The following is a 54,860-nucleotide window of genomic DNA, read 5'->3' on the forward strand; positions in this document are numbered from 1 at the left end:
GCTGGAACGCCTTGTCGGTCTCGATGCGGGCCTCCGCCTCGCGCGGACCGAAGGCGTAGACGCCGGCGTCGTCGAGCGCGTCGGCGACGCCCGCCGCCAGCGGCCCCTCGGGACCGACGACGGCCAGGGTCGCACCGACGTCCTCGGCGAACGCGACGACGGCCGTGGGGTTGGTCGTCTCCAGCGTCTCGAAGGAGTCGGCGAGCGCCGCGATGCCGGGATTGCGGTTCCCGGCGCAGGCGTGCAGTTCGGCCTCGCTGTCGGCCAGCGCGCGGGCGATGGCGTGCTCGCGGCCGCCGCCCCCGACCAGCAGTACGGTTTCGCTCATGTCGGGAGAGAATGCACACAGGAGTGTAAAGATTGTTGTGGTTCCCGGAAATAAGTATCCACGAACGTGGCTATCGAGCGGCGACGGCGGCCGACTTCGCCGCATCAGTCCCGATCTCGAATCTCTCCTTCGAGTGACAGTTCCGCCTGCGGTCGTTCCACGAATCGTGCGCCGGCGGCGTTCAGGGTACCTCGTTGTCGACGAGTAGCGTACGCAGCGACACCGCGAGCTCCTCGAACTCGTTGAGGTACAGCGCGTTCGTCGTCAGCACGACGCCGTGGTCGTCGGTGAGGACGCGGTTGACGAACCCGTCGGAGAACACGCGGACGGTGAACTCGTACTCGCCGATGGCGGGTTCGACGTCCTCCGCCCCGGTTTGCACCTTGTACGTCTCCCGCGAGTCGAAGCCGAGGCGCTCGTTCTCGACGAGCGTCCGCTTCGCCTCCCGTGCGGCTTCGACGTCGCCGTCGTACAGGTCGCTGCGAACGTAGAGCACGTCGTACGCGTCCGGCGTGTAGTAGATGACGCTCCGGAGCGCGTCGCCGACGGCCGGTCGGGCCGTGTTCACGATCTGGTCGGCGAACTCATCAGAGATGCCTGTCCGTGCCATGTCTTCCCGTAAGTGCTCCATCGTGATGAGCAGTGCGGCGGTCGTTCTCCGTCGAACTCCCGGTTTTACGTGTCGCGGTCGCCTACGCTCACCCATGACAGACCCGACGGACCGGAACCGGCTGGACGAGGAGGAGAGCCCGTATCTCCGCCAGCACGCCGACAACCCGGTTCACTGGCAGCCGTGGGACGAGGACGCGCTCGCGGCCGCGAGCGAGCGGGACGTGCCCATCTTCCTCTCCATCGGCTACTCCGCGTGCCACTGGTGTCACGTGATGGAAGAGGAGAGCTTCGAGGACGAGGGCGTCGCCGAACTGCTCAACGAACACTTCGTCCCGATCAAGGTCGACCGCGAGGAGCGCCCCGACCTCGACTCCCTCTACATGTCCATCTGCCAGCAGGTGACCGGCCGCGGCGGCTGGCCGCTGTCGGCGTGGCTCACGCCGGACGGCCGGCCGTTCCACGTCGGCACCTACTTCCCGAAGGAGGCCCGGCGCGGCCAGCCCGGGTTCGTCGACCTGCTACAGCGGCTCCACCAGTCCTGGGAGCAGGACCGGTCGGAGATCGAGAACCGGGCCGACCAGTGGGAGGCGGCCATCGAGGGCGAACTCGAATCCACGCCGGAGGCGGGCGAGCCCCCGGGCAGCGACCTGCTTGAGTCCGCCGCCGACCAGGCCGTCCGGAGCGCCGACCGCGAGCACGGCGGCTTCGGGACGAGTGGCCCGAAGTTCCCCCAGGCCGGGCGCGTTCACCTCCTGCTGCGCGCCGCCGACCGGTTCGGCGTGGTCGAGTACCGCGACGTCGCCGCAGAGGCGATGACGGCGATGGTCGAGGGCGGCCTCTACGACCACGTCGGCGGCGGCTTCCACCGGTACGTCACCGACCGCGAGTGGGTCGTCCCGCACTTCGAGAAGATGCTCTACGACAACGCCGAGCTATCGCGGCTGCTTCTCGCCGGCTACCAGGCCACCGGCGCCGAGCGCTACGCCGAGGTGGCGCGCGAGACGTTCGCGTTCGTCGAACGGGAGATGCGCCACCCGGAGGGTGGATTCTACAGCACGCTCGACGCCAGGAGCGAGGGCGAGGAGGGCACCTTCTACGTCTGGACGCCGGAGCAGGTGCACGAAGCGGTCGACGACGAGGCGGCAGCGGACTGCTTCTGCGACCGGTACGGCGTCACCGAGGCAGGCAACTTCGAGGGCGCGACGGTGCTGACGGTCAGCGAGGGCATCCCGGCGCTGGCCGAAGAGTACGACCGCACGGAGGAGGAAGTGGAGGCACTGCTCGAAGACGCGCGAGACCAGGTCTTCGAAACGCGGAGCGAGCGCCCCAGGCCGGCCCGTGACGAGAAGGTGCTCGCGGGCTGGAACGGGCTGATGATATCGGCGCTAGCGGAGGGCGGTCTCGTGCTCGACGAGGAGTACGCCGACCTCGCCGTCGACGCCCTCGAGTTCGTCCGCGACCACCTCTGGGACGCCGATGCGGGTCGACTCTCCCGCCGGTTCAAGGACGACACGGTGGGCATCGACGGCTACCTGGAGGACTACGCCTTCCTCGCGCGCGGCGCGCTCGACTGCTACCAGGCGACCGGCGACCGCGACCACCTCGCGTTCGCGCTGGACCTCGCACGCGCCGTCGAGTCGGAGTTCTGGGACGACGACGCGGGGACGCTGTACTTCACGCCGGCGAGCGGCGAGCGCCTCGTCGCCCGCCCGCAAGAGGTGGCCGACCAGTCCACGCCGTCCAGCCTCGGCGTCGCCGTCGACGCGATGCTCGCGCTGTCGCACTTCGCGCCCCACGACCGCTTCGAGGACGTGGCCGAGCGCGTCCTCAAGACCCACTCGCGAACCGTGGCGTCGAACCCGCTCCAGCACGCGACGCTGACGATGGCGGCGGACCGCCGCGCGACGGGGTCGCTGGAGCTCACCGTCGTCGCCGACGACCTGCCCGCGGCGTGGCGCGACCGCATCGCCGGAACGTACCTGCCGACGCGACTCCTCTCTCGGCGTCCGCCGACGGCGGAGGCGCTGGCGGAGTGGCTCGACGACCTCGGACTCGACGATGCGCCCCCCGTCTGGGCGAACCGAGAGCAGGAGGGTGGCGAGCCGACCATCTACGTCTGTCGTTCGTTCACCTGCTCGCCGCCCGTGACTGACGTCGACGCCGCCATGGAGTGGGCTGACGACCTCGCGCCGGAGTAACCACCGGAAGAACTGTCGATTTCAGGCCAGACTGTCGGCGTCGAGGAGTTCGCGGGCGACGTGCTCGGCCGCCGGCAGGTTCTCGCTCTCCTCGAAGCGCGCGAGTTCCTCGTCGCCGTCCTCGACGACGATGGTCGGGATGAGCGTCACGTCGTACTCCTCGACGAGTTCGCCGTCCTTCTGCTGGTCCACCTCGTGGACCGCGATCTCGCGGTCGGGGATGCCGGCCGCGGCAAGGGCCGCGAAGAAGTCCGGCAGCGCCGACCGGCAGTCGCCACACCAGTCCGCCCCCCACACGTGGTAGGTGACCTCGCCGACGGCCGACTCCAGCGCCTGCACCGTCTCGCTGTGCGCAGCAGGGTCCCACGTCGGATTCGGTTCTATCGATTCCATGTCCGGGTTTTGACCCCGACGCAGATAAGTTCGGGCCTCGCGGCACGGGGTGGCGAGAACTCGGACGGCGACGGACCGAAGACGGACGGCGGTCAGCTGCGACGCATCGACCGCTTCCGGCACGCCCTGCCGCTGTCCGCTAGGGGTTTACGTTCCCGCCCGCTACCTTCGGACGATGAAAGAGAGCATCCTGGACGCCGTGGGTACGCCGCTCGTCTCGGTGCGCTCCCCCGAGGGGGCCACCGTCGCGGCGAAGGTGGAGGCGTTCAACCCGGGCGGGTCGGCGAAGGACCGCCCGGCGCTGGCCATGGTCGAGGCCGCCGAGGAGGCGGGCGAACTCGAACCCGGCGACCGCATCGTCGAACCGACGAGCGGGAACACCGGTATCGGGCTGGCGGTCGTCGCGGCCGCACGCGGGTACGACTGCACCATCGTCATGCCGGAGTCGAAGTCACCGGAACGCCGGCGGCTGATGGCGGCCTACGGCGCGGACCTCGAACTCGTCTCGGGCGAGATGGAGTCGGCGCGAGAGCGCGCCGACCGGCTCACCGAGGCGGACGAGGACGCCGTCCAGCTCGGGCAGTTCGAGAACCCGGCGAACGCCGAGGCCCACTACCGGACGACGGCCGAGGAGATACTCGACCAGGTCGAGGGCCGCGAGGTGGACGCCCTCGTCGCGGGCGTGGGGACCGGCGGGACCATCACCGGCACGGCCTCGCGGCTGCTGGAGGCGTTCCCCGACATGACGGTCGTCGCCGTCGAACCCGAGGAGAACCCCGTACTGTCGACCGGCGAGTCCGGCGACGACGACTACCAGGGGATGGGGCCGGGATTCGTCTCCGACCTGCTCGACACCGACCTGCTCGACGAGGTGGAGACGGTCGCGCTGGCGGACGCGGAGGCGGAGTGCCGGCGTCTCGCCCGCGAGGAGGGCATCCTCGTCGGGCAGTCCGCCGGGGCGGCGAGCGTGGCCTCGTACCGCGTCGCCGAGCGCATCGCCGCGCCGGACCTCGACTGTCCCGAGGGACCCGAAGACTGGCGGGAGACGGCCGCGACCGACGGCGGGGCTGAGCGCGGTCGCGACGACTGCCCCCTCGTCGTCACGGTCTTCCCCGACAGCGGCGAGCGATACCTCTCGACGGGACTGTTCGAGTAGCTCAGTTCCGGAACTCGTCCTCGGTGACGCGGACGACGACGGTGTCTTCTACGTCCCGCAGGTCGTACCCCGGCACGCCGTCCTCGGTCCGGGCGACGTACATCGGTTCGACCACTTCCTCGTCCTCGGTGACGCCGTACACTTCGAGGAGGGCGTCCGTCTCGGCGGGGCGCACCCCGCCGTCGCGGACTTCGGCCGCGAGGTCGCGCGAGAGCCACTCCTCGTCGCTGACGCTCGGCTCCAGGATGAGCGCGTCGTCGACGAACCGCACGAGATACCAGTTGAGGTCGTTGAGAAGCGAGACGGCGGCACCGAGGCTGATGGTCTCCAGTTCGAGACAGTTGCGGTACGGCTCCCGGAGGTCGTAGGTCGCGAGGGCGTCGCGCGCCGTCTCCCGCGACAGGAGTTCGGCGCGCAGGTTCACGTCGTCGGAGCCGACGAGACAGACGCGAGTCACTGGTCGGAGGGTGGGAGCGGCCCCGTAAAGCGGTTTCGACTCGCTCAGGGCGACATTGTTCAGATTAGCGCTTCCCCACCGCTGGTGTCGTGGGGGCGGTCAACCGCCCTCCTGGCGGATTGAAAGGGCGAGACCGGCTTGGCGTCTCCGCGAGCGCAGCGAGCGGATGGCCCGGACGACGAGCACAGCGAGTCGTCCGGCGAACCCCGGCGAAGTAAGCACCGCAGTCGCCGCAGGCGGCGAGGAGCGCAGCGAGCCGCGGGAGTCAAGCCGGTCGAGGGCTTTCTGACAGTCTCCCCCTCTCCCAACTACTTATCTGAACACTCCCCGGCTATGGCGAGACGACCTCGGCGTCGGCGATCGCGGCCGCCGCGCGCTCGAAGAGGTCGTCCGGTTCGGCGTTCTCGACGATCTCCAGCGTCGCGTTCGTCTCCGGGAAGTCGGGCGCGATGCGGTTGCAGCCCGCCGGGATGGTCGAGTCGGTGAACGTGCCGATCTCGCGGGCGCGGTCGACGATAGCCGTCTTGTCCATCGTCAGCAGCGGCCGGTGGATCGGGAGATCGGTCGCCTGGCTCGTCACCCCGAGGTTGCTCGCGGTCTGGCTGGACTTCTGGCCGACGGCCTCGCCGGTGACGATGCCCGAGGCGTCGACCTCGCGGGCGACGTGTTCGGCGACGCGGAACATGAACCGTCGGTACGCGAGCATCCGCGCCGCGCCGACCTCCTCGACGAGCAGGTCCATCACGTCGCCCGTCGGCACCTTCCAGACGCGCATGTCGAAGTTGGGAGCGAACGCGGCGAGCGTCCGGACCGTCTCCATCGCGCGGGCCTCGTGGTCGGCCCCGCCGTAGTCGCCCAGGTCGAGATAGACGGGGACGACCGGCGACCCGCGTTTCATCATCTCCCACGTCGCGACGGGCGAGTCGATGCCGCCGCTGACGAGCGCGACCACCGTCGACTGGCTGCCGAGCGGGAGGCCGCCGGGGCCGTCCCGCTTCTCGACGAAGACGAACGCATCGGACTCGCGGACCTCGACGTGGAACGTCAGGTCGGGGTCGTCGAGGTCCACCGCGGGTTCGTCGACGACGTTCCAGACGGCCTCGCCGCCCTGTCGCTCGACGTCCTCGCTCGTGAACGGGAGGTCCTTGTCCGCGCGGCGAGCGCGCACGGCGAACGTCCCGCCGACGTCTAGTTTGCTGGCGGCGTCGGCGAGCGCGGTCCGGACGGCGTCGAGTTCGGGAGTGACGACCACCGCGGGGCTGGCCGACCGGACGCCGAAGGTGTCGGCCGCCGCGTCCGTCGCCGCGTCGACGGTCTCCTCGTCGGCGTGGACGAGCAGGCGCGACCACCGGCGTTCGACCTCGGCGTCGACGCCGCGCGCGTCGAGCGCCGCCGCGAGGTTGTCCCGGAGCCGTCGCTCCATCTCCGACTGCACCTTCCCGCTCTTGATTCCCACGTCCCCGTGCCTGACGAGGACGGTGTCGGCTCCAGGGGGATGCACGACGGAAGGTAGTGAGGGTTCGAATAAACGGCCTTCGGTTCGAGAAAAGGAACGAATCGACCGCGTCGGCCGGTCAGAACGTCGTGACGTCGCCCTCGATGGCCCGCTCGGTGATGGACGTCACGTTCGCCAGTTCCTCGTCGACGATGGCGACGACGTCGTCGCGGATGTCGTCGATGGCGACGCCGTCCTCGGTGACGACCTCGGCGTCGGCGACGTGGGGGCGGTCGATGGGGCGGCCGATCTGGCTGAGCAGGCGGATGCGCAGGTCGCGGATGCCGTCGACCTCGGCGACGACGGTCTCGGCGATCTCGGTGCTGAGCAGGTTGTAGATCTTCCCGATGTGGTTGACGGGGTTCTTGCCGGAGGTCGCCTCCATCGACATGGAGCGGTTCGGGGTGATGAGGCCGTTGGCGCGGTTACCGCGACCGACGGAGCCGTCGTCGCCCATCTCGGCGCTCGTCCCGGTCGTCGTGAGGTAGATGTTCTCCTCGGCGGGACCCTCGGTGTCGGCGGTGTTGACGTGGACGGTGACGTCGCGGTCGGTGTACTCCTCGGCGACGTCGCGGACGTACGCGCGGACGTCCTCGACGATGGCGTCGTACTCCGCGCGGTCGTCGACGTACCGGTCGACCATCGCGGCGGCGACGGTCACGTCGATGCTGTCGCGCTCGCGCTTGCCCATGATCTTCACGTCCGGACCGAGCGCGGGGTTGTCGGCCGCGAACTCGGTGTTGAGGCGGCGCTCGGCGTTCAGGACGATCTGCTCGGTCTCGGTGAGCGGCGCGTGGCCGACGCCGAAGCTCGTGTCGTTGGACATCGGGACGCCGGCGGTCGCCCGCTGGTCGTCGCTTGCGGACGTCGGTCCGCCGTCACCGCCGAAGACCTCCTGGAGGTCGCCGCTGCCCTCGCCGAGCTTCACGTCGATGATGACGTCGCTGCCGACGTCGAGTTCGGGGACGTTCTCGTTGAGATAGCTACGGGCGGCGTCGAGCGCGATGGTCTCGGCGGGGATCTTCGTCCCCTCGTACTCCTTGGTCGCGCGGCCGACGATGAGGACGTAGATGGGTTCGATCATCTCGCCGCCCCCGAACGCGGGGTTCGCGCTCCCGGCGACGAGCTGCGTCTCGTCCGTGTTGTAGTGGAGGACCTTCCCGACGCGGTCGAGGTAGGCCTGCGAGAGCGCGCGGGAGACGCTCTCGGCGATGCCGTCGCTGATGGAGTCGGGGTGACCGATACCTTTCCGCTCGACGATCTCGATCTCCTGGTCTTCGACTGCCCGTCGCTGGATGGGCTCTACCTGGATGTTCCGATCGGTCATTGTCGCACCTTTACGGCGGCGGAATCTATAACTTGCGGAAACGGTTTTCGGCCTCGTTATTACTTGCCCGCATCATCGAGGCACAGCCCCAGGTAGGAGGTCCGGATCTGGTCGGCCGGGTCGAGACCCAGGTCCCGGAGGACGGCGTACGCTCCCTCACGGGCCTCCTCGACCCCCTCTTCTGCGGCCTCGATTTCGACCTCGACGAACTCGCCGAGTCCGTCGACGGTGTCGAGGGTCACGGTGTACCCGTCCAGTTCGTAGTACTCGCGTTCCTTCCGGACGGTCGCCGCGGGGTCGAACCCGAGCGCCTCGAAGACGCCGTGAGCGGCGTCGGCGTCCGCGACGGCGGTCTCGACCTCGCGGCGCGTCTTCGATTCGGCCTCGACCAGCGGGCCCTTGTACGTCACCACCTGCTCGGTGACGGTGTCGCTCTCGCCGTCCCCGGTCTCCCGGTGCTCCTCGCGCAACCGAAGCGCCTCGTCGGTGTCGGCGAACTCGCGGTGCGGGGCGTCGAAGTACGTGTCTTCCTGGACGACAGTCGCCACGTGGCGGGCGTCCAGTCCGTCGAGTCGCTCCCGGACGGCGTCGTGGTCGGCGCGTACCTTCACCTCGACCTCGTACATGTCCGAGCGCACGGGTGGGGGAGCAAAAAGCCCTCCGCGATTCGACGGTCGCAGGTCGTTGGTTCCGGCTCCGGTGCGACGAGGAACGGTCCGACGGTCACCGGCGACGGTGAGACCGCACCCCGCGAAATCGTCAGACGGGCGTCTGACGCTCTCGGGAGCTTTATTACGCGCGGCTCGAAGATATACTGTCGTGTCGCTCCGCTCCGACCCACTTGACGAACTGTCGATCCCCGACGGGACCACCGTCGAAGAGCACGACCTGGTCACCGACAGCGACGTCATCGTCGGTGCCCAGAGCACCGTCGAGTTCGGCGTGCGAGGCAACAACGTCATCGCGGGCGAGCGGGTTACGTTCGGCGGGCACATCGAGGCCGAAGAGGACTGTCGGCTCGACCTCTGGTCCGACGTGGACGGCGACGTGCTCGTCGGCCAGGACGCGTACCTCGGCGAGCGCGTCCACGTCTCGGGACGGCTGATGGTCAGCGGCGACCTCGACATCGGCGACGACGTCGAGATCGACGAGGGGTTCGAGGCCAACGGCTGGATCGTCATCCGGAACCCGATGCCGACCATCGTCTTCCTGTTCGTCTACCTCTCCCAGCTGCTGCGCATCGGCGAGGAAGAGGCCGCCCGCAGTCTCGTCGACGAGATGCTCGACGGGAGCGAGGCCGACCCGGCTATCGTCCCCCGGAACGCCCACGTCAGCGACGACGCCTGGCGGGTCTCGACGCCGGCCACCATCGGCGACGACTGCCGCCTGCACGGCAACGTCCGCGCCGAGGAGATCGACGTCGGAGCGAACAACGAGGTGTTCGGGAGCCTCCGCGCGCGCGGTGACATCGTCGTCGGCGAGGGAACGCGCATCCACGGCGACGTCACCACCCGGAACGGGACGGTCGTCCTGGAGGCGGACGCCGAAGTACTCGGCGACGTCTCCTGCGACGACCTCCGGTTCCACGAGGACGCGACCGCCGACGGGACGATGCGCGCCAGCGGCGAGATGACGATGGTCCGGGCGGAGACGCGCAGACCGACCGACGAGGAGGCCGATGACGCCGACGAAGATGCCACTGCCGACGACGAGGACGCACCGGCCGACGACGCAGCGGTCGACGGGTCACCATCGGATGGACCGGACGAGCCAACCCCGGACGCGGACGGACAGTCGGCCGACGACGGGGCGGACGCCGGTGAGCGCGAGGACGACGCGACCGGTGACGGCGAGCGGACAGAGCCGACGGCGGACGCGTCGAGCGAGTCGGTCAGGACGGAGCGCAAGCGCAGGGACGGCCCGGGAACGACCTCCGGCGCATAGTTCGGGACGCTGACCCTTCTTCGACGAGCCAGTCCGGGAGCGACGGCTGCCGGTCGGACGCCAGAACGGCCGCAGTATGTCGAGACTCTGTTGATTTCCCGACACTATAATAAACGTTGCCAGCCATGATACTCAGTGGCGCATGAAACAGAAACACATACATGGGACGTGGTATCGATGCACTCCGTCGTGTTGACGAAGGGCGTCCCGGACTTCCGGGAGGGACAGGTGTCGTTCGACGAGGACGGCCACCTCGAGCGCGGGAAGACGCCGACGGTGATGAACCCGAACGACGAGTTCGCGCTCGACGCGGCGCTGCAGGCGAAGGTCAAGCACGGCGGGACGGTCAGCGCGATGAGCATGGGGCCGCCCGGGTACGGCGACGTGCTCCGGGAGGCGATGTCGGTGTACGCCGACGACTGCTATCTCCTCTCGGACCGGGAGATGGCGGCGGCGGACACGTGGGCGACCGCCATCACGCTCTCGGCCGGCATCGAGAAGCTGGGCGACCCGGACCTCATCTTCGCCGGCTTCAAGACCGCAGACGGGGAGACCGGCCAGACCGGGCCGCAGGCAGCGTGGTGTCTCGACCGACCCATCATCACGCACGTCATCGCCATGGAGATAGACGAGGACGAACGGCGCGTCCGCGCGAAGCGCCTCGTCGAGGGCGACGTCGACGAGATCGAGACGGTCGAGGCACCCCTGCCGGCCTTCATCGTCACCGACCCGGAGTTCGAACCGTCCTACCGGACGGCCGAACACCGCCTCAAGCGCAAGCGGCTGAAGGCCGAGACCGAAGAGCGCGCCGAGGAGCACGAAGAGTACATGACGACGTGGGACCACGAGGACCTGAACCTCGACCCGGACTACATCGGACTGGACGGCTCGCCGACCATCGTCTCCTCGGTCGACCCCATCCCGAAGGCACCCGCAGAGCGCGACGCGACCATGGTCGACCCCGACGACGAGGCCGCCATGGGCGACGTCGTCGAGACGATGCAGCAGTTCGCCGGGGGTGACTGACCGTGGCCGACATCGACCCCGGCGAACGGACCGTCGAGGAACTGGAGGCGGAGGTCAAGACGGTCGAGGACCCCGGCGCACTCGACGACCTGCTTTCCGCAGAGGAGGAGGGCGAGGACCGCACGACCGCGAAGGAGGCCATCCAGGCTCGCATCGACGAACTCGACGCCGAGACGGAGGGCGACGAGGAGAGTGACGAGGCGGCTGACGAGGAGGCGGAAGCGGGCGCAGAGGACGACGAAGAAACGGAGGACGAGGGCCTCGACCGACCGACGGCGGACAAGAAGCACGTCCGGGCGCTCGAGAACGGCGTCTACCGCGATATGTACGTCTACTGCGAGACGCAGGGCGGCGAACTGCTCGACGTCTCGAAGGAGATGCTCGGCAAGGCGCGGGAACTGATGGACGACTACGAGGCCGAGTACGGCGGCGGCGAGCGCGTCGTCGCCATCGTCATCGGGTCGGACGTCGAGGGGCTCGCCGAGGAGGCCGTCGCCTACGGCGCGGACGTGGCGCTCTACCACGACGACGACCGCCTGGAGCGGTTCCGCCACAAGCCGTACACCGAGATCGTCGCGGACGTGGCCCGCGGCGGGTCGCCGCCGGGCGAACCGGCCGGCGAGGACCAGCACGACTGGCGCGACTACGACAAGCCGCGCTACTTCCTGTTCCCGGCGACGAACAACGGCCGCGACCTCTCCGCGCAGGTGCAGGGCGAACTCGACTCCGGGCTCGCCAGCGACTGCTCGGGGCTGTTCATCGAGGAGGAGCTCATCTCCAACCCCGTGAAGACGGGCGAACCGGGCGAGAAGGTGGAGTTCGAGCGCGTGCTACACATGAAACGCCCGGACTTCTCGGGGTTCGAGTACTCCACCATCCTCTGTCTCGACAACCCCGACCGGGAGTTCCACCCGCAGGGCTGTTCGGTCATCCCGGGGAGCTTCGAGCCGATGGACCCCGACTTCGAGCGCGAGGGACTGGTCGTCGAGCACGACCTCGAACTCCCCGACGACTGGTTCCGGGTCGACGTCCCCGAGTGGGACACCCTCGACACGGGCGTGGACCTGACGGGCCACGAGGTGGTCGTCGCCGTCGGCCGCGGCATCGGCGACGACCCGACGGCGGGCATCGAACTCGCGCTCGACCTGGTGGATGCGTTCGACGACGCGACGCTCGGGCTCTCCCGGGGCGTCGTCACCGCCTCCTACGACGTCGAGGGGCACGTCGAGAGCTACGTCACCGAGGAGCGCCAGATCGGCGAGACGGGCCAGATCGTCGAACCCGACCTCTACGTCGCGGCCGGCATCAGCGGCGCCATCCAGCACAAGGTCGGCATGGACGAGGCCGACACCATCGTCGCCGTCAACACCGACACCGACGCCGACATCGTCGACTTCTCGGACTACTTCGTCGAGGGCGACCTCTTCGACGTGCTTCCCCGACTGACCGCGGCGGTCGAGGCGGGCGAACTGGACGCGATCACGGCTGAGGACGATGACTGAGGAACACGAACACTACGAGGCGGTCGTGGTCGGCGCCGGGCCAGCCGGAGCCGCCGCAGCCGCGACGTTAGCACAGAACGGCGTGGAGACGCTCGTCCTCGAACGCGGCGTCGAGGCCGGGTCGAAGAACGTGTCGGGCGGGCTCATCTACGCCGAGGAGTCGGCGCCGTACACCATCGACGGGCTGTTCCCCGACTTCCGCGAGGAGGCGACCGAGCGGCCCATCACCGACTACCTGATCCACAACGTCGCCGGAGAGACGGTGAAGACGTTCGACATCACCGACCTCCACGAGCACGACACGGAGTGGTCGGACGCCGTCCTCCGCCGAGAGATGGACTCCTGGCTGGAGGAGCGGGTCCACGAGGTGACGAGCGAGACGGGCGGCGGCCTGCTCACCGGCGTCCGGGTGAACGGCCTGCTCCGGGAGAACGGCAAGATAGTCGGCGTCACCTGCGACGAACTCGACCCCATCCGGGCGGACTTCGTCGTCGCCGCGGACGGCGTCAACAGCGAACTCGCGCGCGACGCCGGCCTGATGGACTGGGACGAACCCGACGAGTGGTTCCAGGGCGTCAAGGCCGTCATCGACGTGCCCGAGGACGTCATCGACGAGCGGTTCGACGTCGGTCCGGAGTCGGGCGCGGCACACCTGTTCTCCGGCGACCTGTTCGAGGGCGTCCGCGGCGGCGGGTTCCTCTACACGAACGAGCACTCGCTGTCCATCGGCACCGTCTTCCACCTCGACAGCATCGTCGCGGAGGAGGCCGAACCGCACGAACTGCTCGACCACCTGCTCACCCATCCGCTGCTCGCGCAGTGGCTGAACGGCCACTACGACGAGGTGGAGTACTCGGCGAAGCTCGTCCCCGACTCGAAGAAGGCGGCCCACCCCGCTCCCCACCGGGGCCGCCTCGCGGTCGTCGGCGACGCCGCCGGCCAGATGCAGGCCCAGGGCCCCATCATCAAGGGGATGAACCACGCCGTCTCCGCGGGCGCGCTCGCCGGCGAGGCGTTCGCTGAGGCGCGGATGCGCAGCGAGCCGGAGTCGGCCGGCCGGCGGTACGCGAAGAAGCTGGAAGAGGAGGGCGTGATGCGGAAGCTCCGCCCGCCCCAGTACAGGGTGGCCAGCGCGCTCGGCGAGAACGAACGCGTCACAGACGCCATCGAGAGCGTCCTCACCTCCGGACTGGGGCGGGCGGTGCTGCGGAGCCGCCCGGTCGCCAGCCAGCTCGAACGCCTGTACAGCACCCCGTTCCTCTCGTCGATGATCCCCGACACGCGGACGCCGTACGTCACGCTGCCGACGGTCATCGCGGAGGAACTCGGCACGCGCGTCACCGACGAGAACGAGGTCGAACCCAAGAGCCTCGCCGACCGCATCGGCGACCTGACCTACGACACCGACGTGGGCAACCCCCACATCGAACTTCGCGACGACTCCTACGAGGCCAGCGGCGCGGCCGTCACGGCCTGCCCGGTCAGCGCCGAGGACTTCGGCGGCGGCTGTTACCGCGCGGAGACGGTCGCGACGAACGGCGGCACCGAGACGCGCGTCAGCCTCGACACCCAGCCCTGCGTGGAGTGTGGCACCTGCGCCATCGTCGCCGACACCGAGTGGGAGCACCCGCGCGGCGGCAAGGGGGTGGAGTTCCGCGAAGGATGAGCGAGTACCGCGACCGCATCGCCGACCTCGCCGAGCGGTCCCGCGAGGACCGCGAGGCGTTCGAGCCGCCCGCGGACCCGCCGGCCGAAGCGGAGGCGCTGTCGTACCTCCGCTCGGGCGTCGGCGAGGTCGTCGCCGTGTACGTCGAGGGGCGGACCGGCGAGTTCGCCGCCTTCGACGACGTCGAACTGTCGCTGCTCGAGCGCGCGCTCAACGACTGGCTCGAACTGTACGCGCGCTGCTACGGCGAGGAGATCGACGCGGAGTTCACGGTGCGAGAGGTCGCGGAGCTCGTCGTGGCGACCCACGACGTCACCGACGTCGCACAGCTTCTCACCCACGTCCCACGGCGACGGGAGCAGGCGTGACGGCAGGCCGGTGACGGCTCGGCCGACCGTCGCCCCGCTCCCGTCGTGCGCGTCTCACCGCGGCGTCACTCCATCGCACGCCGGCGTCACCCCGTCGCACGCGTCACCTCGTACCGTTCACCCGCCGTCACTCGAAGGCCTCTTTCTCGCCCACGAGGTCCCACAGCGGGTCGTAGTCCGCCGGGAGCTGGTCGCGGACCTGCTGTAGCTCGCCCTCCGGCACGAGTTCGGCGACGAGGCTCACGATGGCCTGCGCGTAGAACAGCGCGTCCTGGTCGTCGGCGCTCGCGCGGTCGCCGACGCGGTCGACGAACTCGTCGAAGTCGAAACGCTGGCCGGAGTCGGCGCTCTCGAGGTACCAGTCGATCTCCATCGGGAGCGGCCCCGCGAGGTCCTGTGCCTCACCCGCCTGGAGCCGTTCGCCGACCGTCGTCAGCACTGCGCGTATCGCACGAACCGTCTTCCCCTGCGTCCCGAGTTCGAGACGGTGTTGCACCTGTCCGATGAACTGGCTGTAATCCATGTCGTTTCCCCCACTCCCTCCACGATGGACGAACACAAATATCGAGCGGCGACCGGTCACGAGTCGGGACGTTTTAGCGCCGGTCGCTCCTACAGTCTGGTATGCCGAAGCCGAAAGACGCCTTCGATGAGCTCTACCCCTGCGACTTCTACGAGCCGGGGGAGCTGCTCGACGAGGACCGGATGTACACCGTCTACGAGATAGCGCGCCTGCTCCAGGGGCTCGACCCCGACGCGGAACTGGACGTGGCCGACGAGGAGATACTACTCGACTGGGCCATCCCGTGGGTCATGCGCAACTCGGAGGAACTCGTCATCGCGGAACCGCCGTCTGAAGAGGAACCGGGGTACTACGGCCTGAAGACATGACGCTGCTCGTCGCCGGCGGCGACCGCGTGGACGCCGGCAAGACGACGTTCACCGTCGGACTGCTGGAGTGGCTCGACGGCGTCGGGTTCAAGCCGCGCGCGGGCAACGACTACTGGTTCGACCACGACGACGTGCTCGACGCCGCGGCCGACGGTCGCCTCTACGGCAAGGACGCCGCGCGTCTCGCGGCCGCCAGCGCCGCCGACGCGACGCCGGAGGAACTGAATCCCGTCCATCGCCTCTGGCAGCCGTCGCCCGGCCCCGACACGGGGATGCTCGGCCAGTCGCGCCGCGAGTTCCTGGTCGACCGCGTCGGCGACGCCTACGTCGTCAACGACACCGTCGAGCTTCCCGACGCCGTCCGCGAGCGCCTGCCGCTCGACGACGCGGTCCGCGTCGAGACGCTTTCGGAGCTCAACGAGCAGACGGAGCGACGGTACCTGCCTCACTTCCGCGCGCTCGCCGAACGCATCCGGTCGGCCGACCGCGCCGTCGTCGAGTCGTACAGCGACATCGCGCGCCCCATCCAGGACGTCGACTTCGACGCCGTCGCGGTCGTCGAACCGTGCCGGGTCCGGACCTACGACGGGGAGCGGTTCGCGAAGGCCTGCGAGGTGGCCGACGGGAGCCCGCGCGACGGAACGCTGGAGGAGCGGGTCGGCGACGTGGTGGACCTGCTCGACCCCGCCGCCGTCGAGTCGCTGGCCCCGTTGCGGAGCGAGGAACGTTCGGACCCGGCGGCGGTCGCGGCGGCGTACGACCGCGCCTACGAGGCGCTGGCGTCGACGTAGGACCGGTGTCGGCGTGGCGCGACCGGTCGGTCACCGCATCCGGGCGGCCTTCGACGCCAGTTCCACGTCGTGGATCGGGTTCGTCGTCACGCTCGGACCGTGGCCGGTGTGCATCTGGTCGAGGTCGTCGTCGACGGCGTCGAGCACGCGGTCGATGCTGTCGACGAGCGCACCGCGGTCGCCCTCCTCGAGGTCGGTGCGGCCGAAACTGCCGTTCTGGAAGACGAGGTCGCCGGCGAACAGGACCCTGGCCGTGGGCGAGTAGAAGCAGAGGTGGTCGTCCTTGTGACCGGGCGTGTGGAGGGCGGTGTACTCGTGGTCGCCCATGACGACCGTCCCCTCGTCGGGGATGACCTCGTCGACGCCGGGGTGGTCGGCGTCGAAGCCCCACGCCTGCACGTCGAACGCGGACGTGACGTCGTCGAGGTTGCCGACGTGGTCGGCGTGCGTGTGGGTGAGGACGACCGCGTCGAGGTCGACGCCGTCGATACGGTCGACGACGTCGAACCCCGACCCGGCGTCGACGAGCACCGTTCGGTCGCCGTCCACGAGGAAGGCGTTACTCGTGAACGACTGCACTCCGGCGGCGACGTTGCGGATCATGTCCGCTGGTTGGGCCGGCCCCCGTTTCTCCCTTTCGCTCCCTACTCCTCGGCGAGTTCGTCGACGAGCGTGTCGAGGCTGTAGCTCTGGAGCACGCGGTGGGAGTCGCGCAGCGTCGAGACGACGAACGTCGAGTAGGTGCGTTCGACCTCGTCGATGGCCTCGAAGTCGCTGATGAGTCGTTCGACCATCTCGCGGTCGGTGAGGTGCGCGATGAGGATGAAGTCCGTCTCCCCCATCGTGAAGTACGCCTGCGTGACGCCCTCGACCGCCAGCAGTTTCTCGCCGAACTCCTCGTAGGTGCCCTGGTAGTCCGCCAGCACCTCGACGACGACGGTGACGCCGAGTCCGAACGACTCCAGGTCGATGTCGTACAGGTCGTTCTCGATGACCCCCGCCTCCCGGAGGTTGTTCAGCCGGTAGTGGATGGTCGAGACCGGAATGTCGGTCTCCTCGTGGAGTTTCTCGGGACTCCCGGTCTCGAGGTCCGAGATCGCCTTCAGCAGCGTGATGTCGCGCTCGTCCATTGGGGAGTCGTTGTCGCTCGGACTAATTAATGTCCGGCCTTCCCGTAATGCCAGCCTTCCCGTCACCCGACCGCGCACCCGTACCGTGAGAGCCTGCTACTGCAGCCTCCTGCTGCCGACCCACGGTATGAAGTGTCATTCCACTACATGGGATTGTCCCGGATTGAGAACGACAATCACAGGTTTTCTCGTTTCGTGTACGGATTGGCACCGAACTGTTGTAGTAGAATTTAACAGGCTCCAGTGCAGAGGGTTGGATAGAAATCTATGATTACGAGAAAAGCTGGAAGGTATCTCTCACACACGGGAGTAATGTTCGTTCTTGTTGCCACGTTCTGGGGGACCTCGTTCGTCTCCATCGCGGAGGGACTGCACTACTTCCCGCCGATACTGTTCGCAGCTATCCGCTACGACGTCGCCGGGCTGCTGGTCCTCGGGTACGCAATCATCAGGACCGACCGCTGGCGGCCGACCGACCGACAGGACTGGCTGGCGGTCGGCATCGTCGGCGCGTTCGTCATCTTCGGTCACCACGCGTTCCTCTACCTCGGCGAGCAGCACGTCCCGGGCGCGCTCGCCGCGGTCATCGTCAGCCTCGCGCCCGTGCTGACGGCGATGTTCGCCAGCACCCTCTTCACCGACCAGCAGGTCACGCCCGTCGGCGCGCTCGGGTTCGTCTTCGGCTTCGTCGGCGTCGGTGTGGTCGCCAATCCCGACCCCGCGAACCTCGTGTCGACGAACGGAATAGCCATGGGACTCGTCTTCCTCTCGACGGTGAGCTTCGCCCTCGGGTCGGTGCTCACCCAGCCCATCCAGTCCGAACTGCCCGCCCCCACGCTGCAGGGCTGGGCGATGGTGTTCGGAGCCGGACTGCTCCACGTCGTCAGCGCGATGCGCGGGGAGTCGGCGGCCGCCATCGACTGGACGCCGACAGCCATCACCTCGCTGGTTTACCTCGTCGTCTTCTCCGGCGCGATCGCCTTCCTGCTGTACTTCCAGCTGCTCGACCGCCTCGGGCCGACCGAACTCAACCTCGTCGGCTACCTCGAACCCGTCGTCGCGACGCTGGTCAGCTGGATGCTGCTCGGCGAACTCGTCGACGGCACGACGGTCGCCGGCTTCGCCGCCATCTTCGTCGGGTTCGCCCTGCTGAAGCGCCGCGCTCTCGAGGACGTGGTCCGGTCCGTCTCGGGCTCGCTGACCGCCGGCTCCGCGTCCTGGCGCACGCGCGGTCGCTAACCCGAACGCTCACCTGCGTCCGGTCCCTCTCCTCCCCCATGACGAAGCGCGCGCTGGAGCGCCGACTCGCCGCGGTCGCCGATTTCGACGAGCCGCGGGTCGACCTGGAGCAGTACGCCACCCCGGCCGACCTCGCGGCCCACCTCGTCCACCTCGCCGACGTCCACGGCGACGTCGCCGGCCGGACGGTCGTCGACCTCGGGACGGGAACGGGCGTGCTCGCGCTCGGTGCCGCGACCCGGGACCCGGTACGCGTCGTCGGCCTCGACGCCGACCGGGCCGCGCTGCGGGCCGCGCGCGACAACGAGCGCCGCGTCGACCCTGCAGTGGCGGTCGAGTGGCTGCGGGGCGACGCGACTCGCCCGCCGCTGTGTCTGGACGACCGTCGGATTCCTGCACAGGACGTCACGGTGCTCATGAACCCGCCGTTCGGGGCGCAGCGCGGCAACGAGCACGCCGACCGCGCGTTCCTCGACGCGACGGCGTCGCTCGCCGACGTCTCCTACTCGATCCACAACGAGGGGAGCCAGGGGTTCGTCGAGGCGTTCGCGGACGACCGCGGCGGCGAGGTGACCCACGCGTTCCGCGCCGAACTCCCGCTGGAGCGACAGTTCGCGTTCCAGCGGGAGGAGCGGCGAGTGCTCGACGCCGAGGTGTTCCGCGTCGAGTGGCAGTGATCAGGCGTTCTCGCGCCGCGCCACCTCGACCCGCGTCAGGTTGACGTTGGCGTAGATGGCGTTGTCCTCGCGGGTGAACTGGATGCCCCGGACGTTGGCGGTCTCGTTGCGCGCAGGGACCGGCGTCGTCCCGACCGTCTCGTTGTCGTGGCCGAGTCGGATGACGAACCGTTCGTTCTGCGGCGCGACGGAGACGTTCAGGCCCTTGATCACGGGCCCGGCGGTCGCCGGCCCGGATGAGTAGGCGCGCTGCCAGGAGCCGTTCTCCGGCCGCAGCCAGACCATGTAGGTGCTCCCGCCGCCGGTCGTCGACCAGCCGACGCGCCTGACGTCCACCGCCCGCGACCAGTCGACGCCGCCGACGCGGACGGTCGCCGACCCGCCGTGCGCGAGGCGGCCCTTCGTCACCTCGCGACTCCATATCTCGCGGTCAGGGTTGACGACGATGACGCCGCTGGTGTTCACGCGCGTCGTCTCGCCGCCGACGGAGACGTCGACGGCCGTCACCTTCTGGTTCCGGACGTCCTCGGCGTACATCACGGTGTAGCCCCGGACGTCGACGCCGGTGTCGACGCCGGCCGTACCGTCGCCCTGGACCTCGGTGAGGTTCACCGGGACGGCGACGAACGCCATCGTGACCAGCGGCAGGAGGACGAGCATCACCGCCAGCGTGCGCGTCGTCCCGCCGAACGAGTCTCGTTCGTGCGCTCGAACCGCGAACGCGACCACCGTCGCGATGGCCAGCACGAACACGACGCCGAGTCCCCGGTAGAGGACGTACTTCTCGAGGCCGCGGTACCACCACAGGGCCCACAGCGACAGCGACATCGTGACCAGCAGTGCGCCAGCCCACGACCGGAGCGCCGAAGGGACGCGGCCGTCCCGCCGTCGCGCGACGAGCAGTCCCGCCAGGATACCGAGGAACAGGCCGAGTACGTGCCCCTGGATGGCGATGCCGAACCACCACGGGGTGGAGTAGCTGGAACTCGCGCTCGCCTCGACGAGCGGGTTCTGGAACGTCCGGTACGCCGTTCTGACGGCGCCCTGTGCCGAGAGAGCGACGACGGTCCCGATCGGGTAGCGGACCAGCGCGAACCCGACGAAGGCGAAGAGGACGCCGGAGAAGCCGATGACCGGCCCCCACGAGAGCAGGCTGGTGCCGAGGCCGACGACGCCGACGCCGAGCGGGAACAGCACGAACGCTCGCAGCCAGGGGTTCGTCCGCCACGACCCGAAGGAGGTCTCGCCGCGGTCGGTCGGGTAGTGGCTGAAGTAGTACTCTGCCAGCGGCGCGACCGCGACCGTTCCCATCACGTTCCCGAGGAGATGGCCCGGCCCGCCGTGCGAGAACGGCCCCAGCAGGACGCCGACCGGGTAGAGGTACGACCACGACGCGAACGCGACCGTGACCGGGTTCCGCCAGTGCTGCCAACCGTGCTGGACGAACAGGTACACGCCGACCACGCCCGCGACGGAGACGAGCGTCCCCCACGGAACGCCGAGGAGGAACCGCTCGCGGAGTCGCCCGCTCCAGCGACCGTGCGGCCGGTCCAGCGCCCAGACGACGAGTAGCGACGCGACCAGGCCGACGACGATGGCGACCCGTATCGACAACCCGTCGAACGGAGAACTCATACGCGGAGTGTGTGAGCGCGGGGTTATAAATGAACGTCCATCGACCGACTGACGGGACGACCCCGGCCGTCGACGCGGACGACGCCGAGTGAAACCTACTGTGGTTACGTAACTACTTTCACGTAGCTGGTACTGGTTTCACGATATGGACCGTCGCACCGCCCTCCGACGCGGCGGCGGCGCACTGGCGCTCGGCGGGGCTGCCGTCCTGGGCTACTCCGGGTCCGGCAGTTCGACGCCCACCGTGCTCGTCGCCGGCAGCCTCCAGAGCGTCGTCGAGGACGTCGGTGACGCCGCCGTCGAGGCGCACGGCAGCGTCACCGTCCGTCGACTCGTCGACGAGGGCGCGCGGGACCCGGACGCGATGGCGCTGGCCGACCCGCGCCTGTTCGCCGGCCTGGCCACTCCACGACTCTTCGCCACCAACGCGCTCGTGGTCGCGTACGACCCCGACTCCCCGCACGCAGACGCCATCGAGCGCGACTGGCAGGCGGCGCTCCGGCGCGACCTCCTCGTCGGGCGCACCGACCCCGCGAACGACCCGCTGGGCTACCGGACGGTGATGGCCCTGCGACTCGCGGGGGTCGCCGACGCGCTCGCCGACGTCGACGTCTTCCCCGAGACGCGACTGCTGCAGAGCCTGGAGGCCGGCGCCATCGACGCCGCTTTCGCCTACCGGAACATGGCCGTCGAACACGACGTCCCCTACGCGTCGCTGCCCGACCGCATCGACTTCTCGAACCCCCAGTTCGCCGACCGGTACGCCAGCGTCAGCGTCGAACTCCCCGACCGGACGGTCCGGGGCGCACCCATCAGGTACGGCGCTGCGGCGCTGACCGACGCCGGGGAGCCCTGGGTCGAGCGACTGGTCGAGGGGCGCGAACGACTGCAAGCGGCCGGGTTCGGCGTACCGGACGGCTATCCCGTTCGCGCGACGGTCGCCGGTACCGCGTCGACGACCGACTAATCGAAGTCCGGCAGGTCGTCGGGAGCCTCGTACTCGGCCTCCCAGTCGATGTAGTCGTCCGCCAGCACGTCACAGATCGTCTGTCCGAGTTCCGTCATCGCGGCGTTGATGGAGGAGACGGCGTTCCACGAGTCGAGGTCGGGATGGATGTCTCGCTCCTGCCAGTCCTCGGGGAGCCCCGGTGCGTGGTAGCCGACGCGGTCGGCGAAGTCGTCCCAGAAGAAGTCGAATTCCGAGAAGAGGTCGAGGTCGCGAGCCGTCTCGAACTCCCGCTCGTCCAGGACCGTCCGTTCGGCCCACCGTTCGAACGCCTCCGCCCACGCCCCGTCGCGGAGGAACTCCTCGAGTTCGTCGCGGCGGTAGTCGTCGCCCTGTACGTCGGCGTCCTCGTACTGCGAGGCGTCGACCTCCGTGGCGAGCGACGGCGGCGACGGCGTCTCGACGTCGAGTCCCATGAGCGCCGCTACGGCCGGTCCCGGGATAAGCGTTCCTTCGACGCCGACGCGCGTGCACAGGGCCGGCCACCCGACCGACCACAGCGCGTATGCCGGTCCCCGGCGTGTGTCCCGGCATGAGCACGATCACGGAGGTCGAATTCCCGGCGAGCGAGTTCGCACTCAGGGACACGCTGGCGGCGGTTCCGGGCCTCGAACTCGACGTCCTCCGGGTTGCGGCGCACGGCGAGGACCGCGTCCTCCCGCACATGTGGGCCAGGGCCGACTCGTTCGACGCCCTCGACGACGCGCTCCGTGAGGATTCCTCCGTCGACGGGTTCGACGTGCTGGACGACCTCGGGGAGGAGCGGCTCTACCGGATGAACTGGGTGGGCCAGATCCGCGTCATCGTGCACGTGCTCCTCGAGGAAGACGCGACAGTGCTGGACGCCCACGGCGAGGACGACCACTGGCGGTTCCGCATCCTGTTCCCGGACCGCGACGCGCTGTCGGCGACGTACGACTTCGCCAGGGAGGCGGGACTGTCGTTCGACGTCCGGAACATCTACGAACTGGACCAGACAAGGCACGGGTTCTTCGGTCTCACCGAAGAACAGCACGAGACGCTGCTGATGGCGCTCGACGCGGGCTACTACGAGGTGCCGCGGAAGGCGACCGCAGACGACCTGGCAGACGGCCTCGACATCTCCCACCAGGCGGTCTCCGAGCGCCTGCGCCGGGGGCACGGCAGCCTGGTGAAGAACGCGCTCGCCATCGGCACCGACGAGCCGGACGAGTAACGGCCGCAACGTCTGCGCTGTCGTCCGACGCGCTCCGCGACGGACGACGAGACGGAGTCAGTTACCGAAGACGGTGCTCAGTTCGTCGCGCCACTCGTGGATGGACTCGATCTCGTCCCGGATGTCCTGGATGTCGTCACGGACGTCGATGGCGGACAGCTCCGACCGCAACTCCTCGACGTCCTCCTGGACGTCGACCGAGGACAGGTCGGACCGGAGCTCCTCGACGTCGGCCTGGACGTCCTCCACGCGTTCGACGAGTTCCTCCTCCGTGTCGGAGACGGACGACGAGAGCTCCGCCACGTCGTCCGACAGCGCCTCGACGTCGGATTCGAGCGCCAGCGCCTGGCGGAAGTCGTCGCGCAGGTCCTCGAGTTCGTCGTCGAGCGCGGCCGCCTCCTGGGTGTTCTGGGCGACGAGGTCCTCGAGGTCGTCCAGCTGGTCGGCGAGTCGCTCCACGTCGTCGCTCACGTCGGTGACGCTCTCGAGGTCGTCACTCACTGCGGCGAGACCGTCCTCGAGGTCGCCGACGCGTTCGAGGTCGTCGCTCACGCTCTCGAGGTCGTTCTCGAGGTCCGCGAGCCGGTCGACCTCCTCGCTGACGTCGTCGACGCGGTCCGCCAGCTCGTCGACGCGGTCCACCCGTTCGCCGACGTCCTCGACGCGCCGCTCCACTTCGTCGACGCGTTCTCTGGTTCCGGAGAGGTCCGCCAGTTCGTCCTCGACGTCGTCGACGCGGTCGAACTCCTCGCGCAGCGACTCGACGTCTCCCTGCAAGGACTCGACCTCGTCTTCGACGTCCTCGACGCCGGCGACCCGGTCGGCCACCGCGTCGAGCGACTCTTCGACGTCCGCGATGCGGTCGGTCTCCTCCTGGACGCTCTCCAGTTCCGCCTCGACGTCGTCGACGCGGTCGACGGTCTCCCGCACGGCCTCGACGTCGTCCTCGAGGCCCTCGACCATGGCGCGGGTCCGCTCGTCGGCGTCCTTCCGACCCTCGATCTCCTCGCGAACCGCGTCGAGGTCCTCTCGCACGGCACTGACCTCCTCCTCGAAGTCCGCGATGACGCCCTTCGCCGTCCCGTTCTCGTCGATGAACGCCTCCAGCGCCTCGGTGTAGGCTGACATGTCCTCGACGCGCGACTGGAGGTGGCGCAGGCGGACGCTGACGCTCTCGGGCATCTCGACGTCGAGTTCCTTCCGGAGCACGTCCAGGTCGTCGTCGTCGACCTCGCCGGCGCGGATTTCGTCGGCGAGCGCGGCCGCCACGCTCCCCGGTCGAGGCGGCGAGGCGGGCTGCTCGGGGACGTGGACGTCGTCCTCGTCGGACGGCGACGCCGCGTCCGGGCTCTCGTCCGCGACTGCTCCGGCACCGGCGGGGCCGTCCGCGTCGTCCGTGGCGTCCTCGTCCCGGGAGGCGAGCGGTTCGGTCTCGTCGTCGGCGTCCGGCGTCGCCTCGTCGGTGTCGGACGCGGTCGCGTCGTCGAGTTCGGTCGACGTCGTGTCGTCGGCGTCCGGCGTCGCCTCGTCGGTGTCCGACGCGGTCGCGTCGTCGAGTTCGGTCGACGTCGTGTCGTCGCCGCCCGACAGCGGGTCGGACCCCGCGGCAGGGTCACCGGTCGCCGGCGCGTCGTCCGCGGTCGTCTCCTCGTCGTCCGTCACCGGCGCGTCGTCTTCGGCGAGCGGGTCGGCCGCCGCGTCGGCGGTGGTCGCGGGCGAGTCGTCCGCTTCGCCCGGGGAGTCAGGGTCGCTTCCGGGGGCGAGCGGGTCGTCGTTCGCGTCGCCGGAGGCGTCGTCTCCGCCAGCCAGCGGGTCCTCGCTACCGGCGAGCGGGTCGGTCTCGTCGTCGGCACCGAGGGGGTCGGTCTCGTCGCCACTGGGGGAGTCCTCGCCCGTCTCCGCGAGCGGGTCGGTCTCCTCGCCGCCGAGCGGGTCGCCACCGAGTGGGTCGTCGGGCGCGTCGCTCTCCTCGCCGAGTCCGGGCAGGTCGCTCTCGCCCGCGATGACGTCGCGGACGACCTGGCTGCTGTCCTCCGAGACGATGTCGGTGATGGTGTGGTCCTCGACCTCCGGGTCGTCGTTCGCCTCGCGGCCCTCGCCCGCGGCGACGGCGTCGACCATCGGCGGTCGGAGGAACCGGTCGGCCTCCTCGCGGTCCGAGATGCGGATTCCGTAGACGGTGACGAGGTCCTCGCCCGGGTCGAGCGTGCGCTCGAACTGGACGCGGTGGTCCTTGTACGCCGTCCAGTTGTCGTTCTCGAAGTTCGGGTGGAACCCCACGTTGTCCATCGGGAAGTCCTCGGGGACGCGGTCCGTTATCCGGACGGAGACCGGTTCGTCGCGCCGGGACCGGATCTCGAACTTGATCGCCGGAACCGCGAACTCGTCGCCGTCGAAGGACTTGTCGACGGTGACCCCGCTCGACGAACTGGTCACCACTTCGTTCCCCTCGGTGAAATCACTCATACAGTTCACATCCGAGAAGGGACATATAAAACATACGCTGAAATGATGGTGCGCTTTTACGTCCTCGCGCCTCGTACGCGAGCGCATGGCACTGCTCGCCGGGACCGCCGACGGCGTGTATCGCACCGAGGGACGTGACGTCGCGTCCGCGAGCCAGGTCCTCGACGCCGGTCGGGTCCTTCGGGTCCGCCGGTTCGACGACCGCGACGGCGTCTTCGCCGCGACGAAGAGCGGCCTCTACCGGAGCAGGGACGGCGGCGACTCCTGGGCGGACCTCGGCGTCCCCCGGGAAGAGGTCTACTCCGTGCTCGGCGCAGCGGGACGTCTCTACGCCGGCACCCACCCTGCGCACCTCTACGTATCGGCGGACGACGGCGAGTCGTGGCGCGAACTCGACGCCTTCCAGGACCTCCCGTCGCGGGACACATGGCACACGCCGCGCCACCGCGACGAGGCGCACGTCCGGAGCCTGGGAGCGCACCCGGACGCCCCGGACCGCGTCGTCGCCGGCGTCGAGGTCGGCGGCGTCCACGTCAGCGACGACCGCGGCCAGACGTGGGAGGAGCGCAGGAACGGCGTCCACGACGACGTCCACCACGTGCTCGTCACGGGGCCGGACCGATGGGTCGCCTCCTGTGGCGGCGGCCTCTACGAGACCGGGGACGGCGGCGAAACCTGGACCCGTCTCGACGCCGACCTCGACCGCACGTACTTCCGGGAGGCGTTCGCCCACGACGGGGTGCTGTACGCCGCCGCCGCGCGGTCGTCGCCGGGAACCTGGCGTGGCCCGTCCGGCGCGAACGCGGCGCTGTACGAGCGCCGCGGCGGCGACCTGACGCAGGTCGACTACCCTGGCGCTCCCGAGGAGGTCGTCCTCGCGTGGACGGTCCGCGACGGTCGCGTCGTCGCGGCGACGAACGACGGCAGCGTCGTCGAGCGCGGCGACGACGGCTGGCGCGAACTGGGGCGACTCCCGTCCGCGGTCGGTTCGCTGGCGTCGGTCTGAGCGGAACCGGAGGCCACGCCGAGGGGGCACTCGCGAACACCACGGGCGGGAGAGTCGTTCTAGACGACCGTTTCGAGACGGCGTTGCGACGCCACGACGAACGACGACGCCGGGAGCGACCACCTCGAACCGTCGCAACCGTCGGATACGGGACGGTGACGGGTCGTCGGGCGCGGAACGGGCTCCGAGCGCAGTCGGCAATCTGTCCTCGCACGGAGGTCGCTTCACCAGGCGCCACGGGGGCCGTGACGGCCGGCCGACGGTGACGTCCGTCGGGTGGGTTCGTTTTACCGACCGTACCAGGCTCCTGCCGGCACGGAGTTCTATCCACAACGTACCGGCCTGGAATCACGGTACAGCGGCCCGTTAACCGCGCGTACCAAATCCACTAAGGTCGAATCGCATCTGTAGAGAAATATGAGCACCACCACCTCCGCCGCGGCCGCGCCGGGACTCACCGACAAGCAACAGCGCATCCTCCAGTACCTCCGCGAGAACGGCGACACCCAGACGTACTTCAAGTCGCGCCTCATCGGCGAGGACCTGGGTCTCACCGCGAAGGAGGTCGGCACCAACATGACCGCCATCGCCGAGGGCGACTTCGACGTCGGCGTCGAGAAGTGGGGCTACTCCTCCTCGACGACGTGGAAGGTCGTCGTCTAGCGGTCGACCAGGACCTCCGTCGGTACCTCGTCCACCCCCCGGGAGTGGTTCGCCCGACTCACGGACGCGTTTCTCTCGTCCAGGTGCTTTCTGCTCGCTAGACGATGTTCTCCGCCGGTGAAGAGGACCGCTAGAGAACCGTGTGCGTCCGAACTGTTCGCCCCACTCGGGCCTGACGACTATTCGGGCCTGACGACCTCTTTGCGCCCGGAGATGCGGTCGGCGCACTCGTAGCCGGCGACGATGCCGCCGTTCAGGCTCCGCTCGGGGTACTGCGCCCGACTTGCCATGCCGGCGTAGTAGACGCCGTCGGCGACCTCGTCGGCGAGGTCGTAGGGGACGACCATGTCGAGGTAGCCGCGCTCGTACACCGGCGCGGCACGCGGGTTGCGCGCGAGGCGGAACTCGGTGACCTGCGAGCGGTCCCAGTCGGGGAACATCTCTTCGACGTGGCCGAGCCACAGGTCCTCGACCTCGTCGTCGTCCATCTGCCAGAGCTCCTCCTCGTAGTCCTGGATGTAGCTGGCGACGTAGAGGAGGTTGTCGCCGCCGTACCGCTCCGGCGAGACGTAGTTGGTGTGCTCGACGAGCGCGCCGAACGGCGCGTCGTGGCCGATGTTGAGCCAGTAGGTGTCGGTGAGCGGTTCCTCCATCGTCACGAGCGCGCAGACGGCACCCTGGAAGTCGATGGTGCACTCGTAGCCGGTGAGGTCCTCGAGGACGTTCGGCATCGCCGCGACGACGACGCTCTCGACGTCGTGGGTCTCGGTCGTCCCGCCGTCGGCGGCTGCCTCGGGGGCGGTCGTCGCTTCCGTCGTCAGCGACGCGACGGCGCCGTCCTCGACGCCGAGGTCGGTCACGCGCGCGCCGGTGGTGATGTTCTCCTCGCCGACCGCGTCGACCAGCGCGTCGACGAGGCGACCGAACCCGCCGCGGAGGTAGCCCAGCGGTTCGCCGCGGAGGACGTCGCGCTCGCCGCGGAACTTGATGCGGCCGAGGAACCAGGCGGCGCTCACGTCCTCCTTGCGGTGGCCGAACTTCCCGTCGAGCAGCGGTTCGACGAAGTCCTCGTAGACGCCGCGGGTCGTGTGGTCCTCGACGAACTCCCGGATGGGGACGTCGTCGAACGTCTCCAGGCTCTCGTAGGTGTCGAACTTCGGCACGCCGCCGCGGACGTCGACGTCCAGCGTGAGCATGCCGAGGCGGAACTTGTCGTACAGCGAGAGGTGCGGATAGGCGAGGATCTCCCACGGCTTGTCCATCGGGTGGACCACGCCGTCGACGTAGTAGGCGTTCTTCCCGATGGGCCACTCCAGGTCGTCGCCGAGGCCGAGTTCCTCGATGACCTCGACGATGGTCTCCTCGGACTTCGAGAGGTGGTGATAGAACTTCTCGATGCGGTCGCCGCTCGTCTCGTAGGTCGCGGCGAGGCCGCCGAGTTCGTCGCTGGCCTCGAACACCTGCACGTCGTACCCCTGCTGCTGGAGGCGGTAGGCGGCGCTGAGTCCGGCGATACCCCCACCGACGATACCTATCATGGCTGTCTGGTTCCACCGCCTTCGGAATACGTGTTACGACACGGAGAAGTGACACGAGGCGCAGGTCACGAGGTTTCGAAGGTGCGAGACGTGACGTGGCTCGCGCCACGGGCGAGGAGGACCGCCCGCCGGCGTCGGAACCGACCGAGGGTACTGCCGCGAGAGTCGCTTTTAAGCCACCGTGTGACAACGTCGTTCGCATGCAAGTTGCCGTACTCGCTCACGAGAAGTTCCCCGACCGCGCGAAGACGGCGGTCGGCATCCTGCGCTACGCCGACTACGACGTCGCCGCGGTCCTCGACCGCGACCGGGCCGGCGAGCGCGTCGCCGACCACGTCCCCGACGTGCAGGATGCGCCGATCGTCGCCGGGATGGACGACGCACCCGACGTGGACGCCCTCGTCGTCGGCATCGCCCCCATCGGCGGCGGCTTCGACGAGACGTGGCGTTCTGACGTGACCACCGCACTGGAGCGCGGGTGCGACGTCATCTCGGGGCTCCACTACTTCCTGGCGGACGACGATGAGTTCGCCGACCTCGCCGCCGAGCACGACTGCGACCTCTGGGACGTCCGCAAGCCACCCGAGGACCTCAGCGTCAGCGAGGGCGTGGCGGCGGACGTCGACGCCGAGGTCGTGCTGACGGTCGGCACCGACTGCTCGGTCGGAAAGATGACGGCGACGCTGGAACTGGTCGAGGCGGCCCGCGAGCGCGGCGTCGACGCCGGGTTCGTCCCGACCGGCCAGACCGGCATCATGATCGACGGGTGGGGCAATCCGGTCGACCGCGTCGTCAGCGACTTCACCGCCGGCGCGGTCGAGGAGATGATCGTCGAGCGCGGCGACGACCACGACTACCTGTTCGTCGAGGGGCAGGGCAGCATCGTCCATCCAGCCTACTCGGCGGTGACCTGCGGCATCCTCCACGGGTCGATGGCCGACTCGCTCGTCCTCTGCCACGAGGCCGGCCGCGAGGTCGTCCACGGCTACGAGTCGTTCGAGCTGCCGTCAGTCCCGGAGTACGTCGACCTCTACGAGGACCTCGCGCGGCCGGTCCACGAGGCCGAGGTCGTCGCCGGCGCACTGAACACCGCCCACGTCGACGACGACGTGGCCGCCCGGGAGGCGGTCGAGGGGTTCGCGGACGCACTCGACGCGCCCGCAACCGACCTCATCCGGTTCGACGCCGACGACGTGCTGGAGGCCGTCCTGTGAGCCTCGAGACGACGTTCGAGCGCCGCTCGCTCCCGCTCGAACACGCGTTCACCATCGCGCGCGGCACCCAGACGACGGCCGAGAACGTCGTCGTCCGCATCACCGACGAGGACGGCACGGTCGGCGTCGGCGGCGCTGCGCCGTCGACCCACTACGGCGAGACGGCCGACACCGTCGAGGCGGTGCTACCGGACCTGCTCTCGGTCGTCGAGGCGGTGGGCGACCCCCACGCCCTCGCCCGCATCGAGCGCCGCATGCGCGAGACGGTGAACCGCAATCCGGCCGCGCGCTGTGCGGTGAGCATCGCCCTCCACGACCTCGCGGCGAAGCAGGCCGACCTGCCGCTGTACCGCTACTGGGGGCTGGACGCCGCCGAGGCCGTCCCGACCTCGTTCACAATCGGCATCGACGACCTGCCCGTCGTCCGCGAGAAGACCGAGGCGGCCGTGGACGCCGGCTACGACGTGCTGAAGGTGAAGGTCGGCACGGACCGCGACGAGGAGATCCTCGAAGCAGTCCGGGACGCCGCACCGGACGCGACCGTCCGCGTCGACGCCAACGAGGCGTGGTCCCCCCGGGAGGCCGTCCGCAAGATCGACGCCCTCGCCGAGTACGACCTGGAGTTCGTCGAACAGCCGGTCCCCGCGGAGAACCCCGAGGGAATGCGGTTCGTCCGCGAGCGCGCCGCGCTCCCCATCGCCGCCGACGAGTCCTGCATCACGCTGGCGGACGTCCCCCGGGTCGTCGGGCAGGCCGACGTCGTGAACGTCAAACTGATGAAGTGCGGCGGCCTGCGGGAGGCGAAGCGGATGGTCCACGCCGCCCGGGCGCACGGCCTGGAGGTGATGCTCGGGTGCATGATCGAGAGCAACGCGAGCATCGCGGCCGCCGCCCACCTCGCCCCGCTGCTGGATTACGCCGACCTCGACGGATCGCTGTTGCTCGCCGAGGACCCCTACGACGGCGTTCCGATGCCGGCGGGTGCGATCGACCTCGCGAGGGTCGAGCGGGCGGGGACGGCCGCTCGACGGTAGGCGCTCGCAAGCTATTTCAGCCCGTAACGTCTCGCATCGAAGAGAGAAATGGTCTCCCGCTACGACCGCGCGCTCCTCGCGATGGGGCTCGGCGTCCTGCTTTTGACGTCGTCGGTGCTCGCGTTCCCGGACGGCGGGCCGTCGGAGCGGACCTACGCCTTCGACGTCGACCGAGTCGACGGCCACGACCTCACCAGGGAGGTGCTCGACTACGGCAGCAGCGGACGCGAACCGCGGACCGTCCTCCGCTGTCACCGCGGTGCGACCGACCGACTCTGTCACTTCGAACGAGCGCTCGTGCGGAACGACACGGCTACGGAGACGGCGGAGACGACGGCGAGCGACGAGTCGACGGACGGTTCCACGACAGCCGCGACCACGGCCGCGGGGAACCAGACGCTGCTCGACGCGCCGTACCGGTACGTCTACTTTCCGGAGACGGGCTTCTACGAGCTCCGCGCGCACGTCGAGAACGGGTCGGTCGACGCCTCGCTGGCGCCCGTCGCGACGACGGCCGTCGCGGACGAGATCGCCACGCCGTACGACGCCGCCCCGGCGGTGGTCCGGCGCGCCGTCGAGGAGGGCAACGCGACGACGACCGTCCGGACGCGGGGCCAGCCGCCGGCGTACGGGTCACCACGTGACGCCTACGACGAGTACCGGTCCGCGCTCGTCCAGCGCGGCGAGCAGTACTACGTCGTCGACTCGAACGAGCGAACGCGTCGTGCAGTGACGCGCTGGGGGGAGACGATCGCCCGCCTCGCGGTCTTCCTCGTCGGCGGCGCAGCCATCGTCTGGGCGTTCGTCGAACGGCGACGCGTCGTCGACGGCTGAGCCAGAAGTCACTCGACGTTCGAGAGCCGACCGACCCGCTCGGCCTTGAACCCGACCATCTCGTCGTACCCACCGGTGGACATCAGCACGGGATAGAACGGCTCGTCGGCGCGGAGCGACTCGTCGGCGCGGTGGGCGAACACCGTTCCCTCGGGGACCTGCTGGAAGTTCTGACCGACGAACTCGAAGTCGCGACCCTCGACGACGTCGGTGACGCGGTAGACGTCCGGGTCGCTCTCCTCGGCGGTGACGTCGAGCGCCCCGGTGACGCCGAGGAAGTTCCGCAGGACGCGCTCGGCGTTCCGTGCGGCGGTCGCCGTGCCGACGTAGCCACATTCGACCGCGACGCCGTCGACCTCCCCGATGAGTCCGCCGGGGACGTGGCCGATGTCGACGAGGCGTTCGAGACCGGTCGCCCGGGCGAGACGGGCACTCGCCTCGTCGAGCCCGTCGACTAGCGCGAACGGGTCCGGATGCGACTGCGTGGAGTGCAGGTCGAGCACCTGCTTCTCCCGAAGCTCGGCCATCAGTTCCGCCGCGAGGCGCGACTCGTAGGTGTCGCCGTCCGGGTCGCCGGGGAACGCGCGGTTGAGGTCCTCGTCCACGAACCGGACGTTGGCCCCGACGGCGGCCTCGTTCGCCACGACGAACGTCACCGGGCGCTCGAAGGTGAGACGTTCGGCCAGCAGGCTCTCTATCGCCGATTTTCCGCACTGCTCGTCGCCGTGCAGGCAGGAGACGACGGCCAGCTCCGGCGTCCCATCGCCCACCGTCTCTGTCCGCATCGACTGTAGATACCGGTGCGGCGAACTTAAATCATCGACGACCGAGACCGAGAGCGGTCCGGTCCCCCGACCGCCACCGGACCGGCGTCACTGCGACGACCGGAGTCACCCCGATGCGTCCGGGACGCGGTCGGGGATGTGAGCGCGCAGCCGCGGACGGTCGGCCGTCGCGACCGTCTCGGCCAGCGCGGTGACCGTCGTCTCGCGCTGCTCCCGGGCCGTCCGGTCGGTCACCGGGAACGCGTCGTCCCCCATCTCTGGGTCGCCGACGACCGCGTAGTACGGCACCCAGTCGTCCGCGGCGCGCTCGATGCGCTCGCCGACTGGAACCTCGCGGGCGTCGACGTCGGCCCGGACGCCGGCCTCCCACAGGTCGGCCGCCAGTCCGTCGCAGCGGTCGACGTGGTCGTCGCCGACGGGGACGAACCGCACCTGCGTGGGCGCGAGCCACGTCGGAAGGCGCGGCGGCGCGCGTTCGGCGGCGTGCTCGATGGCGGCGGCGACGGCGCTCGCGAGGTCGCCGAACGGCACGGTTCGCACGACCGCCGGGCGTCGTCCGTCGGCCAGCGTCACGTCCCGGCGCGCCGCTGCGGTCGCGTCGTACTCGACGCGTGGGGGTTCGCCAGCCCAGGAGGCCCCGACCGGGACGAACTCGACAGACGGCCCACGGTCCGCGTCGCCGTGGCGGGCGACCAGCAGCGGACCATCCAGGGCCGCGGCCAGGTCGGCGGCGAGCGCGTCCGCCCGGTCGCCGCTCGCGCGGAGGACTGCCAGGAATTCGAGCGCGAGCGGCGCGAGCGTCCCGGAGACGAGGCGCACGCCACGGAGCACCTCTCTCTCCGCCCGTTCCGGGTCGACGGCGGCGACGACCTCGGGCGCTTCGCCGGCGAGCTCGGCGCGACGCCACGGACGGTCGTCCGCGCCGATGCTGGACGGGGCGGTCGCGAGTGGCCCGTCACAGGCGGGCGTCTCGACGGTCGGTACGCCGGCGGCCGCGACGCGGTCGGCCGCGTGCGCCCGGAGCGCGTCCCGGACCAGGCTGCCGCGCGGGAGCCAGCCGAGACCGTCCGCCGCGTCGCCTTCGGCGACCAGTCCCGCCTCCGCCAGGCGGTTCCGCGGCAGGTTCCGGGTCGAGTCCGTCGGTTCGGCCGCGACCTGCTCCGCCGTCGCCGCCCACGCGTCGGGGAGTTCCGCGTCGGCGTCGTCGAGCTGGACGCGGTCGCCGCCGGGGAGTCGGACGTACCACGCCTCGGTCGACGGGTCGCGACGCGCGGGCGTCACGCGTCGCGTCTGCGCCGCGAAGGGGTGGCCGCGCTTGCGCAGGTCGCAGGCGAGATGCCAGCCGACGGGGGCGCGCACCACCGTCACCGATCCGGCGAGGGCGTCCGCGAGCGACGACAGGACGGCGGCAGCGTCCCTGTCGTCGGCCGGGCAGTCGACGAGGTGGCCGCCGGGCACGAGCGCGACGACGTCCTCCCCTAGCTGGTCGGCCACGTCCCGGCACTCGTCGGCGGCCGCCGCCGCGACGGCGTCCTGTCGGGTCGCGTCACTCCGTTCGACCCCGACCACGGCGACGACGCAGTCGTCGAGGTCCGCGGAGGTCGGCGGGGTCGCGTCCGACGGAGCTGCGCCCTCCTCCGCGTCGGCCGCCGCGGTGCCGGTCGTCGACTCCGCCGGGGTCTCGTCGACAGGCGTCTCGGCCGCGAACGAGAACCGCTCGGCGTGCATCGCGAGCAGTCGCATGGAGGGACCCAGTCCCGCGCGCTACAAAACGCCTCCGTCGTTGCGGGGAGACGACGGGATTTACGTCAGCGGCGTGCCAACGAAGCCCATGGACTCGACAGCACTGTCGGACCACGAATCGACCGAGGTCGTCGACGGCGTCCACCTGGTACAGCTGGCAGCGGGCGACCGGATGAGCGTCCAGCACTTCCACATCGAACCCGGGGCGACCGTGCCCGAGCACAGCCACGAACACGAGCAGGTCGGGTTCGTCTACGGCAGCGCGCTCACGTTCCGCATCGACGGCGAGGAGTACGTCATCGAGGAGAACGACTCCTACTCGATTCCCGGCGACGAACCGCACGCGGCCGAGAACCGCACCGACGACCCCGTCCGCGGCATCGACGTGTTCAGCCCGCCGCGAACGAACCCGGACTGGCAGGACTGAGAACGTCGACTACTCCGGCGCGACCAGTTCGACCTTGACCCGCTCGGGGTCCTCGAAGTAGACCGCGTACGTGTCCGGGCCGCCGGCGTGGGGGTGGTCGTCCTCGTAGAGGATGGGACGGCCCCGCTCCCGCAGACGTTCGGTCATCGCGTCGACGTGGTCGCGGGACGCCGCGTGGAAGGCGAGGTGGTTCAGCCCGGGGTGGCGGCGGTGATACTCCTCGTCTTCGTACTCCTCCGGCGCGCTGACGAGCACGAGGTACGTCGGACCGCGCTGCCACGACCGGCCGCCCTCCCAGTCGTTCTTCCGGTCGTAGCCGAGTTCGCCGAGGAACCAGTCCCAGAAGGAGACGGACGCCTCGAAGTCGGAGGCGTACAGTTCGACGTGGTGCAGCAGGCCGGCGCGGGCGTCGTCGAGAGGGTTCGTCATCGTCCGCGGTCCGGAGCGCGGGACGAATAAACCTGCCGACAGTATGGGGTGGTCCGCCAGGCGCGACGACGAGAGCCACCCGGGGCGAAAGGGAACTACGACGCTAACGAGGTACGTCGACGGAAAAAGGTGGAATCCGGGGTGAAGTGCTCTACGAGAGCTTCTCGATGTTCTCGCAGATGGCCTCGGCGTACTCCGTGGTGCCGAGCTTCTCGCCGCCCTCGATCTGGCGTTCGAGGTCGTAGGTGACCTTGCCGGAGGAGATGGTCTCCTCGACGGCGTCGCGGATGAGTTCGCCGGTGTCGTCCCAGCCGAGGTACTCGAACATCAGGCGGCCGGAGAGGATGAGCGCGGTCGGGTTGGCCATGTCCTGGCCGGCGCGCTTGGGCGCGGAGCCGTGGACGGGCTCGGCGAGACAGCGCGCGTCGCCGAAGTTCGCGCCGGGCGCGATGCCGAGACCGCCGATCTGGGCACCCGCGGCGTCGGAGAGGTAGTCACCGTTGAGGTTCGGCATGGCGAGCACGTCGAACTCGTCGGTGCGGAGCTGCATCCACTGGAGCATCGCGTCGGCGAGGCGCTCCTCGACCATGACGGCGTCCTCCGGGATGTCGACCTCGTCCTGCTCCTCCCAGAGGGAGTCGGGCGCGGCGAAGACCTCGTCGTCGGGGTACTCCTCGTCGGCGACCTCCATGCCCCACTCGCCGAACTGGCCCTCGGTGAACTTCATGATGTTGCCCTTGTGGACGAGCGTGACCTTGTCGCGGTCGTTCTCGATGGCGTAGTCGATGGCCTCGCGGACGAGGCGCTTGCTGCCCTTCTCCGAGATGGGCTTGAGACCGAGACCGATGTCGCCCTCGTGCATCACGCCGTCGAAGTCCATGTCGTCCTCGACGAACTCGCGGACCTTCTCGGCCTCCTCGGTGCCGGCCTCCCACTCGATGCCGGCGTAGACGTCCTCGGTGTTCTCCCGGAACGTGACCATGTCCATCTCCTCGGGCGCCTTCATCGGGGACGGGACGCCGTCGAGGTAGTAGGTCGGTCGGACGTTCGCGTAGAGGTCGAGCGTCTGGCGGAGCGCGACGTTCAGCGACCGGAAGCCCGCACCGACCGGCGTCGTGAGCGGGCCCTTGATGGCGACGCGGTGTTCGCGGATCGCCTCGACCGTCTCGTCGGGCAGGTTCTCGTCGTACTTCTCTCGTGCGGTCTCGCCGGCGTAGACCCGCATCCAGTGGACGTTCCGTCCCGTCGCCTCGGCTGCCGTCTCCAGTACCTTCTGGGCGGCCGGGCCGACGTCCTTACCGATGCCGTCACCGTGGATGATCGGGATGATAGGCTCTTCGGGCACGTCGAGTCCGTCGCCGTCTTTCGTTATCTTCTCCCCACCTTCGGGAACCTCGATCTTGTCGTAGTCGTAGCTCATGAACGTTCGGACATCGGTGGGAGAGGGATAAAAGGCCTGCCGTTTCGGCGTGAAGGCACCATATATGTCCTTAAATTCCTAGCATGAGACAACGTCCGTGCCATCGGCCCGCCGGACGGACCCGACGGCCGCGCCGAATCGTCGTCGCTCTTGCGTTCCATCGAGCGATTGGCCGTCCGGCGTGGACCACGCTCGTCTGCCGTGTCCCAGACGGTGCTCGACGGCGGCACGCGAGAAAAGGGTCGCGACGGAATTCCGTCAGAGATGACCGCGGCGGTTCAGGCGGTCGTCTATGCTGGCGTGGTCTCTTCTGCCGGCGTGGTCTCCTCAGCTGGCGTCGTCTCTTCCGCTGGCGTCGTCTCTTCCGCTGGCGTCGTCTCTTCCGCTGGCGTCGTCTCCTCTGCCGGCGTCGTCTCTTCCGCTGGCGTCGTCTCCTCTGCCGGCGTCGTCTCTTCCGCTGGCGTGGTTTCCTCAACTGGCGTCGTCTCCTCTGCCGGCGTCGTCTCTTCCGCTGGCGTGGTTTCCTCAACTGGCGTCGTCTCCTCTGCCGGCGTCGTCTCCTCTGCCGGCGTCGTCTCCTCCGCAGGCGTGGTCTCCTCCGCAGGCGTGGTCTCCTCTGGTGTCGTCGTCACCGTCGTGATGGTCTGGAGCTGTCCTTCCTCGACGAAACTGAGGCTATCGACGGATCCCATCGCGACCGTCGCGTTGTCGACCGACGCGTTGCTCACGTTGGCCTCCTCGATCTCGAAGGCGGTGACGTTACCCTGTGTGAGGAGGGTCACGTCGGTGTTCGCCGCCGTCTGACCGGTGACGGCGCGTTCGACCGCCAGCGAACCGACGTCGAGCTGGTCGACCTGGACGTGCTCGAACAGCACCGTGTCGAGGCCATCCTGCTGGGTGTCGTCCTGGGCCACCGTCGTCTCGTTCTGCTCCATCTCGGTCGTCGTGGTCGTCTCGTTCATCGCCGTGGTCGCCCCGTCATCGTCGGGGGCGACCCGCGGTTCGAGCTGACGGATCTCCTCGACGACGACGGTGTCGACCTCCACCGCGCGGATGAGAACCTGGTCGGCGTCAGCGGAGGAGACGTCGACGCTGCCGACGCTCGACACGTTGGTCGCGTTCGTCGCGTTGACGCCCGAGACGCTGACACCCTCGAGGGTCAACTGTTCGAGTCGCACGTCGGTCATCTGCACGTCGGTGAGCGTCCGATTGCTTTCCTCGAGTTGGAGTTCGTCGGCCTGGATGGCCTCGATTGCGGCCTTCTGGACCGTCGCGTTCCCGATCTGGAGTTCGTCGACGGTCACGTCCTGAAGCAGTACCCCTTCCTCGGCGTTCGCACTGGACTGCGCCTGCGCGGTCGTCACGCCCGCGACGCTCGCGAGCATCAACAGTGTCGTCATCAGCACGGCTCCGTATCGTGCGTTAGTATGCATGCAACAAGGGTACCCCGACGTCGCGAATAAACGGGCGGGATAGTTGGAATCCGTTCGCTCTTTCGACGGCTGCTTATGGCCCGTGCATCGGGATTACCGGCCCGAAATCGTCGACAACGCGCTATCTGCCTGTTGCTAACAGTCGCCACGTAACCAGTCGAGACGCCGCCAGCGGACCGCTGGCCGGAGTACCGTCGATTACCGGACGAGCCTGTGCAGGGTAGTGTCCTCCTAAAGGGCCACCACGACGGCCGGACCGACAGTGAAACGCATGCGGCAACCGAAACCCACTTGCGCCGGAAGCATCAATCGACCGACGGGCGAGGGTTGCCGAGCGGCCAAAGGCGGCGGGCTTAAGACCCGCTCCCGTAGGGGTCCATGGGTTCGAATCCCATCCCTCGCACTGTTCTGCGAGCCGCGTACCGCGGTCCGCTGGGAGTCGAACGGAGGGTTCGAACCCTGGAAGTCGCAGTGCGCACAGCGAACGAAGTGCGCGAGCACGACCGTCTTCCTCCGGTTCGAAGCCCATCCCTCGCATTTCTCTCGGCGCGCTCTGTCCCGGGAATCCATGAGCGTAACACAGGTACATGGGTAGCGTGACGTACTGTCGTATGGCAACGTGCCCCGACTGAGTCGTATGCCAACGTGTCCCGATTGTAACGTCTCGATGGGGCGGTAGAACACCAGACGTTCGGCGAGGAACGGATACAGCTGAAGACGTCGGGGGGCGTGTCGAGTTCGCTCGGCCTCGCCGTCGAGTACCTGAACACCTCTCTCTGTCCCGACTGCCGGTTGGTTCGCTTCTACGCCGACCAGACGGCGCTCCGAGCCGGTCGAACTCCGCGGAGCCGGAAGACGAAGCGGAAAATCTGGATGCGAGCGCAGTCGGTGCCGGAACGCCTCCGCGTGGGACGAGTCCCTCCACCGATCTCCGCTCCCGTCCGCGCAGCACGCCGGTCGCCAGGAGACCGATGTCGGCCCGCCCGCTTATGCCGGCCGCGTCCGAACGTCGGTCCGTATGATAACCCTCTCCCGGGAGGTGTACGACACGCTCGTCAGTCACGCGCGTCGGGAACGACCGGAGGAGGTCTGTGGCATCCTCGCTGGAGACTACAGCGACCACGCCCGCGTCGTCGACACGTTCCGGATGGAGAACGTCGCGAGTTCGCCGCGGACGCGCTACGAGATCGATCCCGGGGAACAGCTCGCCGTCATGGAGACCATCGAGTCGCGAGGCTACGACGTCGCGGGGTTCTACCACTCCCACCCGACCGGACCGGACGGACCGAGCGAGACTGACCGGTCCGTGGCGACGTGGACGGGCTACTCCCACGTCATCGTCTCGCTCAACGGCTCCAACCCCTTCCTCGGCTCGTGGCGGTGGACCGGCGAGTCGTTCACGCCCGAGGCGGTGTGCATCGACCGCCACGGCGAACGACCGTTATAATCCATAACGTATACATCAACTTGAGTGTCGATTCGTCGGTGAATCTCCGTTCTATCCAGAACACTTATTCTCGGCTGGCAGGGTCTCACTGCCATGCCTGGAATGAGCACGGTCGACTGGCTGGGGCTGGTCGTGCCGTACGTGGTCTTCTTCGCGATGTTGATCGCCTACTACGTGCTGGAGGGTCGACGAGAGAGGCGGCTCAGTGAACAGTACGGGTCCGAGGAGGTGAACGACCGTGGCTAGCGGCATCGCTGGCTCCGCCGGCGCGACGGGGTGGGCCGCGCTGTTCGGCGTCGTCAGCTACGCCGCCATCGGGCTCGGCGTCCCCGGCAACCCCACATCATGGTACGGTTCATGGGCATCGACCGCGTGAAGAACGTCCGGCTGGCGGCGCTCGTCGCCCAGCTGTTCATGTTCGTCGCGTACGTCGGCGCGGCGCTCGTCGGCCTCTACGCCATCGTCGTCTTCGGCCAGGGCGACCTCGCGCAGGCTGACAACGCCATGCCCCGCCTGACGCTCGAACTCCTGCCGAGCGTGGTCGCCGGCGTCGTCCTCGCGGCGTCGCTTGCGGCGATGATGTCGAGCGCCGACTCCCAGCTTCTCGTCGCGACCAGCGCGGTCGTCGAGGACGTCTACCACGGATTCGTCAACCCGGGGGCTACCGAGGAGCATCTGGTTCGCACGTCCCGGTACGTGACGCTCGGCATCGGCGGCGCGAGCATCGCGTTCGCCTACCTCGCGAAGAACACCCCCATCTACACGCTCGTGCTCGACTACGCGTGGGGCGGACTGGGCGCGGCCATCGGGCCGACGCTCATCGCCGCGCTGTGGTGGAAGCGCGTCACGGCGAAAGGGTCGGTGGCGAGCATGGTCGTCGGCACGACGACGATGGTCGTCTGGACCCAGTTGCCGACGGTCCTCGACGCGCTGGGTGCGATGCCCGCGCAGGAGACATCGCCCGCGCTCTACGGCCTCGTCACCGTCTACGGTCTGTTCCCCGCGTTCGTCCTGTCGACGCTGACCCTGGTCTCCGTGTCGCTGCTGACCAAGCCGCCGCGCGGCGTCGACGACCACTTCGACGTGTTCGACAAGCCGCTGTCCGCGGTGACGAGCCAGCCCGACGACGGCACGCCGGGCTACGTCACCGACGGCGGCGACGACCGACGCCCGCAGGAGCGACGCCACGACCGCGCTCGTCGGCGACAGGCGCGAACGGGCCGACCTCGCCGTCATCCCGCCGAACGTCTTCCGGTCGGAGGCGGGCGACGGTCGCGTCGGCGCGGTCGCGTACCCCTACCGCGTCTACGAGGCAGAGGTGACCGTCGAGCGCCCGCTCGTCGGCGACCGCACCGACCGCTACGTCGCGAGCGTCGACCGGACGCGACGGCTGGTGCTGCGGGCCGACGCCGTCCCCGAGGTCGAGGACCGGACGGTCGAGGACGTGCTCGTGCTCCCGGCGGAACTGTCGGACGAGCAGTGCCGCGAGAAGGCGCGCGAGTCGGTGTTCCGCTGGACGACCCAGCGCTACTCGCTGTTGGAACCGCCGACCGTCGGATTCACGCGGGTCGCGTCGGCGTACAAGCTGTTCTGGCTGGTCGAGCGTCCCGACGGCGACGTCATCGTCGACAGCGTCCACGGGACGGAGGACCCGTTTCGGGACTGACATGGGCGTCAGGTAGCAGTTCCTGTAACTGAACCAGCTTTTTGTCAGCCGAGTCGCTCCGGGGCCGTATGGAGCCCGGAGACGTATTCGCCGCCGTCGTGCTCGTACTCGCGGGACTCGGCACGGCGTATCTCGGCTATCGAATCCGGGCGGACGAGCGCGCTGACCTCGTGTTCGCGCCGGGAGCCGACGCGGCCGACGAGCACGTCGCCCGGGTCAGCGGCGGTCGACGGTGCTCGCCGGCGTCGCCACCGTCGGCCTGGGCGTCGCCGTCACCGCCGTCCCCGCGACCGGTGCGGGCTGGACGCTCCTGCTCGGCGTGTACTCCGCCGTCTGTCTCGGAATCGCGGCAGGAACCTGGCGGCTGGTCCACGGTCGCGGCGACGGCTGACCGCCGCGGACCGCGTTCGAGGAGCCGACGTTACTTGCTGCTCTGGGCGGCCCACACCGCCGTCGCGCCGAGCAGCAGCGCGGGCACGAGCGGGAGCACGAGGTAGGCGAACTTGAACGGCAGTCCGGGCGGACGCAGGTAGATGAGCAGCGGGGCGACGACGAACGCGAGGAGCATGACGCCGACGAGGAGCCAGCCGCTCCGGCCGAACTCGTCGCCGTCGTCCGGTTCGACCTCGTCGGGGTCGGCGTCCGCCGACTCGCCGTCGACGGCGTCGGGGTCGTGGACGTAGGTGTCGCCCGTCACAGTTCGCTGTCGGGTTTCACGACGACCTTCCCGAACCCTTCGCGCTCCTCGAGGAGTTCGTGGGCGCGCGCCGCTTCGCTCATCGGCAGCACCTCGCGGATGGCGGGTTCGAACGTGCCGTCCCAGACGAGTTCCATGACGTCGTCCGCCTCGCCCTTCGAGGCCATCGTCGACCCGATGACCTGGAGCTGGTTCCAGAAGATGCGGTTGATGTCCGTCTCCGGGTTCCCACCGGTCGTAGCGCCGCAGGTGACCACCCGACCGCCCTTCGCCAGGCTGGCGAGCGAGTCCTGCCAGGTCGCCGCGCCCACGTGGTCGACGACGACGTCGACGCCGCGCTTGCCCGTCTCATCGCGGATGCGGTCGGCGAAGTCCTCCTCGGTGTAGTCGAACGCGGCCTGCGCGCCGAGGTCGCGGGCGTGCTGGAGCTTCGCCTCGCTGCTCCCCGTGGCGTAGACGTTCGCGCCCGCGTAGTCGGCGATCTGGACCGCCGCGTGGCCGACGCCGCCGGAGGCACCGAGCACGAGCACGTCCTCGCCGGGCTTCAGTTCGGCCCGCGAGATGAGCATCCGCCAGGCGGTCTGGAAGACGAGCGGTGCTGCGGCCGCCGTCTCCCACGGGACGCCCTCGGGGACTTCCAGAAGGTTGTCCTCCGGGATGGCGGCGAGTTCGCTGTGGACGCCGCGGACGTGCTCGCCGATGATGTGGTAGCGCACGCACAGCGAGTGCTCACCGTGGCGGCAGTACTCGCAGTCGCCGCAGCTGACGCCCGCCGACAGCGCGACGCGGTCGCCGGGTTCGAAGCGCGTGACGCCCTCGCCGACCGCCACGACCTCGCCGGCCCCGTCGCTACCGGGGATGTGGGGCATCTCGACGTCGATTCCGGGGAGTCCTCGCCGGGTCCAGACGTCGAGGTGGTTCAGCGCGCCGGCCTTCACGTCGACGAGTACCTCGTCGCGGTCGGGGGCGGGGTCGGGGAAGTCGCCGTATTCGATGACGTCGCGGTCGCCGTGTTCCGTGAACTGGACGGCCTTCATGGTACTGATTGGGAACCGGGGGTTGAAAACTGTACGTGCCGGTCGAACGGCTGACACGGTTCGGACGGCCCTGCCGCGACGCCGTTTCGACCGCCGCCCTACTGCGGTCGCCCACCGGAGTGCAGCGGCCCGTCGGGGAGCGAACGCGTTCCGTGCGGAGAGTTTAGGAGCGGGGCGTCGAACGTTCGCACATGGTGGACGACAAGTCGCACGAGACGAGCGGGGGCGCGGACGACGAACGGGAATCGTCACCCGAAGACGACGTGGAAGAGCGCCCCCACGACGGGCACGCAAACGGCGGTCACGACGAGAGTGGGCACGACGAGGGAGGACACGACGAGGGCGACCACCACCACGACGAAAGCGGGCACGAACACGGCGAAGGTGGCCACCACCACGACGGCCACCACGCACACGACGTCGCCGAACTCGGCGTCGCCGTCCTCACCGTGTCGTCGTCGCGGTCGCTCGACGACGACCCGGCGGGCGACGCCATCGTCGAACTCCTCGAGGACGAGGGACACGAGGTCGCCACCCGCGAACTCGTCCCCGACAGCTACGACCGGGTGCAGGCGACGGTGGACAACATGGTCTCGCGCGACGACGTGAACGTCACCGTCACGACGGGCGGAACCGGCGTCACCCCGGACGACGTGACCGTCGAGGCGGTCGAACCGCTGCTCGAACGGGAACTCCCCGGCTTCGGCGAGCTGTTCCGCCGGCTCTCCTACGACGACATCGGGACGAAGGTCGTCGGCACGCGCGCGACTGCGGGACTCGCCGACGGGACCGTCGTATTCTGTCTCCCAGGGAGTGAGGCGGCCGTCCGACTGGGCGTCGGCGAGATAATCGTCGAGGAGGCGGGCCACCTGGCCGGGCTGGCTACTCGCGACGACGAGTCAGAGGCGTAGCGGTTCGGCCGACTCCCAGCGGGCGTCGAACTGGTTGTTGACGTTCGCGGCGAACTCGGGGTCCTTGAGGTCGATCATGGCGAACGCCTCTCCCGGCGCGAGCGGGTTCGTCACCTCGATGCACACCTCGACGTCGTCGATGAGGTTGAAGGTGCCCTCGAGATCCGGCGTCGTCCGCACCGAGAACCGGGGGTGGTCCGACAGCGTGTCCGCGTAGCGGTCGCCGACGCTCGTCGGCAGCGTCCGCACGAGGTCGGGCGACATCAGCACGGCCACCTCGACGTCGCGTTCGAGCGCCTCCTCGAGATGCTCGGTCACCTGCTCGCCGACGGTCCCGATGTCGAACTTCGGCGAGAGCTGCCCCGCGACCATCACGATTCGCTCCTCGGCGGCGTCGAGGCGCTCGACCAGCAGTTCGATGGCGTCCTCGGGGCCGACCGCCGCCGTCCAGAACCCCTCGTCGATGGGCGGTTCGGCGGTGTCCAGTTCCTCCGAGAGCTCGTCTACGATGTTCTCGTACTGCTCGGCCTTCTCGGTGAGCTCCTGGAGCTTGTCGTCGAGCAGGCGGTCCAGGGCCGTGTTCGGCTCGACCGCGACGTACTTCTTCGGTCGGCTCGCGGTCTGGCTGCGGACGATGTTCTGGGTCTCGAGGCTGTTCAGCACGTCGTAGATGCGTCCCATCGGCACCTCGCTCGCCCTGGAGAGGTCCTTCGCGGTCGTCGGACCGGTGTTGAGCAGCGCCCGGTAGGCGCGCGCCTCGTACTCCGAGAGACCGAGGTCGCGGAGACTTGCCATGTTCGCTATCATCACACCGGCCGCATAAAAACGCTACGCGAGTTTCCGTCGGAATCGGACGAAGCGCCGAATCGGTCCGACCTATCCGCGGAAGTAATCCTCGACCAGTTCACTCAACTCGTCGGGAGTTGCCGCGGGGTCGGACGGTTCGCCGTCGGCGACGAGGTACGCGTGCCCCGACTCGTAGTCGCCCTCGGCGTCCGGGACGACGACCTTCTCGTGGTCGGCGACGCGGAGCGCGGCCCGGTGGAGGTCGGACCCGGCAGGTGCCGCGACGTCGATGCGCAGCGGCGCGTCGACGAGTCGCGCGGCTGCCGTCGCGTATCCGGTCACCTGGACGCCGAGGCGGTCCGACGCGCCGGCGAACGCACCGACGGCGTCGCGGGCCGCGTCCTCGTAGGCGGCGTCCCCCGTGAGCGCGTGGAGGTCGACGAGCGCGTTCGCCATCGCGGCGTTGCCGTCGATGGGACGGAGCGGGCGGTCGAGCAGTCCCGGGCCTTCGGCAGGGCCGTCGACGAAGGCGCCGTCGTCCTGGAGCGTCTCGATAGCGTGGTCGGCGACGGCGCGCGCGGTGACGAGGTAGTCGTCGCCGAGCACCTGCGCCGCCGTGGCGAACGCGCCGGCGACGTGGGCCTGGTCGGCGAGCAGGCCGCGCTCGCCCGTCTCGTCGCCGGCGCGGTAGTGGACGACCGCGCCGTCCTCGACGGCGTCGGCGAGGAAGTCGAGCGTCCGTTCGGCGTAGCGACGGGCGCGCTCGTCGTCGGTGTACGCGTGGTAGGTGAGCAAGGCGTCGGCCGCCAGCGCGTTCCAGTCGGCGAACGCGGTGGGGTCGACGGCCGGGGCGGCGGCGTCCTCGCGGTCGCTGGGCGACCCCGCGTAGTAGTCGTCGTCGGGGCGCTGGCTGCCGCCGAACGCGGCCGGTTCGACGTCGTCCTGCCACAGCGTCTCGGCGAGGTAGTCGACCGTCTCGCCGGCGACGTCGCGGTACTCCTCGTCGCCGGTGTAGAGGTAGGCGTTCGCGTACGCGCGCAGCAGCGCGGCGTTCGTGTCGAGCACCTTCTCGTGGTGGACGTCGTTCCAGTCGCGCTGGCCCGCGTAGCGGAAGAATCCGCCCTCGTAGTCGTCGAACAGGTGCTCCTCGACCGCGGTGAGCGTCGCCAGCGCCGTCTCGCGCTCCCGCTTCAGCGCGAACTCGACCGTCCGCGGCAGGGGGAACTTCGCGTCGTCGCCCCACCCGCCGTGGGTCGCGTCGAACTTCTCGTCCAGTTGCCCCGCGACGTTACGCTCGACGTCCGCCGTCACCTCGCCCGCCGGCGGGTCCTGGTCCCGGAGGCTCCGCGGGACCTGTGCGGCGTCGCGGCCCTTCTGTTCCCAGAGGTCCCGCACCCGGCCGACGACCTGCCGCATCGCGTCGTGGTCGAGGTACGTCGCTCCCGTGAGGTGTTCGCCCTCCGGCGTGCAGAAGACCGTCGAGGGGAATCCCCCGACGTTGTACCGTTCGCGCACCCGGGGGTGGCGGTCGGCGTCGACGCGCACCGGGACGAACGAGTCGTTCACGTTCGCCGCCAGCGTCGGCACCGAGTACGTCTCCTCGTCCATCTCGTGACACCACGAACACCACGTCGCGGACAGCGAGAGGAGGACGGGCAGGTCCTCGTCCTGGGCCTCGGCGAACGCCGCCTCGCCCCACTCGCGCCACTCGACCTTCGTTCGCTCCGCTGACTCGTCCATGCGTTCACGGTGGTGCGGTTCGTGGGTAAGCGCTTCGCTCTCGGTCACGGATGACGTCGCCTCCGCTGTCCATCCGGCCACGACGACCCCGGTTCCAGCCACCGTCGAGCAGTCGACCGGACGTGGAGAATTCCCGTGAGAGCGGACGTACGAAACCCACCGTTCCTTATAGGCACGGCAGAAACCCCAGTAGCGAATGTCCCCGAAACGTGTCACCAGGAAGGACGCGGCGTCCTCGACCGGGACGGAGCCGACGCGACGCGAGGTGGCGGGATGAGCGACCGGCTCTTCGAACGGTACGCCGACGCTCTCGTCTCGCGAAGCAGACTGGTCGTCCTCGTCGTGCTCGTCCTCACCGGCGTCGTCGCCGCCGGCGCGGCGGTCGGCGGCAGCGATGACGGCGGCATCGGCCAGTTCGAGACCGACTCCGAGGCGCAGGCGGCACAGGAGGAGATCGAGTCGACGTACGACACCGACGACGCGGTCGTCGCACAGGTCGTCGTCCGCGACGAGGGCGGCGACGTCCTCACGCGCGAGTCGCTGCTGGAAAGCCTTCGCCTCCAGCAACGACTGCGCGAGAACGCGTCCATCGACGAGACGCTCCGGGACGAGCGCGCGATGGTCGGCGTCGAGAACGTCGTCGCCACGGCGGCGTACGCCGAGAGCAGGGCGGGCAGTCCCCGCGGAGGGGAGACGACGTCGGGGAACGCGACGGGCGGGAACGCGAGCGACGGAAACGCGACCGCCGGTAGCGCGCAGTCGTCGGCCGGCGGACCACCGGCCGCGCCCACGCTCGACCAGCAGATAGCGGCGCTTGAGTCGCTCTCCGACGCCGAGTTCGAGGCGCTGCTCGGGCGCGTACTCGACCCTGACGCGACCGTTCCGGGCGGCGACCCGTACCAGTTCCTCCCCGCGGACTACGAACCGGGGACGACCGACGCCGACGCGCGCATCACGTTCGTGTTCCAGGTCGACGACAGCGGGCCGGGCGGCGACCCCACGGCGGCGTACGAGGCCCAGGTCGCCATCGCCTCGCTGGTCGAGGACCGGTTCGACGACGCCTTCGTCTTCGGACAGGGCATCACCGACGACGCGTCCACGCGCGCCATCGGCGACAGCTTCGCCATCATCACCCCCGTCGCGCTCGTGCTCGTGCTGGTCGTCCTCGGCGTGGCGTACCGCGACGTCGTGGACGTGCTCGTCGGCGTCTTCGGCATCGGCGTCGTGATGGCGTGGCTCTCCGGCGTGCAGGGATGGCTCGCCATCCCGTCGAACCAGTTGCTCATCGCCGTCCCGTTCCTGCTGGTCGGGCTGAGCATCGACTACTCGCTCCACGTCGTCATGCGCTATCGCGAGGCCCGCGAGGGGTCGCTCGACACCGACGACGACGTCGTCGGCGGACGTGACCCGTCGACCGCCATGCGTGCGGGCGTGGCCGGCGTCACCCTGGCGCTCGCCGCCGCAACGTTCTCGACCGGCATCGGCTTCCTCTCCAACTACGTCAGCCCGCTACAGGCCATCCAGGACTTCGCCGTCCTGAGCGCCGCCGGCATCGTCGCCACGTTCGTCGTGTTCGCCGCGCTCGTACCGGCTCTCAAGCTCGAAATCGAGCGGCTCTTCGCTCGCTTCGGCCGCGACCGGCGCAAGCCGGCCGTCGGGGTCGGCGCGGGACCGATCAACGGACTCCTCTCGCGCGCCGGGGGGCTCGCTCGTCGCGCCCCGCTCGCCGTGGTCGTCGTCTCGCTCCTCCTCGCCTCGGGCGGCGTCTACGGGGCGACGGACATCGACACGGAGTTCAACCGGGCCGACTTCCTCCCGGAGGACGCCCCGGCGTGGACGGCGTCGCTGCCGGGCCCGCTCGCGCCCGGCGACTACGACGTCCGCGAGGATCTCGCCTACCTGAGCGACAACTTCCGGCAGCGCGGCCAGGGGTCGGAGGCCCAGATTCTCTTGCGAGGGAACGTGACCGCGCCGGCGACGCTCGCCACGATAGACGAAGCGACCGCCAGTGCAGACGGAACCATCGTCGTCCGCTCCGACGGGACGGCGGCCGTCGACGGACCGACGGCGGTCGTCCGCGAGGTGGCCGCGGAGAACGAGACGGTCGCCGCCGCGGTCGACGCGCGCGACGACGACGGCGACGGCCTCCCGGACAGGGACGTCGCCGCGGTGTACGACCTGCTGTTCGAGGTCGCTCCGGACCGCGCTTCGACCGTCCTGGCGCGCACCGACGACGGTTCCTACGAGTCCGCGCGCCTCGTCGTGGGCGTCGAGGCCGACGCCGCGTCCCAGACCATCGCCGGCGACGTGCGAACGGTCGCGGACGCGGTCGAGCGGAACGCCCCCGTCACCGCCGTCGCGACGGGCGGGCCGGTGATCACCACCGCGCTGCAGGACGCGCTGCTGGAGACGCTCGTCCAGGGCTTCGCCGTCACGCTGGGCGTCATCCTCGCGTTCCTCGTGGGGCTGTACTGGTGGCTCCACGGCGCCCCGGAGCTCGGGGTGGTGACGCTGCTCCCCGTTCTCGCCTCGCTGGCCTGGCTACTCGGCACGATGTCGGCGTTCGGCATCCCGTTCAACAGCGAGACCGCCGTCATCACCAGCCTCGCCATCGGGCTCGGGGCCGACTACAGCATCCACTTCAGCGAGCGGTTCGTCGACGAACGCGCCCGGCGGGACTCCGTCGACGACGCGCTGGCGGCGACTATCACCGGGACCGGCGGCGCGCTGCTCGGCAGCGCGGCGACGACCGCGTCCGGGTTCGGCGTGCTCGCGCTCGCGCTGTCGCCCCCGCTCCAGCGGTTCGGTCTGGTGACCGGCCTGAGCATCGTCTTCGCCCTCGTCGCCTGCCTGACCGTCCTCCCGGCACTGCTCGTGGTCCGGGAGCGCGTCCTCCGGTCTGCGTAGTCGGTACTGGGCGACTGGAGAACGACGGCAGACAATGGGTCCCGGTCAGTTACCGCGGCCCTGGAGCTTCTCTTCCTCGGGCAGGTCGACGTTGGCCTCACCGCGCATGCCGGAGCCGGCCGCCTTGCTGATCGCGGCGAGTCGCTCGGGGTCGTCCCAGTTGTTCGTGGCCTCGACGATGGCCTCCGCCATCGCTTCGGGGTCCTCGGCGCCGAAGATGCCGGAGCCGACGAAGATGCCGTCGCAGCCGTGGTGCATCATCAGCGCGGCGTCGGCGGGCGTCGCGATGCCGCCGGCCGCGAAGTTCACGACCGGGAGCCGCCCCATCTCGGCCGTCTCGTGGACGAGGTGGGCCGGCGCCTCGATCTCGCGGGCGTACGCCTCGCGCTCCTCGTGGGTCATCCCCTCGAGTTCGCGGATCGCGCCCTTGATCTGGCGCTGGTGGTGGACGGCCTGGTTCACGTCGCCGGTGCCGGCCTCGCCCTTCGTCCGGATCATGGCCGCGCCCTCCTCGATGCGGCGCAGCGCCTCGCCGAGGTTGCGCGCGCCGCAGACGAACGGCGCGGTGAACTCGCGCTTGTCGATGTGGTAGGCGTCGTCGGCGGGCGTCAGCACCTCGGATTCGTCGATCATGTCGACGCCCACCGCTTCGAGAATCTGGGCCTCCTTCGTGTGCCCGATTCGCGACTTGCCCATCACCGGGATCGACACCTCGTCGACGATGGCCTCCACGTCCGCCGGGTCGGCCATTCGCGCGACGCCACCGCGCTTCCGGATGTCGGCCGGCACCGCTTCGAGCGACATCACGGCGACCGCGCCCGCGTCCTCGGCGATACGGGCCTGTTCCCGGTTCACGACGTCCATGATGACGCCGCCCTTCTGCATTCGAGCGAAGCCGCGTTTGACGAGTTCCGTTCCGCGTTTGAGTTCTTCGACGTCGGTTTCGTCCGCCATACCGGCTATACCGACCCCGAAACTTAAGACGTACCGGTTACGGGCGCACCGGTCTGGCCTGAACAGTGCGTGGCGTCGTCCGCTCGACGATAGAACTATGCCGCTTCGTGCTATAAGATAACACATGGCAATCAAAGGGGCCCGTTCCCCCTTCGACCGACTCCGCCAGCACTACGAGGAGACGATGCTTCGCTGTCCCGAGTGCGGATTCGTCGACGAGGACGGCACCTGGAACGCTACCGCAGACCGCGGCGAACTCCGTTACCGTCACGTCTGTCCTCGCTGCGACGCCGTCGACACGCGCGTCCTGAGCTACTGACTCGGTCGACGGGGACGCGCCGCCGCCGCCGACAGCGTCCCGTAGCCTTTTAAGCAATGGCGGCCCGTAACCCGAGTAATGACTGCACAGGCTGTCCAGCAGGACGAACTCGTGGCCGTCATCGGCCTCGAGGTCCACGTCCAGCTGGAGACGGACACGAAGATCTTCTGTGGCTGCTCGACGGACCAGGACGACGCCGAGCCGAACACCTACACCTGCCCTGTCTGTCTCGGACTGCCCGGGGCCCTGCCCGTCCTCAACGAGGCCGCCGTCGAGTCCGCCGTCAAGGTCGGCAAGGCGATCGACGCCGACATCCCCGAGGAGACGCGCTTCCACCGGAAGAACTACTTCTACCCCGACCTCCCGAAGGGGTTCCAGATCACCCAGTACGACGCCCCGATCTGCCAGGACGGCGAGCTGGAGATCGAGGTCGGCGGCGAGCGCCGGACTGTGGGCATCGAGCGTGCCCACCTCGAGGAGGACCCCGGGAGCCTCCAGCACCAGGGCGGCAACATCGACACCGCCGACTACACGCTGGTCAACTACAACCGCGCCGGCATCCCGCTGATGGAGATCGTCACCGACCCGGACTTCCGGAGCGCCGAGGAGGTCCGGGCCTTCCTCGCCAAACTCGAGGAGGTCCTCGAGTACCTGGGCGTCTTCGACAGCTCCCGCGACGGGAGCCTCCGCGTGGACGCCAACCTGAGCATCGTCTCCGGCGACGAGGTCGACGGCGACGGCGCGATCGACGATTCGACGCTCGAGGACGCCAACCGAACCGAGGTGAAGAACATCTCCAGCCACAAGGGCGCCGAGAAGGCGCTGGCCTACGAGGAGACGCGCCAGAAGAACGCCATCAACCGCGGGCGCGAGGTCGAGCAGGAGACCCGCCACTGGGACGAGACCCGGGGCATCACCGTCTCGATGCGGAGCAAGGAGGCGGAGAAAGACTACCGCTACTTCCGCGAGGCCGACCTTCCGCCGCTGCAGGTGTCGGACTGGAAGCAGGAGCTGTCGATTCCGGAACTCCCGGACGCCCGCCGCGAGCGCTTCCAGGCCGAGTACGGGCTCAGCGAGGAGGCCGCGAGCAAGCTCACGTCGACGAAGCAGGTCGCTGACTTCTACGAGGACGTCGCCGAGACGTTCGACCCGGACCTCGCGGCGACGTGGGTCGCGGACAACCTGCTGGGCGAACTCAACTACCGCGACATGGCCATCACGGACGTCGAGGGGCGCTTCGACGAGTTCAGCCACCTCGTCGAACTGGTCGCCGAGGACGAGATCACCACGAAGAACGCCGAGGAGATCGTCCTCCGGGAGATGCTCGACGAGGGCGACGACCCGGAAACCATCATCGAACGCGAGGACCTGGGCAAGGTCGACACCAGCGCGGTCGAGGGCGCCGTCCAGGAAGCCATCGACGAGAACCCGGACGCAGTCGAGGACTACCACGCCGGCGAGGACGGCGCGCTGAACTTCCTCGTCGGCCAGGTGATGCAGAAGACCGGCGGCAGCGCGGACCCCGGCGCCGTGAACGGGATGCTCCGCGAACGACTGGACGAGTAGCGCGAACAGACGGCGAGCGGTTCAGTTCTCCTCGCGAGGGGCGCGCCGTACTCCCGCCTCGACCCCGTCGCAGCACTTCGTCAGGTCACGCCGGGTGTGGCCTCGCCTTCCGATTTAAAGGCTCGCGTCGTGGAGACGGCTAATCTCCCGGCGTCGATCGCTTCTCGTCGTCGATGACGCCCTCCTGCCAGCGTCCGAGGCTGAACCAGAGCACGCCGACGACGAACGACGCGACGGCCGAGAACGACCACGCCCACCAGAGGCCGTCGACGCCCCACGAGAGGCCGCCGAGCGCGACGGACGGGCCGACGAGGGAGAGCGTCCAGGACCACTGGTAGGCGAACAGTCCCGCGGCCGGGATCCGGAGCACCCACCGCGAGAGCACGGAGAGGGCCATCGCGACGCGCGTGTCGCCTGCGCCGCGAAACCCGCCCTGGACGACCATCAGGCCGCCGAAGAACGCCAGGAACGGGCCGATGATGCGCAGGAAGTCGACGCCCTCGGCGACGACGGCGGGGTCGGCGATGAACGCCCGGATGAGCGGGGCGGGGAACGCGAACATGATGCCACCCGCGAGGAAGAGGACGCCCATGGTGCCGGCGGTCGCCGTCCACGTCACCCGAGCGGCGCGGTCGGGGGTCTCGGCGCCGAGGTTCTGGCCGACGCCCGTCGCGGCCGCCTGCCCGACCGCGCCGGAGACGGTCCACGAGACGGACATCAGCCGCAGGCCGACGCCGTAGGCTGCGGTTGCGACGGGGCCGAACCGGGCGACCAGCGCGGCCATCGCCACGGCGGCGAAACTCCGCGCCGCGCCGTCGAGGGTCGCCGGGTACCCGATGGAGACGAGCTTCTTCAGCACCGGGACGTCCGGGCGGAGGTCTTCGACGCGAAGGCGGATGCCCCAGTCGCCTCGCAGGAGGAGGACGACGCCGACGGCGGCGGCGAAGATGCGCGATATCAGGGTGGCGACGGCGGCACCGCGGACGCCCCACGCCGGGAACGTTCCGACGCCGAGGATGAACAGCGGGTCGAGGACGACGTTCAGGCCCGCGGAGAGGACGACGAGCCACATCGCCGTCCGGGTGTCGCCCGCGCCGCGGAGCACCGCGCGGAAGACGAAGAAGAGGAACGTGAACGGGATGGAGACGAACAGCACCTCGATGTAGTCCAGCGCGAGTCGGTAGACGACGCCCTCCGCACCGAGGAAGACGAGCAGCGGGTGGCGACCGATGTAGCCGACGGTCGCGAGGACGAGACCGACGCCGACGGTGAGCAGGGTGACCTGGCCGACGACGGCGTCCGCCGCGCGGTCGTCGCCGGCACCGACGTGTTGAGAGACGAGCGCGACAGCGCCGGCGGTCAGTCCCATCGCGAGCGAGACGAACAGCCACGCGGTCGGAAACATGAGCGTGACGGCGGCGACGGCGTTCCTGCCGACGCGGCCGACCCAGAACATGTCGGCGAGATTGTACGCCGTCTGGAGGAGGTTCCCGGCGACCAGCGGCCACGCGAGGCTCACGAGCTTCGGCGTGATGGCACCCGTCGTCATGTCGATGCGGCTGTCGTTCCGTCCCGGCACGGACTAGCGCGACGGACGACGAGGGCTTAAATCGGCCGTTCGGCGTCCGGTTTGCCGGGGGTCGCGACGGCCGTGTAGTCATCGTTTTACCCGTCGAGACGCAACTCCCGGCCATGACCGACCCCGCAGCCCTCGACGTGACGCTCGTCGACGGGTACGTCGACGAACCCGCCCACTTCGGCGTACCGCCGTACATCTCCACGTACCCGCGGTACACGGCGGGCGCGCTCGTGGACGCGGGGGTGCCCGAGGCGCAGATAACCTACCACACCATCGACGAACTGCGCGAGGAGCGTTCGAAGTGGCGCGACGTCGCCGACGCGGACCTGTTCGTCTACCTCGGCGGGATGACCGTCCCCGGGAAGTACGTCGGCGGGACGCCGGCGGAACCGGACGAGGTGCGCGAACTGGCCTGGACCGCCGACGGGACGAGCCTGATGGGCGGCCCGGTGAAGTTCGGCGTCGGCGACGAGAACGCCGGCGGGACGGCGACGGAGCGCGACGACCTCGACTTCGACTTCGTCGCGAAAGGCGACGTGGAGGCGGCAGCCCACGACCTCGTCGCAAGCGGCCTGGAGGGGTTCGGCGACCGCATGCGCGACAACGCGGAGATCGACCGCTGGGCCGCCAGGGGCGCGTTCGTCGTCGAGCAGCATCCGAACCATCCGGACTACCTCATCTGCGAGATGGAGACGTCGCGCGGTTGTCCGTACCGGTGTTCGTTCTGCACGGAACCGCTGTACGGCAACCCCTCCTTCCGCGAGCCGGACTCCGTCGTCAGCGAGGTCGAGCGCCTCTACGAGCGCGGTGCCCGCCACTTCCGGCTGGGCCGCCAGGCCGACATCCTCGCGTACGGCGGCGACGGCGAGAAGCCCAACCCGGACGCGCTCCGCGAGCTGTACGGCGGTATCCGCGAGGTCGCGCCCGACCTGGAGACGCTGCACCTCGACAACATGAACCCCATCACGGTGGTCGAGTGGCCGGACCTCGCCCGCGAGGGAATCCGGGTCATCGCCGAGCACAACACGCCGGGCGACACCGCCGCGTTCGGCCTGGAGTCCGCCGACCCCGTCGTCCAGGAGGAGAACAACCTCAACGTCACCGCCGAGGAGTGCTTCGAGGCCGTGAAGATAGTCAACGAAGAAGCCGGCTGGCGGCCGGGCGAGGATGCGAGCGACGCACCGACCCACGGCGAGGACGCCACGAACCGCCTGCCGAAACTC

At 69.4% G+C, this 54,860-nt stretch carries 53 protein-coding genes, 1 tRNA gene and 1 pseudogene (2 of these 55 cut by a window edge); 30 read left to right on the forward strand and 25 right to left on the reverse strand.

Features of this window, described 5'->3' with window-relative positions; genetic code table 11:
* Together purD and NKT36_RS02975 are read right to left on the reverse strand one after the other, a co-directional pair.
* Positions 1–328, reverse strand: the 5' end (the start) of a protein-coding gene (purD, locus tag NKT36_RS02970; RefSeq protein ID WP_327052462.1) for a phosphoribosylamine--glycine ligase. It extends 989 nt beyond the left edge of the window; only the first 328 of its 1,317 coding nucleotides appear in the window; the start codon lies at positions 326–328; its stop codon lies off the left edge, out of view.
* Positions 329–509: 181 nt separating this feature from the next.
* A complete protein-coding gene (locus NKT36_RS02975) occupies positions 510–938 on the reverse strand; it encodes a DUF7522 family protein (protein ID WP_327052463.1) in 429 nt (142 codons plus the stop codon).
* Between the two features lie 94 nt (positions 939–1,032).
* Between NKT36_RS02975 and NKT36_RS02980 the strand changes: the two genes are divergently transcribed.
* On the forward strand, positions 1,033–3,138 hold the full coding sequence (locus NKT36_RS02980) for a thioredoxin domain-containing protein (protein ID WP_327052464.1): 2,106 nt from the start codon (positions 1,033–1,035) through the stop codon (positions 3,136–3,138).
* A gap of 21 nt (positions 3,139–3,159) precedes the next feature.
* Here the strand turns inward: NKT36_RS02980 and NKT36_RS02985 are convergent, their stop codons facing one another.
* Positions 3,160–3,531 carry a thioredoxin family protein gene (locus NKT36_RS02985; protein ID WP_327052465.1) on the reverse strand — a complete coding sequence of 124 codons (372 nt, stop codon included), beginning with the start codon at positions 3,529–3,531 and terminating at the stop codon, positions 3,160–3,162.
* Between the two features lie 175 nt (positions 3,532–3,706).
* Between NKT36_RS02985 and NKT36_RS02990 the strand changes: the two genes are divergently transcribed.
* Entirely contained in the window at positions 3,707–4,687 is a 981-nt protein-coding gene (locus NKT36_RS02990; RefSeq protein WP_327052466.1) for a PLP-dependent cysteine synthase family protein, read from the forward strand.
* Between the two features lies 1 nt (position 4,688).
* Here the strand turns inward: NKT36_RS02990 and NKT36_RS02995 are convergent, their stop codons facing one another.
* From NKT36_RS02995 to cyaB, 4 genes are all read right to left on the reverse strand, one after another.
* Entirely contained in the window at positions 4,689–5,144 is a 456-nt protein-coding gene (locus NKT36_RS02995) for a DUF5804 family protein (RefSeq protein WP_327052467.1), read from the reverse strand.
* Positions 5,145–5,475: 331 nt separating this feature from the next.
* Positions 5,476–6,645, reverse strand: coding sequence for a tRNA uracil 4-sulfurtransferase ThiI (gene thiI, locus NKT36_RS03000; protein ID WP_327052468.1), 1,170 nt, complete (start codon positions 6,643–6,645; stop codon positions 5,476–5,478).
* Between the two features lie 73 nt (positions 6,646–6,718).
* Positions 6,719–7,966 carry a methionine adenosyltransferase gene (locus NKT36_RS03005; RefSeq protein ID WP_327052469.1) on the reverse strand — a complete coding sequence of 416 codons (1,248 nt, stop codon included), beginning with the start codon at positions 7,964–7,966 and terminating at the stop codon, positions 6,719–6,721.
* A gap of 59 nt (positions 7,967–8,025) precedes the next feature.
* A complete protein-coding gene (cyaB, locus tag NKT36_RS03010) occupies positions 8,026–8,592 on the reverse strand; it encodes a class IV adenylate cyclase (RefSeq protein ID WP_327052470.1) in 567 nt (188 codons plus the stop codon).
* 193 nt (positions 8,593–8,785) lie between these two features.
* Between cyaB and NKT36_RS03015 the strand changes: the two genes are divergently transcribed.
* The 5 genes from NKT36_RS03015 to NKT36_RS03035 all read left to right on the forward strand — a co-directional run bounded on the left by NKT36_RS03015 (position 8,786) and on the right by NKT36_RS03035 (position 14,472).
* A complete protein-coding gene (locus NKT36_RS03015) occupies positions 8,786–9,910 on the forward strand; it encodes a polymer-forming cytoskeletal protein (RefSeq protein WP_327052471.1) in 1,125 nt (374 codons plus the stop codon).
* A 177-nt stretch (positions 9,911–10,087) separates the two neighbouring features.
* Positions 10,088–10,936: an electron transfer flavoprotein subunit beta/FixA family protein gene (locus NKT36_RS03020; protein WP_327052472.1), complete on the forward strand. Its 849-nt coding sequence runs from the start codon at positions 10,088–10,090 to the stop codon at positions 10,934–10,936.
* 2 nt (positions 10,937–10,938) lie between these two features.
* The gene (locus tag NKT36_RS03025; protein WP_327052473.1) at positions 10,939–12,438 is read left to right on the forward strand and encodes an electron transfer flavoprotein subunit alpha/FixB family protein; all 1,500 of its coding nucleotides are present in this window, start codon (positions 10,939–10,941) and stop codon (positions 12,436–12,438) included.
* A complete protein-coding gene (locus tag NKT36_RS03030) occupies positions 12,431–14,104 on the forward strand; it encodes an FAD-dependent monooxygenase (RefSeq protein WP_327052474.1) in 1,674 nt (557 codons plus the stop codon). Before NKT36_RS03025 ends, NKT36_RS03030 begins: the two co-directional genes overlap by 8 nt.
* On the forward strand, positions 14,101–14,472 hold the full coding sequence (locus NKT36_RS03035) for a hypothetical protein (protein WP_327052475.1): 372 nt from the start codon (positions 14,101–14,103) through the stop codon (positions 14,470–14,472). Before NKT36_RS03030 ends, NKT36_RS03035 begins: the two co-directional genes overlap by 4 nt.
* A gap of 127 nt (positions 14,473–14,599) precedes the next feature.
* Here the strand turns inward: NKT36_RS03035 and NKT36_RS03040 are convergent, their stop codons facing one another.
* Entirely contained in the window at positions 14,600–14,995 is a 396-nt protein-coding gene (locus NKT36_RS03040) for a DUF2267 domain-containing protein (RefSeq protein WP_327052476.1), read from the reverse strand.
* Positions 14,996–15,096: 101 nt separating this feature from the next.
* Between NKT36_RS03040 and NKT36_RS03045 the strand changes: the two genes are divergently transcribed.
* Both NKT36_RS03045 and NKT36_RS03050 read left to right on the forward strand, forming a co-directional pair.
* Positions 15,097–15,363, forward strand: coding sequence for a DUF5827 family protein (locus NKT36_RS03045; RefSeq protein ID WP_327052477.1), 267 nt, complete (start codon positions 15,097–15,099; stop codon positions 15,361–15,363).
* On the forward strand, positions 15,360–16,154 hold the full coding sequence (locus NKT36_RS03050; RefSeq protein WP_327052478.1) for an ATPase: 795 nt from the start codon (positions 15,360–15,362) through the stop codon (positions 16,152–16,154). Before NKT36_RS03045 ends, NKT36_RS03050 begins: the two co-directional genes overlap by 4 nt.
* A gap of 30 nt (positions 16,155–16,184) precedes the next feature.
* Here NKT36_RS03050 and NKT36_RS03055 read toward each other — a convergent pair whose 3' ends face one another.
* Entirely contained in the window at positions 16,185–16,757 is a 573-nt protein-coding gene (locus NKT36_RS03055; RefSeq protein ID WP_327052479.1) for an MBL fold metallo-hydrolase, read from the reverse strand.
* Between the two features lie 41 nt (positions 16,758–16,798).
* Complete coding sequence (locus NKT36_RS03060) at positions 16,799–17,284, reverse strand: Lrp/AsnC family transcriptional regulator (protein WP_327052480.1); 486 nt, start codon at positions 17,282–17,284, stop codon at positions 16,799–16,801.
* Positions 17,285–17,596: 312 nt separating this feature from the next.
* Between NKT36_RS03060 and NKT36_RS03065 the strand changes: the two genes are divergently transcribed.
* Positions 17,597–18,523 (forward strand): DMT family transporter, encoded by a 927-nt coding sequence (locus NKT36_RS03065; RefSeq protein WP_327052481.1) that lies wholly within the window; start codon positions 17,597–17,599, stop codon positions 18,521–18,523.
* Between the two features lie 38 nt (positions 18,524–18,561).
* Complete coding sequence (locus NKT36_RS03070; RefSeq protein ID WP_327052482.1) at positions 18,562–19,200, forward strand: METTL5 family protein; 639 nt, start codon at positions 18,562–18,564, stop codon at positions 19,198–19,200.
* Here NKT36_RS03070 and NKT36_RS03075 read toward each other — a convergent pair whose 3' ends face one another.
* On the reverse strand, positions 19,201–20,835 hold the full coding sequence (locus NKT36_RS03075; protein ID WP_327052483.1) for a rhomboid family intramembrane serine protease: 1,635 nt from the start codon (positions 20,833–20,835) through the stop codon (positions 19,201–19,203).
* Positions 20,836–20,980: 145 nt separating this feature from the next.
* Between NKT36_RS03075 and NKT36_RS03080 the strand changes: the two genes are divergently transcribed.
* Positions 20,981–21,802 carry an extracellular solute-binding protein gene (locus NKT36_RS03080; protein ID WP_327052484.1) on the forward strand — a complete coding sequence of 274 codons (822 nt, stop codon included), beginning with the start codon at positions 20,981–20,983 and terminating at the stop codon, positions 21,800–21,802.
* On the opposite strand, the gene NKT36_RS03085 is transcribed toward NKT36_RS03080, so the two are convergent.
* Complete coding sequence (locus NKT36_RS03085; RefSeq protein WP_327052485.1) at positions 21,799–22,257, reverse strand: hypothetical protein; 459 nt, start codon at positions 22,255–22,257, stop codon at positions 21,799–21,801. The genes NKT36_RS03080 and NKT36_RS03085 overlap by 4 nt on opposite strands.
* 116 nt (positions 22,258–22,373) lie before the next feature.
* On the opposite strand from NKT36_RS03085, the gene NKT36_RS03090 reads away from it, so the two are divergent.
* The gene (locus tag NKT36_RS03090) at positions 22,374–23,036 is read left to right on the forward strand and encodes a helix-turn-helix domain-containing protein (RefSeq protein ID WP_327052486.1); all 663 of its coding nucleotides are present in this window, start codon (positions 22,374–22,376) and stop codon (positions 23,034–23,036) included.
* A gap of 57 nt (positions 23,037–23,093) precedes the next feature.
* Here the strand turns inward: NKT36_RS03090 and NKT36_RS03095 are convergent, their stop codons facing one another.
* On the reverse strand, positions 23,094–25,502 hold the full coding sequence (locus NKT36_RS03095; RefSeq protein WP_327052487.1) for a hypothetical protein: 2,409 nt from the start codon (positions 25,500–25,502) through the stop codon (positions 23,094–23,096).
* Between the two features lie 85 nt (positions 25,503–25,587).
* On the opposite strand from NKT36_RS03095, the gene NKT36_RS03100 reads away from it, so the two are divergent.
* The gene (locus tag NKT36_RS03100) at positions 25,588–26,508 is read left to right on the forward strand and encodes a WD40/YVTN/BNR-like repeat-containing protein (protein ID WP_327052488.1); all 921 of its coding nucleotides are present in this window, start codon (positions 25,588–25,590) and stop codon (positions 26,506–26,508) included.
* Between the two features lie 417 nt (positions 26,509–26,925).
* Positions 26,926–27,171, forward strand: a complete 246-nt coding sequence (locus NKT36_RS03105; RefSeq protein WP_327052489.1) for a DUF7123 family protein — start codon at positions 26,926–26,928, stop codon at positions 27,169–27,171.
* 179 nt (positions 27,172–27,350) lie between these two features.
* Here the strand turns inward: NKT36_RS03105 and NKT36_RS03110 are convergent, their stop codons facing one another.
* Positions 27,351–28,709, reverse strand: coding sequence for an NAD(P)/FAD-dependent oxidoreductase (locus tag NKT36_RS03110; RefSeq protein WP_327052490.1), 1,359 nt, complete (start codon positions 28,707–28,709; stop codon positions 27,351–27,353).
* Between the two features lie 200 nt (positions 28,710–28,909).
* Between NKT36_RS03110 and NKT36_RS03115 the strand changes: the two genes are divergently transcribed.
* The 3 genes from NKT36_RS03115 to NKT36_RS03125 are packed head-to-tail and all read left to right on the forward strand — an operon-like array spanning position 28,910 to position 31,791.
* Positions 28,910–29,923: a DUF1611 domain-containing protein gene (locus tag NKT36_RS03115; RefSeq protein ID WP_327052491.1), complete on the forward strand. Its 1,014-nt coding sequence runs from the start codon at positions 28,910–28,912 to the stop codon at positions 29,921–29,923.
* Positions 29,920–30,957 carry a dipeptide epimerase gene (locus NKT36_RS03120; protein WP_327052492.1) on the forward strand — a complete coding sequence of 346 codons (1,038 nt, stop codon included), beginning with the start codon at positions 29,920–29,922 and terminating at the stop codon, positions 30,955–30,957. The genes NKT36_RS03115 and NKT36_RS03120 overlap by 4 nt, the downstream gene beginning before the upstream one ends.
* A gap of 48 nt (positions 30,958–31,005) precedes the next feature.
* On the forward strand, positions 31,006–31,791 hold the full coding sequence (locus tag NKT36_RS03125) for a hypothetical protein (RefSeq protein ID WP_327052493.1): 786 nt from the start codon (positions 31,006–31,008) through the stop codon (positions 31,789–31,791).
* Positions 31,792–31,799: 8 nt separating this feature from the next.
* On the opposite strand, the gene NKT36_RS03130 is transcribed toward NKT36_RS03125, so the two are convergent.
* Together NKT36_RS03130 and NKT36_RS03135 are read right to left on the reverse strand one after the other, a co-directional pair.
* Positions 31,800–32,576 (reverse strand): M14 family metallopeptidase, encoded by a 777-nt coding sequence (locus NKT36_RS03130; protein WP_327052494.1) that lies wholly within the window; start codon positions 32,574–32,576, stop codon positions 31,800–31,802.
* Between the two features lie 105 nt (positions 32,577–32,681).
* On the reverse strand, positions 32,682–34,319 hold the full coding sequence (locus tag NKT36_RS03135) for a threonyl-tRNA synthetase editing domain-containing protein (RefSeq protein ID WP_327052495.1): 1,638 nt from the start codon (positions 34,317–34,319) through the stop codon (positions 32,682–32,684).
* An 88-nt stretch (positions 34,320–34,407) separates the two neighbouring features.
* On the opposite strand from NKT36_RS03135, the gene NKT36_RS03140 reads away from it, so the two are divergent.
* Positions 34,408–34,746: a cupin domain-containing protein gene (locus NKT36_RS03140; RefSeq protein ID WP_327052496.1), complete on the forward strand. Its 339-nt coding sequence runs from the start codon at positions 34,408–34,410 to the stop codon at positions 34,744–34,746.
* Between the two features lie 9 nt (positions 34,747–34,755).
* On the opposite strand, the gene NKT36_RS03145 is transcribed toward NKT36_RS03140, so the two are convergent.
* From NKT36_RS03145 to NKT36_RS03155, 3 genes are all read right to left on the reverse strand, one after another.
* Positions 34,756–35,175 (reverse strand): VOC family protein, encoded by a 420-nt coding sequence (locus NKT36_RS03145; protein ID WP_327052497.1) that lies wholly within the window; start codon positions 35,173–35,175, stop codon positions 34,756–34,758.
* 151 nt (positions 35,176–35,326) lie between these two features.
* Entirely contained in the window at positions 35,327–36,595 is a 1,269-nt protein-coding gene (gene icd / locus NKT36_RS03150) for an isocitrate dehydrogenase (NADP(+)) (protein ID WP_327052498.1), read from the reverse strand.
* A gap of 290 nt (positions 36,596–36,885) precedes the next feature.
* The gene (locus NKT36_RS03155; protein ID WP_327052499.1) at positions 36,886–37,995 is read right to left on the reverse strand and encodes a hypothetical protein; all 1,110 of its coding nucleotides are present in this window, start codon (positions 37,993–37,995) and stop codon (positions 36,886–36,888) included.
* A gap of 353 nt (positions 37,996–38,348) precedes the next feature.
* Here NKT36_RS03155 and NKT36_RS03160 point away from each other — a divergent pair.
* From NKT36_RS03160 to NKT36_RS03185, 6 genes and pseudogenes are all read left to right on the forward strand, one after another.
* A tRNA-Leu gene (locus tag NKT36_RS03160) sits at positions 38,349–38,431 on the forward strand.
* A 615-nt stretch (positions 38,432–39,046) separates the two neighbouring features.
* A complete protein-coding gene (locus NKT36_RS03165; RefSeq protein WP_327052500.1) occupies positions 39,047–39,475 on the forward strand; it encodes a desampylase in 429 nt (142 codons plus the stop codon).
* A gap of 93 nt (positions 39,476–39,568) precedes the next feature.
* On the forward strand, positions 39,569–39,721 hold the full coding sequence (locus NKT36_RS03170; RefSeq protein ID WP_327052501.1) for a hypothetical protein: 153 nt from the start codon (positions 39,569–39,571) through the stop codon (positions 39,719–39,721).
* Positions 39,722–39,734: 13 nt separating this feature from the next.
* Positions 39,735–40,651, forward strand: a pseudogene (locus tag NKT36_RS19225) (sodium:solute symporter family transporter); the annotation flags it as partial.
* 142 nt (positions 40,652–40,793) lie between these two features.
* Entirely contained in the window at positions 40,794–41,141 is a 348-nt protein-coding gene (locus NKT36_RS03180; protein ID WP_327053423.1) for a hypothetical protein, read from the forward strand.
* A gap of 232 nt (positions 41,142–41,373) precedes the next feature.
* The gene (locus tag NKT36_RS03185) at positions 41,374–41,532 is read left to right on the forward strand and encodes a hypothetical protein (protein WP_327052502.1); all 159 of its coding nucleotides are present in this window, start codon (positions 41,374–41,376) and stop codon (positions 41,530–41,532) included.
* Between the two features lie 30 nt (positions 41,533–41,562).
* Here the strand turns inward: NKT36_RS03185 and NKT36_RS03190 are convergent, their stop codons facing one another.
* Together NKT36_RS03190 and NKT36_RS03195 are read right to left on the reverse strand one after the other, a co-directional pair.
* Positions 41,563–41,838, reverse strand: coding sequence for a hypothetical protein (locus tag NKT36_RS03190; RefSeq protein WP_327052503.1), 276 nt, complete (start codon positions 41,836–41,838; stop codon positions 41,563–41,565).
* The gene (locus NKT36_RS03195; protein WP_327052504.1) at positions 41,835–42,875 is read right to left on the reverse strand and encodes a zinc-binding dehydrogenase; all 1,041 of its coding nucleotides are present in this window, start codon (positions 42,873–42,875) and stop codon (positions 41,835–41,837) included. Before NKT36_RS03195 ends, NKT36_RS03190 begins: the two co-directional genes overlap by 4 nt.
* 191 nt (positions 42,876–43,066) lie before the next feature.
* On the opposite strand from NKT36_RS03195, the gene NKT36_RS03200 reads away from it, so the two are divergent.
* Positions 43,067–43,786: a MogA/MoaB family molybdenum cofactor biosynthesis protein gene (locus tag NKT36_RS03200; protein WP_327052505.1), complete on the forward strand. Its 720-nt coding sequence runs from the start codon at positions 43,067–43,069 to the stop codon at positions 43,784–43,786.
* Here the strand turns inward: NKT36_RS03200 and NKT36_RS03205 are convergent.
* Complete coding sequence (locus NKT36_RS03205; protein WP_327052506.1) at positions 43,775–44,581, reverse strand: TrmB family transcriptional regulator; 807 nt, start codon at positions 44,579–44,581, stop codon at positions 43,775–43,777. The two genes, NKT36_RS03200 and NKT36_RS03205, sit on opposite strands and share 12 nt — an antisense overlap.
* A gap of 81 nt (positions 44,582–44,662) precedes the next feature.
* Positions 44,663–46,312 carry a DUF255 domain-containing protein gene (locus tag NKT36_RS03210; protein ID WP_327052507.1) on the reverse strand — a complete coding sequence of 550 codons (1,650 nt, stop codon included), beginning with the start codon at positions 46,310–46,312 and terminating at the stop codon, positions 44,663–44,665.
* Between the two features lie 273 nt (positions 46,313–46,585).
* Between NKT36_RS03210 and NKT36_RS03215 the strand changes: the two genes are divergently transcribed.
* Entirely contained in the window at positions 46,586–49,219 is a 2,634-nt protein-coding gene (locus NKT36_RS03215; RefSeq protein ID WP_327052508.1) for an efflux RND transporter permease subunit, read from the forward strand.
* 45 nt (positions 49,220–49,264) lie between these two features.
* Here the strand turns inward: NKT36_RS03215 and pdxS are convergent, their stop codons facing one another.
* Positions 49,265–50,173, reverse strand: a complete 909-nt coding sequence (gene pdxS, locus NKT36_RS03220) for a pyridoxal 5'-phosphate synthase lyase subunit PdxS (RefSeq protein WP_327052509.1) — start codon at positions 50,171–50,173, stop codon at positions 49,265–49,267.
* A gap of 124 nt (positions 50,174–50,297) precedes the next feature.
* Here pdxS and NKT36_RS03225 point away from each other — a divergent pair, with 124 nt between their 5' ends.
* Together NKT36_RS03225 and gatB are read left to right on the forward strand one after the other, a co-directional pair.
* Positions 50,298–50,492, forward strand: a complete 195-nt coding sequence (locus NKT36_RS03225) for an HVO_0649 family zinc finger protein (protein ID WP_327052510.1) — start codon at positions 50,298–50,300, stop codon at positions 50,490–50,492.
* Between the two features lie 78 nt (positions 50,493–50,570).
* Positions 50,571–52,058, forward strand: a complete 1,488-nt coding sequence (gene gatB / locus NKT36_RS03230) for an Asp-tRNA(Asn)/Glu-tRNA(Gln) amidotransferase subunit GatB (protein WP_327052511.1) — start codon at positions 50,571–50,573, stop codon at positions 52,056–52,058.
* A gap of 139 nt (positions 52,059–52,197) precedes the next feature.
* On the opposite strand, the gene NKT36_RS03235 is transcribed toward gatB, so the two are convergent.
* Complete coding sequence (locus NKT36_RS03235) at positions 52,198–53,607, reverse strand: MATE family efflux transporter (protein WP_407652227.1); 1,410 nt, start codon at positions 53,605–53,607, stop codon at positions 52,198–52,200.
* Between the two features lie 143 nt (positions 53,608–53,750).
* Between NKT36_RS03235 and NKT36_RS03240 the strand changes: the two genes are divergently transcribed.
* Positions 53,751–54,860: the 5' portion of a radical SAM protein gene (locus NKT36_RS03240; RefSeq protein ID WP_327052513.1), read on the forward strand. The gene runs 639 nt beyond the window's last position; the window shows 1,110 of its 1,749 coding nt (coding positions 1–1,110); the start codon lies at positions 53,751–53,753; the stop codon falls past the right edge of the window.

The sequence above is a fragment of the Halomicrococcus gelatinilyticus genome (assembly GCA_024227995.1).
Taxonomy (GTDB): Archaea; Halobacteriota; Halobacteria; order Halobacteriales; family Haladaptataceae; genus Halomicrococcus; species Halomicrococcus gelatinilyticus.

Bases quoted from the DNA above. Each gene is read 5' to 3' on its own strand.
- NKT36_RS03045 (WP_327052477.1), top strand. From the start codon at position 15,097: ATGCCGAAGCCGAAAGACGCCTTCGATGAGCTCTACCCCTGCGACTTC.
- NKT36_RS03085 (WP_327052485.1), bottom strand. From the start codon at position 22,257: ATGGGACTCGACGTCGAGACGCCGTCGCCGCCGTCGCTCGCCACGGAG.
- NKT36_RS03070 (WP_327052482.1), top strand. From the start codon at position 18,562: ATGACGAAGCGCGCGCTGGAGCGCCGACTCGCCGCGGTCGCCGATTTC.
- NKT36_RS03075 (WP_327052483.1), bottom strand. From the start codon at position 20,835: ATGAGTTCTCCGTTCGACGGGTTGTCGATACGGGTCGCCATCGTCGTC.
- NKT36_RS03210 (WP_327052507.1), bottom strand. From the start codon at position 46,312: ATGGACGAGTCAGCGGAGCGAACGAAGGTCGAGTGGCGCGAGTGGGGC.
- NKT36_RS02985 (WP_327052465.1), bottom strand. From the start codon at position 3,531: ATGGAATCGATAGAACCGAATCCGACGTGGGACCCTGCTGCGCACAGC.
- NKT36_RS02980 (WP_327052464.1), top strand. From the start codon at position 1,033: ATGACAGACCCGACGGACCGGAACCGGCTGGACGAGGAGGAGAGCCCG.
- NKT36_RS03105 (WP_327052489.1), top strand. From the start codon at position 26,926: ATGAGCACCACCACCTCCGCCGCGGCCGCGCCGGGACTCACCGACAAG.
- NKT36_RS03035 (WP_327052475.1), top strand. From the start codon at position 14,101: ATGAGCGAGTACCGCGACCGCATCGCCGACCTCGCCGAGCGGTCCCGC.
- NKT36_RS03065 (WP_327052481.1), top strand. From the start codon at position 17,597: ATGTTCGTTCTTGTTGCCACGTTCTGGGGGACCTCGTTCGTCTCCATC.
- cyaB (WP_327052470.1), bottom strand. From the start codon at position 8,592: ATGTACGAGGTCGAGGTGAAGGTACGCGCCGACCACGACGCCGTCCGG.
- NKT36_RS03225 (WP_327052510.1), top strand. From the start codon at position 50,298: ATGGCAATCAAAGGGGCCCGTTCCCCCTTCGACCGACTCCGCCAGCAC.
- NKT36_RS03125 (WP_327052493.1), top strand. From the start codon at position 31,006: ATGGTCTCCCGCTACGACCGCGCGCTCCTCGCGATGGGGCTCGGCGTC.
- NKT36_RS03110 (WP_327052490.1), bottom strand. From the start codon at position 28,709: ATGATAGGTATCGTCGGTGGGGGTATCGCCGGACTCAGCGCCGCCTAC.
- icd (WP_327052498.1), bottom strand. From the start codon at position 36,595: ATGAGCTACGACTACGACAAGATCGAGGTTCCCGAAGGTGGGGAGAAG.
- NKT36_RS03140 (WP_327052496.1), top strand. From the start codon at position 34,408: ATGGACTCGACAGCACTGTCGGACCACGAATCGACCGAGGTCGTCGAC.
- NKT36_RS03040 (WP_327052476.1), bottom strand. From the start codon at position 14,995: ATGGATTACAGCCAGTTCATCGGACAGGTGCAACACCGTCTCGAACTC.
- NKT36_RS03050 (WP_327052478.1), top strand. From the start codon at position 15,360: ATGACGCTGCTCGTCGCCGGCGGCGACCGCGTGGACGCCGGCAAGACG.
- NKT36_RS03030 (WP_327052474.1), top strand. From the start codon at position 12,431: ATGACTGAGGAACACGAACACTACGAGGCGGTCGTGGTCGGCGCCGGG.
- gatB (WP_327052511.1), top strand. From the start codon at position 50,571: ATGACTGCACAGGCTGTCCAGCAGGACGAACTCGTGGCCGTCATCGGC.
- NKT36_RS03115 (WP_327052491.1), top strand. From the start codon at position 28,910: ATGCAAGTTGCCGTACTCGCTCACGAGAAGTTCCCCGACCGCGCGAAG.
- NKT36_RS03200 (WP_327052505.1), top strand. From the start codon at position 43,067: ATGGTGGACGACAAGTCGCACGAGACGAGCGGGGGCGCGGACGACGAA.
- pdxS (WP_327052509.1), bottom strand. From the start codon at position 50,173: ATGGCGGACGAAACCGACGTCGAAGAACTCAAACGCGGAACGGAACTC.
- NKT36_RS03135 (WP_327052495.1), bottom strand. From the start codon at position 34,319: ATGCGACTGCTCGCGATGCACGCCGAGCGGTTCTCGTTCGCGGCCGAG.
- NKT36_RS03170 (WP_327052501.1), top strand. From the start codon at position 39,569: ATGCCTGGAATGAGCACGGTCGACTGGCTGGGGCTGGTCGTGCCGTAC.
- NKT36_RS03005 (WP_327052469.1), bottom strand. From the start codon at position 7,966: ATGACCGATCGGAACATCCAGGTAGAGCCCATCCAGCGACGGGCAGTC.
- NKT36_RS03130 (WP_327052494.1), bottom strand. From the start codon at position 32,576: ATGCGGACAGAGACGGTGGGCGATGGGACGCCGGAGCTGGCCGTCGTC.
- NKT36_RS03090 (WP_327052486.1), top strand. From the start codon at position 22,374: ATGAGCACGATCACGGAGGTCGAATTCCCGGCGAGCGAGTTCGCACTC.
- NKT36_RS03060 (WP_327052480.1), bottom strand. From the start codon at position 17,284: ATGGACGAGCGCGACATCACGCTGCTGAAGGCGATCTCGGACCTCGAG.
- NKT36_RS03100 (WP_327052488.1), top strand. From the start codon at position 25,588: ATGGCACTGCTCGCCGGGACCGCCGACGGCGTGTATCGCACCGAGGGA.
- NKT36_RS02990 (WP_327052466.1), top strand. From the start codon at position 3,707: ATGAAAGAGAGCATCCTGGACGCCGTGGGTACGCCGCTCGTCTCGGTG.
- NKT36_RS03155 (WP_327052499.1), bottom strand. From the start codon at position 37,995: ATGACGACACTGTTGATGCTCGCGAGCGTCGCGGGCGTGACGACCGCG.
- NKT36_RS03145 (WP_327052497.1), bottom strand. From the start codon at position 35,175: ATGACGAACCCTCTCGACGACGCCCGCGCCGGCCTGCTGCACCACGTC.
- NKT36_RS03215 (WP_327052508.1), top strand. From the start codon at position 46,586: ATGAGCGACCGGCTCTTCGAACGGTACGCCGACGCTCTCGTCTCGCGA.
- NKT36_RS03195 (WP_327052504.1), bottom strand. From the start codon at position 42,875: ATGAAGGCCGTCCAGTTCACGGAACACGGCGACCGCGACGTCATCGAA.
- NKT36_RS03165 (WP_327052500.1), top strand. From the start codon at position 39,047: ATGATAACCCTCTCCCGGGAGGTGTACGACACGCTCGTCAGTCACGCG.
- NKT36_RS03205 (WP_327052506.1), bottom strand. From the start codon at position 44,581: ATGGCAAGTCTCCGCGACCTCGGTCTCTCGGAGTACGAGGCGCGCGCC.
- NKT36_RS03095 (WP_327052487.1), bottom strand. From the start codon at position 25,502: ATGAGTGATTTCACCGAGGGGAACGAAGTGGTGACCAGTTCGTCGAGC.
- NKT36_RS03080 (WP_327052484.1), top strand. From the start codon at position 20,981: ATGGACCGTCGCACCGCCCTCCGACGCGGCGGCGGCGCACTGGCGCTC.
- NKT36_RS03235 (WP_407652227.1), bottom strand. From the start codon at position 53,607: ATGACGACGGGTGCCATCACGCCGAAGCTCGTGAGCCTCGCGTGGCCG.
- NKT36_RS03020 (WP_327052472.1), top strand. From the start codon at position 10,088: ATGCACTCCGTCGTGTTGACGAAGGGCGTCCCGGACTTCCGGGAGGGA.
- NKT36_RS03055 (WP_327052479.1), bottom strand. From the start codon at position 16,757: ATGATCCGCAACGTCGCCGCCGGAGTGCAGTCGTTCACGAGTAACGCC.
- NKT36_RS02975 (WP_327052463.1), bottom strand. From the start codon at position 938: ATGGCACGGACAGGCATCTCTGATGAGTTCGCCGACCAGATCGTGAAC.